The organism is Burkholderia pyrrocinia, assembly GCF_003330765.1.
In the GTDB taxonomy this organism is placed as follows: domain Bacteria; phylum Pseudomonadota; class Gammaproteobacteria; order Burkholderiales; family Burkholderiaceae; genus Burkholderia; species Burkholderia pyrrocinia_B.
In genome coordinates, this window is the sequence record NZ_CP024902.1 from 511,903 (window position 1) to 568,725 (window position 56,823).

Here is a 56,823-nt window from a genome sequence, read left to right on the forward strand (position 1 = left end):
ATCGGCTCGGGCTGGCTGTTCGGTGCCTGGAAGGCCGCGAAGATCGCTGGTCCGGCGGCGATCTGTGCATGGATCATCGGCGCGGTCGTGATTCTCGCGATTGCACTGACGTACGCCGAACTGGGCGCGATGTTCCCCGAGTCGGGCGGCATGGTGCGTTACGCGCGCTACTCGCACGGTTCGCTGGTGGGCTTCATCAGCGCCTGGGCGAACTGGATCGCGATCGTATCCGTGATCCCGATCGAGGCCGAAGCGTCGATCCAGTACATGAGCACGTGGCCGTATCCATGGGCGCACAGCCTGTTCGTGAACGGCGAGTTGACGGTGCCGGGCCTGTTGCTGTCGGCCGTGCTGGTCGTCATCTATTTCATGTTGAACTACTGGGGCGTGAAAGCCTTCGCGCGTGCGAACACCGCGATCACGATCTTCAAGTTCCTGATCCCCGGCGCGACGATCCTCGGCCTGATGCTGACAAGCTTCCATTCGGAGAACCTCGGCACCGCGTCCAATGCGACCTTCGCGCCGTACGGCTGGTCGGCCGTGCTGACCGCGGTCGCGACGAGCGGCATCGTGTTCGCGTTCAACGGCTTCCAGAGTCCCGTGAACCTCGCGGGCGAAGCGCGCAATCCGTCGCGCAGCGTTCCGTTCGCGGTGATCACGTCGATCCTGATCGCGCTCGTGATCTACGTGCTGCTGCAGATGGCCTACATCGGCTCGGTGAATCCGGCCGATGTTGCAAAGGGCTGGTCGCACTTCAACTTCTCGTCGCCGTTCGCGGAACTCGCGATCGCGCTGAACCTGAACTGGCTCGCGATCCTGCTGTACGTCGATGCGTTCATCAGCCCGAGCGGCACCGGCACGACCTACATGGCGACGACCACGCGCATGATCTACGCGATGGAGCGCAACAACACGATGCCGAAGATGTTCGGCAACGTGCACCCGATCTACGGTGTGCCGCGCCAGGCGATGTGGTTCAACCTGCTCGTGTCGTTCATCTTCCTGTTCTTCTTCCGCGGCTGGAGTTCGCTCGCGGCAGTGATCTCGGTTGCGACGGTGATCTCGTACCTGACCGGCCCGATCAGCCTGATGGCGCTGCGCCGCGCGGCGACCGACATCGAGCGTCCGCTGACGATTCCGCTGATGAAGCTGATCGCGCCGTTCGCGTTCGTCTGCGCGTCGCTGATCCTGTACTGGGCCAAGTGGCCGCTGACGGGCGAAATCATCCTGCTGATGATCGTCGCGCTGCCGGTGTACTTCTTCTTCCAGGCGAAGTCGGGCTGGAGCGGCTGGGGTGCCGACCTGAAGGCCGCATGGTGGCTGGTCGCATACCTGCCGACGATGGCCGTGCTGTCGCTGATCGGCAGCAAGGAATTCGGCGGTCACGGCTACCTGCCGTACGGCTGGGACATGCTGATCGTCGCGGCAATCGCGCTGGTGTTCTACTTCTGGGGCGTGAATACCGGCTACCGGACCCAGTATCTCGACGAGCGCGAGTCGCACGACGAGATCCTCGAAGGGGTCGGTGTCTGACGCCTGACCTGTCGCCGGATTCGGCGGCGGCAGGAAGCGGCGAAAAAAGCCCGTCCGAGCAATGCTCGGGCGGGCTTTTTGTTTGGAGTCGACGGTTGTCGCGCGTAGCTCAGGCGGCCGCGCTCGCGAACACGTAGTTCGTCATCGCGAGCACGCGCTGGTAGGTGCCGAGCGACTGGATGCCGAGCCGGTAGTCGTCGTCCGCCGCGCCAAGCGCCGTGAACACCGGCAGCAGATGCTCGTCGGTCGGATGCATCAGCGCCGCGTGCGGTGCCTGCCGGCGGTAGTCGAGCAGCGCGTCGACGTCGCGCGCGGCGAGCTTTGCCTCGAACCAGTCGGTGAATTCCGCGACGCGCGGGTCCGCGTCCTCGGGCGTCGCGCCGAAATCGGCGGCGCGCAGATTGTGCGTGATCTGGCCCGAGCCGATCACCATCACGCCTTCGTCGCGCAGCGGCCGCAGCGCGCGGCCGAGCGCGAAGTGGTGCGCCGCATCCGCGCGCGGCTGGATCGACAACTGTGCGACGGGCACGTCGGCTTCCGGGAACATCAGCAGCATCGGCACCCACGCGCCGTGGTCGAGACCGCGTTCGTTCGTCGCGGTGGCGATGCCGGCCGCGTTCAGCAACGCGGCCGCACGCTCGGCGACGTCGGGCGCGCCCGGCGCCGGATAGCGAATCTCGTACAGCGCGCGCGGAAAGCCGTGGAAGTCGTGGATCGTTTCCGGGTGCGCGGCGACGCTCGCGACCGGCTGTTGCGTGCCCCAGTGCGCGGACAGCATCAGCACCGCGCGCGGGCGCGGCAATTCGGCGCCGAGGTGCGTGAACGCACCGGACGGCAGTGTCGGGTCGATCGGCAGCGTCGGGGCGCCGTGGGACAGGTAGAGCGAAGGCAAGCGGTTCATGGTGGTGGCCTGCAAAAGGGTTTGCCTGTGACTATAGGCGTGCACCGAGCATTGATAAATCCATGTCTCGGAATTTGATTGACGCTTGTTTGTTGATAATCGGCGCGATGTAGCGCGTGCCGGAGCGGGCGGGCGCCTGTATTCGTGAAATCGAATGAATTGCCGGGGAATCGGCGAAGATGCGCGAAGAACGGCGCTGCGACAGGCGGCTTACTGCGCGTGCCGGATGCCGCCCCACGGCGTCGTCAGCGGTGCGCTGAGCGCGAACAGGTCGAGCACGCGCGTGACGGTCTGGTCGACGAGTTCCTCGATCGTCTTCGGCATCGCGTAGAACGCGGGCAACGGCGGAAAGACGATGCCGCCCATTTCGGTCACGGCGGTCATGTTGCGCAGATGCGCGAGGTTGAACGGCGTTTCGCGCACCATCAGCACGAGACGGCGGCGTTCCTTCAGCGTGACGTCGGCCGCGCGCGTGATCAGGTTGTCGGACAGCCCGTGCGCGACGCTTGCGAGCGTCTTCATCGAACACGGCGCGATCACCATGCCGTCGGTCGCGAACGACCCCGACGCGATCGTTGCGCCGACGTCGCGCACCGAATGCACGACGTCCGCACGGCTTTCGACATCGGCCTTCGGCAGTTTCAGTTCATGCTGGATGTTGAGCCAGCCGGCGTTCGAAATCAGCAGGTGCGTTTCGACGCCGCCGGCGGCGCGCAGTAGATCGAGCAGCCGTACGCCGTAGATCGCGCCGGTGGCGCCGGTGATCGCGACGATCAGCCGGCGCGGCGGCGCGCTGGGAGATGCCATCGAAAGGGCAACGGGTGGGGCGTGGGTCGGGCGCGTTAAGCGGCGGCGAACAGTTGCTGCAGTTCGCCCGACTGGTACATCTCCATCATGATGTCCGAGCCGCCGACGAATTCGCCCTTCACGTAGAGCTGCGGGATGGTCGGCCAGTTCGAGAATTCCTTGATGCCCTGGCGGATTTCGTCGTCTTCCAGCACGTTGACCGTCTTGAACTGGTCGACGCCGCAGGCCTTCAGCACCTGCACGGCACGGCCCGAGAAGCCGCACATCGGGAATTGCGCGTTGCCCTTCATGAAGAGCACGACCTGGTTTTCGTCGACGATTTGCTTGATACGTTGTTGGGTGTCCATGACTGACCTTGCTTTAGCGGGGCGTTAGATCGAAATGATAGCGGATTTCAACCGGGCGGGCCGGACATCAGCCCGGCAGGCGTCCGCCTGTGGTGCGTTCGATCGCGGCCAGATCGGCGAGCGATTCGACCGCGACGAAACCGTGCGCCACGAGCACCGCGCGTACGGCTTCGGCCTGGTCGTAGCCGTGCTCGATCCAGAGCGTGCCGCCCGGTTTCAGATACGTGCCGGCGCCCGCGACGATCGCGCGGATCGCGCTGAGGCCGTCGGCATCGTCGGTGAGCGCGCCGCGCGGCTCGAAACGCAGATCGCCCTGCGCGAGGTGCGGATCGTGCTGCGCGATGTACGGCGGGTTGCTGACGATCGTGTCGAATGCGAGCGCCGGATCGAGCGCCGTGTACCAGTCGCTCTGCAGCCAGTGCAGCGGGCCGCCGGGGCGGTGCGCGTCGAGCAGCTTGTCCGCATTGCGTTGCGCGACCGCGAGCGCGGCCGGCGAACGGTCCAGCGCCCACACGCGCGCATCGGGACGCTCGGCGGCGATCGACACGGCGATCGCGCCGCTGCCGGTGCCGAGATCGAGCACGGCCGGATGCGGCAGCCCGTCGATTGCATCGAGCGCGGCTTCGACGAGCAGTTCGGTTTCGGGGCGCGGGATCAGCACGTCGGGCGTCACGTCGAACGGCCGGCCGAAGAATTCACGCATCCCGACGAGCTGCGCGACGGGCTCGCCGGCCACGCGGCGCGCTTCGAGCGTGCGGTAGCGTTCGACTGCGGCAGCGTCGAGCGGCGCATCGCCGCGCGTGATCAGTTGCGTGCGGGTCCAGCCGAGCGCGTGCGCGAGCAGCACGCGCGCATCGACCGCGTCGAGCGGCGACGCGCGCAGCAGTTCGTCGGCGGTGGTGTCGGGCATCGCGGCCTCAGTCGGCGTCGCCGAGCGACGCGAGCAGTTCGGCCTGATGCTCGCTGACGAGCACGCGGATCAGTTCGTCGAGATCGCCGTCCATGAGCGCCTCGAGCCGGTACAGCGTCAGGTTGATCCGGTGATCGGTCATCCGGCCCTGCGGGAAGTTGTACGTGCGGATCCGCTCGGAGCGGTCGCCGGAGCCGATCAGGCTCTTGCGCGTCGCGGCTTCCTTCGCGTGCTGCTCGTGATACTGCTTGTCCTTGATGCGCGCGGCGAGCACCTTCAGCGCGCGATCCTTGTTCTTGTGCTGCGAACGGTCGTCCTGGCATTCGACGACGATCCCGGTCGGGATGTGCGTGACGCGTACCGCCGAATCGGTCTTGTTGATGTGCTGGCCGCCCGCGCCGGACGCGCGGAACGTATCGATTCGCAGGTCGGCCGGATTGATTTCGACCTCGCCGATCTCGTCGGCTTCCGGCATGACCGCGACCGTGCACGCGGACGTATGAATGCGCCCCTGTGTCTCGGTCGCCGGCACGCGCTGCACGCGATGGCCGCCCGATTCGAACTTCAGGCGCGAATACGCACCCTGGCCCGCGATCCGCACGATCACTTCCTTGTAGCCGCCGAGATCCGACGCGCTCTCCGACATCATTTCGACCTGCCAGCGCTGGCGTTCCGCGAAGCGCAGGTACATGCGCAGCAGGTCGCCCGCGAACAGCGCCGATTCGTCGCCGCCCGCGCCCGCGCGGATTTCGAGGAAGATGTTGCGGTCGTCGTTCGGATCCTTCGGCAGCAGCATCTTCTGCAGCTCGACTTCGAGGCGGGCCATGCTCTCGCGCGCGCTGCGGATCTCGTCTTCCGCGAAGTCGCGCATCGACAGATCGGCGAGCAGCTCCTGCGCGGCCGTCTCGTCATTGTGCGACTGGCGCCACAGCGCGTACTGCTCGACGACCGGGCCGAGCTCCGCATGTTCGCGCGTCAGCTTGCGGTACTGGTCGAGGTCGGCCGTGACGTTTTCGCGGCTCAGCAGGTCGTTCAGTTCGGCCAGCCGTGTGGACAGCTGGTCGAGCTTGCGTTGCATGCTCGTCTTCATGGTGTGGAGCGGCGCTCCCGGGCAAGGGTATTCGGAAAGGATAGGCCGGCTCGCGGCCGGCGGCAGGGCGACCGGCCGGCGCTAGTGGCCGGATTGGTCGTTCGAGCGCGGCGCGTGCTGGTAGAAGCCACGCATCAGGTCGATCAGCGAATCGCGATCGGCGCCGTTCACGCGGTTGAGCGCGCTCGTCGGGCCGTGGATCAGCTTGTTGGTCAGCGCCTGCGACAGCGCTTCGAGTACGGCGGCCGGATCGTCGCCGCGCGCGAGCAGCTTCTGCGCCTTGTCGACTTCGGCCCGGCGCAGGGCGTCGGCCTGCGTATGCATGTGACGGATCACGGGCACGACGCTGCGCGTGTCGAGCCATTGCATGAAATTCTGCACGCGCGTCTCGATGATCGCTTCGGCTTGCGCGACCGCGGCCTGGCGCGATGCGTTGCCTTCGCGCACGATCGCGCCGAGATCGTCGACGGTGTAGAGGAACACGTCCTTCAGCTTGCCGACTTCGGGCTCGATATCGCGCGGCACCGCGAGGTCGACCATGAAGATCGGCCGGTGGCGGCGCGCCTTCACCGCGCGCTCGACCGCGCCGAGGCCGATGATCGGCAGCGTCGACGCCGTGCACGACACGATGATGTCGAATTCCTGCATGCGGGCCGGAAGATCCGCGAGCGGCATCGCGCGGCCGTTGAAGCGTTCGGCGAGCCGCTGGCCGCGTTCGGCCGTGCGATTCGCGACGACGAGCTCGCGCGGGCCTTGCGCGGCGAAGTGCGTCGCACACAGCTCGATCATCTCGCCGGCGCCGATGAACAGCACGCGCTGATCCGACACCCTTTCGAAGATCCGCTGCGCGAGGCGAACCGCGGCGGCGGCCATCGACACCGACTGCGTGCCGATTTCGGTCGTGCCGCGCACTTCCTTCGCCACCGCAAACGTGCGCTGGAACAGCTGGTTCAGATAGGTCCCGAGCGCGCCGGCTTCCGTCGCGGTGCGTACGGCGTCCTTCATCTGGCCCAGAATCTGCGTTTCACCGAGCACCATCGAATCGAGGCCCGATGCGACGCGGAACGCGTGCCGGACCGCTTCCGACTGCGGCAGCGCATAAACGTGCGGTGCGAGCTCGTCGACCGAAATCCGGTGATACTCCGACAGCCAGCGGACCGCGCCTTCGCGTGCCGCGCGATCATCGGTCGCGCAATACAGTTCGGTGCGGTTGCAGGTGGAGAGGATCGCCGCTTCGGGCGTATTGGGCGCCTGGGGGCCCAGAAACACGTTCTTGAACGTGACGAGAGCCGGCTTGATCTGCTCGAGCGGAAACGCCACGCGTTCGCGCAGGGCGACAGGCGCAGTGTGGTGATTGATTCCGATCGTGAGGAGTTGCATATCGCGGGCTATCGTTTAGCCCCATATTATAGCGTTTCAGCGATTTCCTCACTCGCCGCATACCGGGCATCAGCGTGGCGGGGCCGGGAATTAGGGGGCTCGATCGGCACGCGATCGAGCTGATAGCCGTAGCCGTAGAGCGGCAACAGCCGGTAGCCGCGCTCCGGAAGCAACTGCAATTTGCTGCGCAGCCGGGACGCGTGCGTATCGAGCGTGCGCGACTTCATGTCGCGGCGGCGCGCCCACACCGTTTCGAGGATATGGGCGCGCGACACGGGCCGCGACAGGTTCGCGAACAGCAGTTGCGCGAAGCGGAACTCCTTGGGCGTGAGCGAAACGATCGCTTCGCCGAAGCGCACGAGGCCGTGCGTGGCGTCGAATGCATATTCGCCATACATTTCGCGCGAGCGGGTCGGCGGCCGGCGCACGCCCGCGCGCCGGCTCAGCGCGTTGACGCGAGCGAGCAGCTCGGGCCCGCTCACGGGGCGCACGACGCAATCGTCGGCACCCGCGTGCAGGCACGATACGATTTCGCTTTCGCGCGGCAATTGCATCACGGCGATGGCCGGCAGCCCGGGCAGGATCGTCTGCGCGCGCGGAATGACTTCCTCGGCCGGCTGGTCGCCGGCCCAGTTGCCGGTGATCAGCATGTCGCAGGTGTCGGTGGCGAGCCATTCGAAGAACGCCGTGCTGGACGGAAACGCGTGGCACACATGACCGCCCGCGAAGAGCAGGCGGTTCAGGAGTGCGGCATGACGCGCCTCGGGATCGATCAGAGCGATTCGCATGAGAGTTTCTTCAATACGGCAGCCGGTGCGCGCTTGCCATAACGTCGAGTCGGCCCCTACACTCGACTGTTCGCGGCACCCGGCTGGTCCCGGGTTCGATGGATGAATCGATGCTAGCCGCTGGCAACGTTCACGCCTATGGGACGAATCTGAATTTATAGAAGGCGTCGAATGAACTGGTTTGGAATCCTTGTCCTGGGAGCGGCCGTCGGGCTGTTCGGCCGATGGCTGCACCCGATGCGGCGCACGAGCCGGCCGGCATGGTGGATCGCGGTGCTCGTCGGCATCATGGGCGCGGCCGCTGCCCGAATGGCCGGCAATCTCTCGGGACTGTTTTACGATGGCGAGACGCTCGAATGGCCGGTCTGCACCGGCGTCGCGTTCCTCGCCGTAGCCGTGACGGTCGCGTTGTCGGCCCGTCGCTGAATGCTCTCAGGTGAAATCATGAATGCCCGTCTCCCCGAAGTCTCGCCGGTGCCGGCCCGCCTTGCGCTGCTGCGCGGCGCCATGGCCCGCGAGGACCTGGCCGCCTATCTCGTGCCGTCCGCCGATCCCCATCTGTCCGAGTACCTGCCCGAGCGCTGGCAGGCCCGCCGCTGGCTGTCCGGCTTCACGGGCTCGGTCGGCACGCTGGTCGTGACCGCGGATTTCGCGGGGCTGTGGGTCGACAGCCGCTACTGGGTGCAGGCCGACGCCGAACTGGCCGGCACGGGCGTGCAGCTGATGAAGATGACGGGCGGGCAGCAGAGCGCGCCGCACGTCGACTGGCTCGCGCAGAACGTGGCGGCAGGCATGACGGTCGGCGTCGACGGCGCCGTGCTGGGCGTCGCGGCCGCACGCGGGCTGACGGCCGCGCTGAGCGCGCGCGGCATCGCGCTGCGCACCGATCTCGACCTGCTCGACGCGATCTGGCCCGAGCGGCCGGGGCTGCCCGGCGACGCCGTGTTCGAACACGCGGCGCCGCAGGCCGACACGACGCGCGCGAGCAAGCTGGCCGACGTGCGCCGTGCAATGCACGCGCAGGGCGCGCAGTGGCATTTCGTGTCGACGCTCGACGATCTCGCATGGTTGTTCAACCTGCGCGGCGCCGACGTCAACTTCAATCCCGTGTTCGTTGCGCACGCAATGATCGGCGCCGATCGCGCGACGCTGTTCGTCGCCGACGGCAAGGTGTCGCCGGCGTTGGCCGCGTCGCTCGAGCAGGACGGCGTCGACGTCCGTGCGTACGACGCCGCGCGTGCGGCGCTCGCGGCGCTGCCCGACGGCGCGACGCTGCTGGTCGACCCGCGCCGCGTGACGTTCGGCACGCTCGAGGCCGTGCCGGCCGGCGTGAAGCTCGTCGAGGCCGTGAATCCGTCGACGTTCGCGAAGTCGCGCAAGACGTCCGCCGAGATCGCGCACGTGCGTGTGACGATGGAGCACGACGGCGCTGCGCTCGCGGAATTCTTCACATGGTTCGAGCAGGCCGTGAACCGCGAGACGATCACCGAACTGACGATCGAGGAGAAACTCACGGCCGCGCGCACACGGCGCCCCGGCTATGTGTCGCCGAGCTTCGCGACGATCGCCGGCTTCAACGCGAACGGTGCGATGCCGCACTACCACGCGACGTCCGAGTCGCACGCGACGATCTCCGGCAACGGCCTGCTGCTGATCGATTCGGGCGGTCAGTACACGACGGGCACGACCGACATCACGCGCGTCGTACCGGTCGGCACCCTCAGCGACCTGCAGCGACGCGATTTCACGATCGTGCTGAAATCGATGATGGCGCTGTCGCGCGCACGCTTCCCGCGCGGCATCCGCTCGCCGATGCTCGACGCGATCGCGCGCGCGCCGATGTGGGCGGCCGGGCTCGACTACGGCCACGGCACGGGGCATGGCGTCGGCTACTTTCTGAACGTGCACGAGGGCCCGCAGGTCATCTCGCACTACGCGCCGGCCGAGCCGTACACCGCGATGGAAGAGGGCATGATCACGTCGATCGAGCCGGGCGTGTACCGTCCCGGCCAGTGGGGCATCCGGATCGAGAACCTGGTCGTGAACCGCGCGGCCGGGCAGACCGAGTTCGGCGATTTCCTCGCGTTCGAGACGCTGACGCTGTGCCCGATCGACACGCGCTGCGTGTTGATCGAGATGCTGCATGACGAAGAGCGCGCATGGCTGAACACGTATCACGCGACGGTGCGCGAGCGCGTCGGCCGGCACCTGAGCGGCGATGCAAAGGCGTGGCTGGACGCACGCACGCTGCCGATCTGACGCAACGCGAGATAACGGCCGGGCGACAGCCGAACCATAACAGCGAGGGCGACAAATGGCGGGCACCGCAGTGATCGTGGTCGACATGCAGCGCGGGCTGGTGGAGCGGGCGCAGCCCGCTTACCGGCTCGACGACGTGGTGTCGGGCATCAACCGGTTGACGGCGGCGGCGCGCGCGGCGAATGCGCCCGTGTGCTTCGTGCAGCACGACGGCGATGCGGACGACGACATCGTGCCCGGCACGGCGGGCTGGGAGCTGCATGCGGGGCTGGTCGTCGGGAACGACGACTGGCGCGTGCGCAAGCAGATGAGCGACGCGTTCCACGACACGCCGCTCGCGGCGCAGCTCGACCGCCACGGCATCCGTTCGGTGCTGGTCTGCGGCTATGCGACCGAGTTCTGCATCGATTCGGCCGCGCGCCGTGCGGCGCTGCTCGGCTACCGGACGACCGTCGTGTCCGACCTGCATACGACGAACGAGCGCGCGCACCTGTCGGCCGCGCAGATCGTCGCGCACCACCACTTCATCTGGCAAAACAATTCGCTGTCGGGTAACGCGGTGACGCCGCGTCCGCTCGCGGACGTGCTTGCCGCGGAGTTCGCATGACGATCAAGGCCGTGGTGTTCGATTTCGGCGGCGTGCTGATCGACTGGAGCCCCGAGTACCTTTACCGGGAACTGATTCCCGACGCCGCCGAGCGTCGCTGGTTCCTCACGCACGTCTGCGCGATGGACTGGGTGATCCGCCAGGACGGCGGGCAGACGATCGAGGAGGGGACGGCCGAGCTCGTCGCGAAGTTTCCGGAGCACGACGCGCTGATCCGCGCGTTCTACGCACGCTGGCACGAGATGATCGGCGGCGTGCTCGACGAAGGCGCCGCGCTCGTCGACCGGCTCGATGCGCAGGGGATGCCGCTGTTCGGGCTGACGAACTGGTCCGCGCAGACGTTTCCGTATGCGTGGGACAACTTTCCGGTCCTGCGGCGTTTCAAGGACATCGTCGTGTCGGGGCGCGTGAAGCTCGTGAAACCCGATCCCGCGATCTACCGCGAGATGCACGCGCGGATCGCCCCGCACCTGCCGGGCATCGCGCCGCACGAACTCGTGTTCATCGACGACAACGCGAAGAACGCCGCGGCCGCGACGGCGCTCGGCTGGCACGGCATTCATCATACGAGCGCGGCGGCGACCGAGGCGCGGCTGCGCGAGCTGGGCGCGCTCGCATAAGCGGCGGGCGAGCGGCGGTCGGATAAAAAAAAGCGGGCCGCGGGCCCGCTTCTTCGTTTTGCCGATCCGGAAGCGGTCGCCCTCGGCGTCCGGCTCCGCGTTGCCGCAGTGCTGGGCGCCCGGGCCGCGCTGGTCAGCGGCTGATCGGCTTGTAGCGGAGGCGGTGCGGCTTCGCGGCTTCCTCGCCGAGGCGCGCGCGCTTGTCGGCTTCGTACTCCTGGTAGTTGCCGTCGAAGAACGTGACCTGCGAATCGCCTTCGAACGCGAGGATGTGCGTCGCGATCCGGTCGAGGAACCAGCGATCGTGCGAGATCACCATCACCGAGCCCGCGAATTCGAGCAGCGCGTCTTCCAGCGCACGCAGCGTTTCGACGTCGAGGTCGTTCGACGGTTCGTCGAGCAGCAGCACGTTGCCGCCCGAGATCAGCGTCTTCGCGAGGTGCAGGCGGCCGCGTTCGCCACCGGACAGGTTGCCGACGATCTTCTGCTGGTCGCCGCCCTTGAAGTTGAAGCGGCCGATGTACGCGCGCGACGGCGTCTCGTACTTGCCGACCGTCAGCACGTCGGCGCCACCCGAGATTTCCTCGAACACCGTCTTCGTGCCGTCGAGCGCGTCGCGGCTCTGGTCGACATACGCGAGCTTCACCGTCGGCCCCATCACGACCTCGCCCGAATCCGGCTGTTCCTTGCCCGTCAGCATCCGGAACAGCGTCGACTTGCCGGCGCCGTTCGGACCGATGATGCCGACGATCGCGCCGGCCGGGATCTTGAGGTTCAGGTTGTCGATCAGCAGGCGGTCGCCGAACGCCTTGCTGACGTTCTTGAACTCGATCACTTCATTGCCGAGGCGGTCTCCGACCGGAATGAAGATTTCCTGCGTCTCGTTGCGTTTCTGGTATTCCTGGCTGTTCAGCTCCTCGAAGCGCGCGATACGCGCCTTCGACTTCGCCTGGCGACCCTTCGGGTTCTGGCGCACCCACTCCAGTTCCTTCTTGATCGCCTTCTGGCGCGCCGATTCCGACGCTTCTTCCTGCTTCAGGCGCTCTTCCTTCTGGTCGAGCCAACTGCTGTAGTTGCCCTTCCACGGAATACCATGGCCGCGGTCGAGTTCGAGAATCCACTCGGCGGCGTTGTCGAGGAAGTAGCGATCGTGCGTGACGGCGACGACGGTCCCCGGGAAACGCACCAGGAACTGCTCGAGCCAGTCGACCGATTCGGCGTCGAGGTGGTTGGTCGGTTCGTCGAGCAGCAGCATGTCGGGCTTTTCGAGCAGCAGCTTGCACAGCGCGACGCGGCGCTTTTCGCCGCCCGACAGGTGCTCGATCTTCGCGTCCCACGGCGGCAGGCGCAGCGCGTCGGCGGCCACTTCGAGCTGCTGCTCGGGGCTGCCGCCGTCGCTCGACGCGAGGATCGCTTCGTACTTCGCCTGGTCGGCCGCGAGCGCATCGAAGTCGGCGTCCGGCTCGGCGTACGCCGCGTAGATTTCTTCAAGCTTCTTGTTGGCCTGGAACAGGTCGCCGAGACCGTCCTCGACGGCTTCGCGCACCGTCTTCGTCGGGTCGAGCTGCGGTTCCTGCGGCAGGTAGCCGATGTTCAGGTTCGGCATCGGCGTCGCTTCGCCCTCGATGTCCTTGTCGACGCCCGCCATGATGCGGATCAGCGTCGACTTGCCCGAGCCGTTCAGGCCGAGCACGCCGATCTTCGCGCCGGGAAAGAACGACAGCGAGATGTCCTTCAGGATCTGGCGCTTGGGCGGCACGATCTTGCCGACCCGGTTCATCGTGAAAACGTATTGGGCCATTTGGGTGTGAAAGTCAGAAGTGGTTGAGACTGCCGCGCGGCGCGCTGGCGTGGCGGCGTCGGGTGATTCGGTACGGGAGCGTGCCGCGCGGGGCGCGGCGGCGTCGCCGCGTGTCGGCGGCGCGAGCGGCTATTGTACTTCGCCGCCGGCTGCCGCTGGCGCGGCGCAGGCTTTCAGGCGCACCGCGTTCACAGCCACGCGGCGACGCCGCCATGCCCCGAGCAGGTGCCGCGCCGGTGGCGGCTGAAGCTGAATGTGCCGTCACGGCAGCGCGCGCTCGCGCCTTCGGGCACGCGGCCCGATTTCGAATGCGCGGGCGCATGCACGGTTTCGCCGTCGCGGTTGCGATACGTGTCGTGACGGTCGAGATCGGCTTCGTTGCCGTAGCCGGGCGACGCGCGATACGCATGCGCGGGAGGGGGCAGCACGGCGCACGCGACGAAGAGCGCGGCCGACAGGGTCGCGATGTGCGTCGCGCGGCGGAGCAGGGCAGGCATGGTCTCTCTCGGTCTGTTGTTATCGATGTCGGGTCGATGGCCCGGGGCCGCATGTTAGCGGATCGCCAGCGGATCGGCGCCGAGCCGCGGAGCAACGTTACGCCGCGCCCGACATCGACGCCGCGCCGTCGGCCTGCGCGGCCTCGAGAATCCACCGGCGGAACGCGGCGACCTTCGGCCGTTCGGCGTGATGCGGCGGATAGACGAGGTAGTACGCGAAATCGTCGAGCCACGCGACGTCGGCGAGCTGCACGAGCCGGCCGCTTTTCAGCTCGCCGCGCACCATTGCGGCCGGCAGCAGCCCGGCGCCCTGGCCGGCGACGATCGCCTGCAGCAACAGGCCGGAGTCGTCGAACGCGGGCCCGCGCGGCGGGCCGAAATCGTCGATCCGCTGCGCGCCGAACCAGATGTGCCAGCCCTTGCGCTCGGCGTCGTGCAACTGCGGCCAGCCGACGAGATCGGCGGGCGTCGCCGGCATGCCGAGCCGCGCGACGAGTTCGGGGGACGCGAGCGCGACGATCTCCACCGTCAGCAGGCGCTCGCTGCACAAGCCGATGTAGCGTCCGAGGCCGTGACGGATCGCGACGTCGACGCCGTCGCGCGCGAAATCCGCGAGCGCATGGCTCGTGACGATCTGCAGGTCGACGTCCGGGCATGCGTGCCGGAATTGTGCGAGGCGCGGTACCAGCCACGCGGACGCGAAGAACGGCGTGACGCTCACCGTCAGCACGCCGCTGTCGGCGGCGCCCGACACGCGCTGCGACGCATCGGCGATCTGCCGGAACGCGTTACGCACCGGCGGCAGGTAGTCGCGGCCGGCGGGCGTGAGCAGGATGCCGCGGTTGACGCGCTCGAACAGCTGCACGCCGAGATGCGTCTCGAGCGTGCGGATCATCTGGCTCACCGCGCCGGGCGTGACCGACAGTTCCTCGGCCGCCGACTTCACCGACAGGTGGCGGGCGGCTGCTTCGAATGCGCGCAGCGCGTTGAGAGGCGGCAAGCGGGAGCGATTCATTCAGTTTTTCTAAAGCGAAAGGCCGACGAAATATCGTTTGAGGCGACGCATACGCACGAGTACCGTTGTCGCATCGGATTGCATTCTTTGCAGCTGCGTTTCGGCAGCCGATGCGATCAACATAGTTCAACTATATCCACGAGGCAATCCGGACGCCGCCCGGCGGCCGGTGCGACCTGAGAGGAGCATCGTCATGAACCGCCCGGGCGCGTCGCGCCTCTTTTATGGCTGGTACGTGGTCGCGGCCGCGTTCGCCGTCACATTCGTCGGGTTCGGCAGCGCCTATACCTTCAGCGCGTTCGTCGAGTCGCTGCAGCGGGATTTCGCCGCATCGCGCGGGCAGATCGCGCTCGTGTTCTCGGTCGCCGGCTTCCTGTATTTCGGCTTCGGCATCGTCAGCGGGCCGCTTGCCGATCGCTTCGGTTCGCGGCGGCTCGCCGTCGCCGGGATGCTGCTGACGGGCGCCGGGCTCGCGGCCGCTGGCGCCGCGCATACGCTGCTGCAGGTCTATGTCGCGTACGGGCTCGGTGTCGGTCTCGGCGTCGGCTGCGCGTATGTGCCGGCCGTCGGTGCCGTGCAGCGCTGGTTCGTGCGCCGGCGCGGCTTCGCGTCGGGGCTCGCGGTCGCCGGGATCGGCGTCGGCACGCTCGTGATGCCGCCGCTCGCGTCCGCGCTGATCGCGCATGTCGGTTGGCGCGGCGCGTATTTCACGCTGGCCGTGATCGCGGTGGTCCTGGGGGCTGGCATGTCGTTGCTGATCGAGAACGATCCGCGCAGGCGCGGACTGTTGCCGGACGGCGATGGCGGCCGGAATGCCGGTGCTTCCGCGGCCGGTGCCGGCGCGACCGTGCATGCCGGCGCGACGGTGCGCGAGGCTGTCACGTCGCGACCGTTCGCGAGCCTCTACGCGGCATGCCTCGTGTGCTCGTTCGGCGTGTTCGTCCCGTTCGTTCACCTCGTGCCGTACGCGCTCGATCATGGCGTCGCGCCGTCGACGGCCGTGCTGCTGCTCGGCGCGATCGGCGTCGGCAGCACGGCCGGCCGCTTCTTCCTCGGCGGCCTCGCCGACCGCTTCGGCCGCCGCGCATCGCTGCTCGCGATGTTTGCGGGCATGGCCGTTGCACTCGTCGCGTGGGCGGGCGCCGGCACGGTCGCGACGCTTGCCGCGTTCGCACTCGTGTTCGGCGTGTTCTACGGCGGCTGGGTCGCCGTGCTGCCGGCGGTCGTGATGGACTACTTCGGCGGGCGCAACGTGAGCGCGATCATCGGCATCCTGTACACGAGCGTCGCGTTCGGCACGCTGATCGGGCCGGCCGCCGCCGGCTTCATCTACGACGCCGGGGGCGGCTATCTCGTGCCGATTCTCGCGAGCGCCGCCGCGAATGCGATCGCGTTCGCCATCGTCGCGACCACCGGACGTGCGCCGGCGGCCGCGCGTGCAGTTGGCGGATAGGTGTACCCGGCTGGGCGCACCGAGCGATTTCCGGTAGGGTGGCCGGACCATCAAGCATGGACGAACGGTCGGGGAGGCATCGTGACATTCGACGAAGTCCGGCAGATCGCACTGGCGTGGCGCGGCGTCGAGGAGGGCACGTCGTACGGCACGCCCGCACTCAAGGTGAAGGGCAAGATGCTCGCGCGGCTGCGCGAGGACGGCGACACGCTCGTCGTGAAGGGCGTCGGCCCCGACGAGCGCGCGTGGCTGATCGAATCGGAGCCCGACGTGTATTACGTGACCGATCACTATGCGGGCTGGCCGATCGTGCTGGTGCGCCTGTCGACCGCGCATCCCGACGCCGTGAAAAACCTGCTCCTGCGAGAATGGCACGCCATCGTGCCTGCCAAGTGGCGGGACGAAGCGGCGCGCGGCGCGAACTGAGCGCCCGACGCGCCAAGCGGCCGGCATGCCTTTGACGGAAGCGGCCTGACGACCCGCGAGCCGGCGCCGAACCGAACCAGGTGTTGCATCGGTTTGCATCGATGCAACAAGTGGTTCCATCGAAATTCTTCAATTGGTTCTTAGTGAAGAACCGTTTGATGCTTACACTCCTTCGCTTCGAAGGCGGCTGACGAAAGCCGACGGAAAGGGCGCACGCGATGCGCCGGCGCCATGCGTGCCGCATCGCACCCGCAGCTTCGCAGGCTGCGCGGCGCACCGACCCGAACGGCCCTTCGGCCTCATGCCCGCGTGCGACGCACGCGCGGTCGCAGCCGGATTCAAGAACGACAACTCCCCGCGCCGCCTTCACGCGACCCCCGGTCGTACCGGAACCGTTTTTTGGAGAGAGACAGATGAGTGGAAGCAACACAGGCCTCGGCACGGGCCTGAAGCAGCGTCACGTGACGATGATGTCGATTGCCGGCGTTATCGGCGCGGGCTTGTTCGTCGGCTCCGGCCACGCGATCGCGGAAGCCGGTCCGGCGTCGATACTCGCGTATGCGATCGCGGGCATGCTGGTCGTACTGGTGATGCGCATGCTCGGCGAGATGGCCGTCGCGCATCCGGACAGCGGGTCGTTCTCGACTTATGCCGATCGCGCGATCGGCCACTGGGCCGGCTTCACGATCGGCTGGCTGTACTGGTGGTTCTGGGTGCTCGTGATCCCGATCGAGGCGACGGCCGCTGCGACCATCCTCAATGCCTGGTTCCCTGGTGTCGCGACCTGGATCTTCGCGCTCGGCATCACGCTGCTGCTCACCGTCACCAACCTCTTTTCCGTCAAGAACTACGGCGAATTCGAATTCTGGTTCGCGCTGATCAAGGTCGTCGCGATCGTCGTGTTCCTGTGCATCGGCGGCGCGGCGATCGTCGGCATCGTGCCCGCGCCGGCCGTATCGGGCGTGTCGAACCTGTTCGCGCATCAGGGCTTCATGCCGCACGGCGCCGGTGCGGTGCTGGCGGCGATGCTGACAACGATGTTCTCGTTCCTCGGCACCGAGATCGTGACGATCGCGGCCGCCGAATCGGACAACCCGCAGCGCCAGATCGTGCGCGCGACGAACTCGGTGATCTGGCGCATCACGCTGTTCTATCTCGGCTCGATCCTCGTCGTCGCGGCCATCGTGCCGTGGAACGACCCGCTGCTGCCGACGCACGGCTCGTATCAGCGCGCGATGGAATTGATCGGCATCCCGAACGCGAAGGCGATCATCGACGTGATCGTGCTCGTGTCGGTCGCGAGCTGCCTGAATTCGGCGCTGTACACGGCCTCGCGAATGTTGTTCTCGTTGTCGAAGCGCAAGGACGCGCCTGCGTTCCTGCATCGCACCGATTCGACCGGCACGCCGCGTGCGGCCGTGCTCGCGTCCACTGCATTCGGCTTCGTGACCGTGATCGCGAACTACCTGATGCCGGAACAGGTGTTCGGCTTCCTGCTCGCGACGTCGGGCGCGATCGCGCTGCTCGTGTATCTGGTGATCGCGATCTCGCAGTTGCGGATGCGCAAGACGCTCGAATCGAGCGGCGCCGACCTGACGCTGCGGATGTGGATGTTCCCGTGGCTCACGTGGGCCGTGATCCTGTTCATCTGCGGCACGCTGACCGTGATGTTCGTCAGCGAGGATCACCGGATGGAAGTGGGGGCGACGGCGGTGCTGGCGTTGATCGTGCTGCTCGCGTCGTGGCTGAACAAGCGCGGTCGCGATGCGCGGGCGAGCGAGGGGCGGCGCGTATCGGCGACGTGATGCAGTAACGAAGCAGCGGCGGGCACGAGCGTTCGCTGTCGGCTGGCGGGGACGCCTCCGCAATGACAAATGGCCCGATCGGCGCTTGCCGGTCGGGCCATTTTTTTCGTGCCGGAGCACGCGTGGCGCGATGCCATGCATATCGCACGGCATCGGCTGATGCAGGTGTCAGACGTTGAACAGGAAGTTCATCACGTCGCCGTCGTGCACGACATATTCCTTCCCTTCCGCGCGCATCTTGCCGGCTTCCTTCGCGCCTTGCTCACCCTTGTACGAGACGAAGTCGTTGAACGCGATCGTCTGTGCGCGGATGAAGCCGCGCTCGAAGTCGGTGTGGATCACGCCGGCCGCCTGCGGCGCCGTGTCGCCGATATGGATCGTCCACGCGCGCACTTCCTTCACGCCCGCGGTGAAATAGGTCTGCAGGCCGAGCAGCTTGAAGCCCGCGCGGATCACGCGGTCGAGCCCTGGCTCTTCCATGCCCATGTCGGCGAGGAACGCTTCCTTGTCCGCATCGTCGAGATCGGCGATTTCCGCCTCGATCGCCGCGCACACGGCGACCACCGGCGCGTTCTCGCTTTCCGCGTACTTGCGCACCGCATCGAGGTGCGGATTGTTCGCGAAGCCGTCGTCCTTCACGTTCGCCACGTACATCGCGGGCTTCGCGGTGATCAGGCAGAACGGTTTGAGCAGCGCGGCCTCGTCGTCGGACAGGTCGAGACCGCGCACGGCCTTGCCCTGGTCCAGATGCGCGCGCGTCTTTTCGAGCACGGCCGCGAGCTTGCCGGCTTCCTTGTCGTTGCCCGACTTCGCCGCCTTGGAATAGCGCGTGAGCGCCTTCTCGACGGTGCCGAGATCGGCGAGCGCGAGTTCGGTGTTGATCACTTCGATGTCGTCGATCGGGCTGACCTTGCCGGCGACGTGAATGACGTTCTCGTCCTCGAAGCAGCGCACGACGTGCGTAATCGCGTCGGTTTCACGGATGTTCGCGAGGAACTGGTTGCCGAGGCCTTCACCCTTGCTCGCGCCCGCGACGAGGCCGGCGATGTCGACGAACTCGACGACGGCCGGCACGACGCGCTCGGGCTTGACGATCTCGGAGAGCGCCTTCAGGCGCGTATCGGGCACTTCGACGATGCCGACGTTCGGCTCGATCGTGCAGAACGGGTAGTTCTCGGCGGCGATGCCGGCCTTGGTCAGCGCATTGAACAGGGTGGACTTGCCGACGTTGGGCAAGCCGACGATGCCGCATTTGAGACTCATGGAATCCTTCGGACGGGTGGGGCGGCGCGGCCGGACAGGGCACGGCGGCGCGGGAAAAAAGGGCGGCCGGCGCTTGGGGCGCGGCAGGCCGACGGTCAAAGGCGCTATTGTACCGTGCCGACGCCCCGGATCCCGGGCTTGCGCCGAACGGTCGATGCGGCGGGCCGCCGCGCCGCCGCATCCGTCCGCGATTCTGCTGATTTCCGGCAAAGTCCGGCCGCGTAAGGGTTTGGCCCCGCGGCTATAATGCCCGCCATGACTGCCCACCACACCTTCGACGTCGCCGTGGTCGGCGGCGGGCTCGTCGGCAAGACGGCCGCGCTCGCGCTGACCCAGTCCGGTTACAAGACTGCCTTGCTCGCCCAGCCGGCCACGCCGCGCCCCGCCGATCTCGCGTTCGACACGCGCGTCTACGCGCTGTCGTCCAGTTCGCAGGCCTTGCTCGAGCGGCTGCGGGTCTGGCAGGCGCTCGACCACAGCCGGCTCGCACCCGTCTACGACATGCGCGTGTACGGCGATGCGCATGCCGAACTGCATTTCTCCGCGTACCAGGCCTCCGTGCCGCAACTCGCGTGGATCGCCGAATCGTCGCTGGTCGAGACGTCGCTCGACGCCGCGCTGCGGTTTCAGCCGAACCTCACATGGTTCGACGCGCGCGCACAGGGCTTCGACGTGCGCGACGACGCGGCCGTGCTCACGCTGTCGTCGGGGCAGGTGCTGGAAGCCGACCTCATCGTCGGCGCCGACGGCGCGCATTCGTGGGTGCGCTCGCAAATGGGGGCCAAAGTCGAGCGACGCGACTACCGGCAGACCGGTGTCGTCGCGAACTTCAAGGCGTCGCTGCCGCATCGCGAGACGGCCTATCAGTGGTTCTGCGACGGCGAGATCGTCGCGCTGCTGCCGCTGCCGGACGGCCACGTGTCGCTTGTGTGGTCCGCACACACCGCGCATGCGGACGAACTGCTCGCACTCGATCCGGCGCAGCTTGCGGCCGAAGTCGAGCGCGTGTCGCACGGCCAGGTCGGCACGCTCGAATGCGTGACGCCGGCCGCCGGCTTCCCGCTGGCGCTGCAGACGGTCGACAAACTGATCGCGCCGCGTGTCGCGCTCGTCGGCGATGCCGCGCACCTGATCCACCCGCTCGCGGGGCAGGGGATGAACCTCGGGCTGCGCGACGTCGCAGCGCTCGCCGACGCGATCGCAGTCAAGGAAAGCTTCCGCAACCTCGGCGATACGGTGCTGCTGCGCCGCTACGAGCGTTCGCGCCGCGAGGACATCCGCGCGCTGATGGTCGCGACCGACGGGCTGCAGCGGCTGTTCGCGGTGCCAGGCTCGCTCGCGAAGGCCGTGCGCAATGCGGGCATGGCATTCGTCGGGGCGCAGCCGCTCGTGAAGCGCTGGCTAGTGTCGTCCGCGCTCGGCTGATCGAACCTTCGGCCGCTTCGCCGGTCGGACTCGGTTCCGTTACGGCGTACACTGTGCCGTGCACTCCGATTGAGCTGAAGGAAGAACAGGATGAAAAAAACGATCCGCATCGCGTCGCTGGCGCTGGCCGTCACGATGGCGACGCTCGGCTGCACCGCGCAGGCCGACCAAACCACCGACAAGCTGAAAGCCACGCTGCAGGCCCGTCTCGGCAGCGACGCGCCGATCAAGAGCGTGTCGAAGTCGCCGGTCGCGGGCCTTTACGAAGTGAACATGGGCTCGCAGATCATCTATAGCGACGCGGCGGGCGACTACGTGCTGCTCGGCGATCTCGTCGACGCCAAGACGCACAAGAACCTGACCGACGCACGCCTGTCCGAAATCAACAAGATCGACTTCGCGAGCCTGCCGTTCGCGAATGCGATCAAGGTCGTCAAGGGCAACGGCGCACGCAAGATCGCGGTGTTCTCCGATCCGAACTGCCCGTACTGCAAGAAGCTCGAGACGACGCTGCAGTCGGTCGACAACGTCACCGTCTACACGTTCCTGTACCCGGTCCTGTCGCCGGATTCGACCGTGAAGTCGAAGGCGATCTGGTGCGCAACCGACCGTGCGAAAACGTGGCAGAGCTGGATGCTCGACCACCGCGCGCCGTCCGGCGCGGGCACGTGCGACACGACCGCGCTCGACAAGAACCTCGCGCTCGGCCGCGGGATGAACGTCACGGGCACGCCGACGATCTTCTTGCCGGACGGCCGCCGCCTGCCGGGCGCGGTGTCGGCCGAGCAGCTCAACCAGGCGCTCGCCTCGAGCAAGTAACAGACCGACACGCCGGGCCGCATGGCCCGGCCAGCGAGGGGCGCCCGCGTTATCCGCCGGCGCCTCTCTTCGTTTTTGCCGCCGTATTCGACCGACCGATTGCCACGATGACCCAGCCGATCCGCTATTCGATTGTCCCGAAAGATCTTGCCGCGCACCTGTTCGAAGTGTCGGTGACGGTCGCCGATCCCGATCCCCAAGGTCAGCGCTTCTCGCTGCCGGTGTGGATTCCGGGCAGCTACCTCGTGCGCGAGTTCGCGCGCAACATCGTGACGCTCGGCGCATTCAACGACGCGGGCCGCAAGGTGCGGATCGCGAAGACCGACAAGCACACGTGGCAGGCTGCGCCCGTGACCGGCGCGCTGACGCTGCGCTACGACGTGTATGCGTGGGACCTGTCGGTGCGCTCCGCGTATCTCGACGAATCGGGCGGTTTCTTCAACGCGACGGCCGTGTTCCTGAGCGTCGCCGGCCGCGAGGACGCGCCGTGCGAAGTCGACATTGCGAAACCGGCCGGCACGGCGTTCCGCGCGTGGCGCGTCGGCACCGCGCTGCCCGAGGCGCGCGGCACGAAGCGCTACGGTTTCGGCGCGTATCGCGCGTCGAACTACGACGAACTCTCCGACCATCCGGTGACGATCGGAGAATTCGCGCTCACGACGTTCGAGGCACACGGCGTGCCGCACGATATCGTGATCGCGGGGCGCGTGACGCAGCTCGACCTGGAGCGGCTGCGTACCGACCTGAAGCGCGTGTGCGAAGCGCAGATCGCGCTGTTCGAGCCGAAATCGAAGAAGGCGCCGATGGACCGCTACGTGTTCATGACGCTCGCGGTCAGCGACGGCTACGGCGGCCTCGAGCATCGCGCGTCGACCGCGCTGATCTGCAACCGGACCGACCTGCCGGTGAAGGGGCGGCCCGAAACGACGGAAGGCTATCGCACATATCTCGGCCTCTGCAGCCACGAGTACTTCCACACGTGGAACGTGAAGCGCATCAAGCCGGCGGCGTTCGTGCCGTACGACCTGACGCGCGAGAACTACACGTCGCTGCTGTGGCTGTTCGAAGGCTTCACGTCGTATTACGACGACCTGATGCTGGTGCGCAGCGGGCTGATGTCGCAGGACGAATATTTCGCGGCGCTCGGCCGCACGGTCGGCGGCGTGCTGCGCGGCACGGGCCGGCTCAAGCAGAGCGTCGCGGAAAGCTCGTTCGACGCGTGGATCAAGTACTACCGCCAGGACGAGAACGCGACCAACGCGATCGTCAGCTACTACACGAAGGGTTCGCTCGTCGCGCTCGCATTCGATCTCGCGATCCGCGCGCAGACGCGCAACCGGAAGTCGCTCGACGACGTGATGCGTCTGCTGTGGCAACGCTACGGCCGCGATTTCTACCGCGGCAAGCAGGCGGGCGTCGAGGAAAACGAAGTCGAGGCGCTGATCGAAGCGGCAACCGGTGTTGCGCTGGGCCGCCTGTTTGCCGACGCCGTGCACGGCACGCGCGACCTGCCGCTCGGCGAGCTGCTCGCGCCGTTCGGCGTGACGCTCGCGCCCGATGTCGCGATCGGCGCGGCCGCGAAGCCGACGATCGGCGCGCGCCTGCGCGGCGGTGCGGACTGCACGTTCGCGGCTGTGTACGACGGCGGCGCCGCGCATCGCGCGGGGCTGTCGGCCGGCGACACGCTGATCGCGGTCGACGGGCTGCGCGTCACGGGCACGAACCTCGATACGCTGCTCTCGCGCTACCGGCCGGGCGACAAGGTCGAGGTTCACGCCTTCCGCCGCGACGAGCTGCGCACGGCGAAACTGAAGCTCGACGGGCCGGAAGTCACACGCTACCGGCTGACGGCGGCAGCGAAGCCGGCCGCAGTATCCAGGGCCCGGGAAGCCTGGCTGAAGGGCTGAGCGCACGGTGGCGGGAATCGGGGCGCGACCGAGGATTGTTCTGCTGTTGCAACAATCCGTCGCCCTGAACCCGCTTTTTCGCGCTGATGCGGCCACGCACAATGGCGTCACTCGCGCTACCGAAGCGCAACCCAACCGGAGCCTGACATGACGACCATTCTGCAAATCAATTCCGCGGCGCGTTCGCAAGGTGCGCAATCCACGCTGCTGGCCAATGAACTGACGGCAAAGCTGCAACAATCGAATCCTGACGCGAAGGTGGTGGTTCGCGACCTGCTGGCCGATGCGCTGCCGCACCTCGACGAATCGGTGCTCGGCGCGTTCTTCACGCCGGCCGACAATCGCACCGCGGAGCAGAATGCGATCGTCGCGAAGAGCGATGCGCTGATCGCCGAACTGCAAGCTGCCGACATCATCGTGATCGGCGCGCCGATGTACAACTTCGGCATCTCGTCGCAACTGAAGACGTACTTCGACTGGATCGCACGTGCAGGCGTCACGTTCCGCTACACCGAGAACGGTCCGGAAGGCCTGATCAAGGGCAAGAAGGTTCACGTGGTGACGGCCCGCGGCGGCAAGTACGCCGGTACGCCGAACGACAGCCAGACGCCGTACCTGCGCACGTTCCTCGGCTTCGTCGGCATGACCGACGTGAGCTTCATCTTCGCGGAAGGCCTGAACCTCGGGCCGGATGCGCAGAGCGCCGCGCTCGCCAGCGCACGCGAAGCGATCGCCGCCGCGTAAGGTCGATGCGGGTGCGACGCATCCGCTGCATCGTCCGATTAAAAAAAACGCCGCGTCCCCCAAAGGGGCGCGGCGTTTTTGCATGCCGGCCGGCGGAAGAACCGGCTCGGCCGTTACGCGAGTGTTTCGGCCACTTCCGGCAGGCGCCAGTCGATCGGTGCGCGGTCTGCTTCGACGAGATAGTCGTTCGCCAGCGCGAAATGGCGGCAGCCGAGGAAGCCACGGTGCGCGGACAGCGGCGACGGATGCGGCGCCTCGAGCACGCAATGTGCGCTCGCGTCGAACAGCGCGCGCTTTGCCTGCGCGTGCGCGCCCCACAGCATGAAGACGAGCCCGCGATGGCGGCCGGCGAGTTCGCGGATCAGCGTGTCCGTGCATTGTTCCCAGCCGCGCTTCGCGTGGCTTGCGGCCGCGCCGCGCTCGACCGTCAGCACCGTGTTGAGCAGCAGCACGCCCTGGCGCGCCCAGGTGTCGAGGCAGCCGTGGCGCGGCGTGTCGTGACCGAAGTTCGCGGCGATTTCCTTGAAGATGTTGCGCAGCGACGGCGGCGTGCGGACGGCCGGCGGCACCGAGAACGCGAGGCCGTGTGCCTGCGGCGTGCCGCGATCGTCGCCGTGGTACGGGTCCTGGCCGAGGATCACGACCTTCACGTCGTCCGGGCTCGTCAGGCGCAGCGCGCGGAACACGTCGGTCGGATAGACCGTCTTGCCGGCCGCACGCTCGTCGTCGACGAAGCGGCACAGCGGCGTGTACGCGTCGCTGTCGGTAAAGGGTTTCAGCACGTCGCGCCAGACGGCCGGCAGCGCGTCGAATTGCGCGGCGAGGTGCGGAACGTCGGCGACAACGGGCTGCGGCGCCGTGGCGGCCGGGGCCGGCGCAGCGGCTTTCTTTGCGGGCTTGCGCCCGGCACGGGCCGGCGCGGAAGCCGGGGACGGAATGTCGACCGGTGCCGTTTCCGGCACGGGATCATCGAACAGCGACGCCTGTTGCGGCGCGCGGGAAGTCTTGCGGGTTGCCATGCGTGATGCGTGTTTATTGCGCGCGCAGCCGGTAGCCGCGCTGCGCCTTGCTGATGTTTTCGGGAGCGAGGCCCGGCAGCGCCTGCTGCAGTTCGGCGGCGAGCGTCGCGAGCGCCGCTTCCGGGCCATCGATCAGTTCGAGTTCGATTTCGCTGATCGGTTCGCGGCGCGTTTCGTTTTCCGCCTGGACGACGATCTCGCCGAGGTCCACCGCGGCTTCGACGGTTGCGCCGCCGATTGCGATGCGCCACAGCGTACGCGAAAAATCCGTGCGGAACAGCGCGGACAGCGCGCCCGCCGCGTCTTTCAGCGCCGCGGCGGCTTCCGGCACGTCGCAGGCCGCGACCAGCGCATCGATCTCGAGCGCGTCGCCGGCGACAGGCAGTTCCCATTCGTGGCGGCGATGCAGGCCGCCTTCCGCGCTGCCGACCGTCTTGAACGTCTGCAACCAGCCGTTCGGCGCGCGGCGCACGCGTACCGCGCTCTTCGAGCGGGCCAGCGCGAGATCGGGCGTGTCGTAATAGACGTTCGCGAGCGTGATGTCGTGACCGGGCTCGCCGGTCAGCGTCTCGAAGAAGCGCCGCGCGGCATCGGCCTGGCCGGCCGGCAGCGCGAGCTTGATTTCTTTTTCGATCGCCATCAGAAGAACATCCGCGCGAGTTCCTCGCCCGGCTGGTCGGCGCGCATGAACGCTTCGCCGACGAGGAACGTGTTCACGTTCGCCGCGCGCATCGTATCGACGTCGGTGCGCGACAGGATGCCCGATTCGGTCACGACGATGCGGTCAGGCGGAATCATGTCGAGCATGTCGAGCGTGGTCTGGATCGACGTCTCGAACGTGCGCAGGTTGCGGTTGTTGATACCGAGCAGCGGCGTCTTGAGCGTCAGCGCCTGTTCCAGCTCGTCGCGGTCGTGCACTTCGACCAGCACGGCGAGACCGAGCGAGTGCGCATACGCCTCGAGGTCCTGCATCAGCGGCGTGTCGAGCGCGGCGGCGATCAGCAGGAGCGCGTCGGCGCCCATCGCGCGCGCCTCGAGGATCTGGTACGCGTCGACGATGAAGTCCTTGCGCAGCACGGGCAGCGTGCAGGCCGCGCGCGCCTCTTCCAGATAGCGGATACCGCCCTGGAAGAACTGCTCGTCGGTCAGCACCGACAGGCACGCGGCGCCGTGCGCCGCGTACGAGCGCGCAATGTCGGCCGGCACGAAATGCTCGCGCAGCACGCCCTTCGACGGGCTTGCCTTCTTGATTTCGGCGATCACGGCGGCGTCGCCGGCCGCGTGCTTCGCCCGCAGCGCGCCGACGAAGTCGCGCAGGTCGCGCGCGGATGCGTCCAGTTTCAGTGCCTCGAGCGGCGTGCTGCGCATGGCCGCCGCGACTTCTTCGCGCTTGACGGCGATGATTCGGTCGAGAATGTCGCTCATGTGGGTTCCTGCTTGATTCGTGAGGGGAGTCAGCGCTTGAACTGCTGTGTGAAGCGCACGAGTTCGTCGACCTTCGCGCGGGCCTTGCCGCTCGCGATCGCTTCGCGGGCGAGCTGGATGCCGTCCGCGATCGATTCGGCGATGTCTGCCGCATACAGCGCGGTGCCCGCGTTCAGCGTGACGATCTCGCGCGCGACGCCCGGCTGGTTGTCCAGCGCACCGAGCAGCATCGTGCGCGATTCGTCTGCATTTTCCACCTTCAGCGTGCGGTTCGACACCATCTGCAGGCCGAAGTCCTCCGGATGGATTTCGTATTCGTGCACCTTGCCGTCGCGCAATTCGCCGACGAGCGTCGCGGCGCCGAGCGAGACCTCGTCCATCCCGTCCTTGCCGTAGACAACGAGCACGTGTTGCGCACCGAGGCGTTGCATCACGCGGACCTGGATGCCGACGAGGTCGGCGTGGAACACGCCCATCAACTGGTTCGGTGCGCCGGCCGGATTGGTTAGCGGGCCGAGGATGTTGAAGATCGTGCGCACGCCGAGTTCGCGGCGCACGGCCGCGATGTTCTTCATCGCCGGGTGATGGTTCGGCGCGAACATGAAGCCCATGCCCGTTTCGGCGATCGACGCCGCAACCTGGTCGGATTGCAGGTCGATGTTCACGCCGAGCGCTTCGAGCACATCGGCGCTGCCGGACTTGCTCGACACGCCGCGGTTGCCGTGCTTCGCGACCTTCGCGCCGGCCGCGGCCGTGACGAACATCGACGCGGTCGAGATGTTGAACGTGTGCGAGCCGTCGCCGCCGGTGCCGACGATGTCGACGAAGTTCGAATTGTCCGGCACCTCGACGTGGTTCGCGAATTCGCGCATCACGGTCGCGGCGGCGGCGATCTCGCCGATCGTCTCCTTCTTCACGCGCAACCCGGTGATGATCGCGGCGGCCATCACGGGCGACATGTCGCCGCGCATGATGAGCCGCATCAGGTGCAGCATTTCGTCGTGGAAGATCTCGCGGTGCTCGATCGTGCGCTGCAGCGCTTCCTGCGGGGTAATCGTCATCGTGAGGCTCCCGTCAGGCGGCGTGCGCGGCCGCGCGGGCCTGCTTGAGGAAGTTCTCGAGCAGCGCATGGCCATGCTCGGACAGGATCGATTCCGGGTGGAACTGCACACCTTCGATCGGCAGCGTCTTGTGACGCACGCCCATGATTTCGCCGTCGTCGGTCCATGCGGAAACCTCGAGACAGTCCGGCAGCGATTCGCGCTCGATCGCGAGCGAGTGATAGCGCGTGACGTCGAAATGCTTCGGCAGGTCGGCGAACACGCCGCGGCAGTCGGTTTCGATCTTGCTCACCTTGCCGTGCATGATGGTCTTCGCGCGCACGACGCGGCCGCCGAACGCCTCGCCGATCGCCTGATGGCCGAGGCATACGCCGAGGATCGGTTTCTTGCCCGCGAATTCGCGCAGCATGTCGAGCGTGATGCCCGCGTGCTGCGGGTTGCTCGGGCCGGGCGACAGGCAGATCACATCGGGATTCAGGCGCGCGACCTCGTCGAGCGTGATTTCATCGTTGCGATAGGTGTGCACGTCCTCGCCCAGCTCGCCGAAGTACTGGACCAGGTTATAGGTGAACGAATCGTAGTTGTCGATCATGAGCAGCATGGTCAGTCTCCGGTCAGAAGTCGCTGTCGAGGCCGTCTTGGACCTGTTCGGCCGCACGCAGCACCGCGCGCGCCTTGTTCTCGGTCTCTTGCCATTCGGATTCGGGCACCGAATCCGCGACGACGCCGGCCGCCGCTTGCACGTACAGGTTGCCGTTGTGGATCAGGCCCGTGCGGATCGCGATCGCGAGATCCATCTCGCCCGAGAACGACAGGTAGCCGACGGCGCCGCCGTACAGCCCGCGCTTGATCGGCTCGAGCTCGTCGATCAGCTCCATCGCACGCACCTTCGGCGCGCCGGACAGCGTGCCGGCCGGGAACGTCGCACGCAGCACGTCGTAGTTCGTCATGCCGGGCTTCAGCTTGCCTTCGACCGAACTGACGATGTGCTGCACGTGCGAGTACTTCTCGATCACCATCTTGTCGGTCACCTGCACCGAGCCGATTTCCGCGATGCGGCCGACGTCGTTGCGCGCGAGGTCGATCAGCATCACGTGCTCGGCGATCTCCTTCGGATCGTTGAGCAGTTCGGTCGCGAGTTCAGCATCGCGCTCGGGCGTGTTGCCGCGCGGGCGCGTGCCGGCGAGCGGGCGGATCGTGACGATCTGGTCTTCGCCGCGCTTTTCCTGGCGAACGAGGATTTCCGGCGATGCACCGACCACGTGGAAATCGCCGAAGTTGTAGTAGTACATGTACGGCGACGGATTCAGCGAACGCAGCGCGCGATACAGCGACAGCGGATTGTCGCGGTACGGCTTCGTCAGCCGCTGGCCGACCTGGATCTGCATCAGTTCGCCGGCCGCGATGTATTCCTTCGCCTGGCGCACGGCGGCCAGATAGTCTTCCTTCTTGAACTCGCGGAACGTTTCGGTGCGCACGCTCGCCGATGTGACGGGCGGCTGCACGGTCGTGCGCAGGCGCTGCTTCAGTTCGCGCAGGCGCTGTTTCGCCTTCGCGTAGGCCTCGGGCTGGCCCGGGTCCGCGTAGGTGATCAGGTACAGCTTGCCGGCGAGGTTGTCGATCACCGCGACTTCCTCGGTCAGCAGCAACTGGATGTCGGGCAGGCCGAGATCGTCGCGCGGCGCGGTGTTCGCGAGCTTCTTCTCGATGTAGCGAACCGCGTCGTAGCCGAAATAGCCGGCGAGGCCGCCGCAGAAGCGCGGCAGGCCCGGGCGCTGCGCAACCTTGAAGCGCGCCTGGAACGATTCGATGAATTCGAACGGGTCGCCGTCATGCGTCTCGACGACCTGGCCGTCGCGCACGACTTCCGACACACCGTTGCGGGTGCGTACGAGCGTGCGTGCGGGCAGGCCGATGAACGAATAGCGGCCGAAGCGTTCGCCGCCGACCACCGATTCGAGCAGGAACGAGTTGGCGCCCGCACGTTCGGGCTGGGCCAGCTTCAGGTAGAGGGACAGCGGCGTTTCGAGATCGGCGAGGGCTTCCGCGATCAGCGGGATGCGGTTGTAGCCTTCGTTCGCGAGCGATTGGAATTCGAGTTCGGTCATGTTCCGGTCCTGTTCGGGACGAGCGGCGGCGTGCGCCAGGGATCACTTGACGCTGCGCGGGCTGCCGTCGGCGAACGGGCGGTCGATCGAGAAGTGCCTGTTGCCGGCCGGCACTCCGGGCGTGAACGTCGCGAGCCTGCGGCCGACCCTGAACGCAAGCGTTCGGGCGCGGTGGAACTCGAGGTGGTGCGACGATCGGCGCGCGGATGCGCAGCGAGATAAAAAACGGCGCTGAAGACGTGCTTCAGCGTACCTCATCGAAGAGGTTAGCGCGACCAGCGACGCCAGGGCCAGGCTCCCCGGTCGATGCTGCTCAGACTCCGTTTTTTATTCAGAAACATGCGGATGGAAGAAATAATCAGAGGGTTGGCCGGCCGGCGTTGTGCGCGGTGATCGCGCGAGCTGCGACCAGCAACGAATCGACTATACCATCCGAATTTATCGTTTGTATAGCTTTGCCGTGGTTGTAGCCGTACGGCACCGTTAGCGTCGCCATCCCGGCCGCGCGGCCCGCCAGCGCATCGTTTTCCGAGTCGCCGATCGCGACCGCCGTATCCGGCGCGACGCCGAGCGCATCGCAGGCCGTCAGCATCGGCAGCGGATCGGGCTTCTTGCGCGCGACGCTGTCGCCGCCGAGCACGATGCCGAAGCAATCGGCCAGCCCGTATTGCTCGAGCAGTTCGACCGCGAAGCGGTGCGGCTTGTTCGTCACGCACGCGAGCCGGATGCCGGCCGCGCGCAGCGCGTCGAGACCGGCGGCCACATCCGGATAGAGGCGCGTATGGCGGCCGTTGATCTTCGCGTATTCGGTCTGGTAGATCGCCAGCGCGTCGTCGAAGCGCGCGTGTGCTTCGACGGCCGTGAAGCGCGGCTTCAGCACGCTCTGGATCAGGTGTTCGGAGCCCTTGCCGACGTAGCCGATCACCTCGTCGCGCGACGTGGCCGGCGCGTCGAGCTGCGCGAGCATTCCGTTCAGGCCGGCCGTGAAATCGTCGGCCGTGTCGACCATCGTGCCGTCGAGATCGATCAGCGCCGCGTCGATGCGCGGCGCGGCGAAGCGGATCGGGGCGGCGTCCGTTGCGGCCCCGGCCGGCGCGTGCCAGGCGAGCGACGATTCGGCCACGGCGTCAGCTCCGCTCGACGGTGGCGAGCGCGGCGCGCATCTCGTCGATCACCTTGCGGTAGTCGGGCTTGCCGAAGATCGCCGAACCCGCGACGAAGGTGTCGGCCCCGGCCGCCGCGATTTCCGCGATGTTGTCGGTCTTCACGCCGCCGTCGACCTCGAGCAGGATCTCGCGGCCCGTGCGCTCGGTGTACGCGTCGATGCGTGCGCGCGTTTCGCGCAGCTTGTTCAGCGTTTCCGGAATGAACGACTGGCCGCCGAAGCCGGGGTTGACCGACATCAGCAGCACGAAATCGAGGCGGTCCATCACGTGGTCGAGGTAGTTCAGCGGCGTAGCCGGGTTGAACACGAGGCCGGCCTTGCAGCCGTGGTCGCGGATCAGCGACAGCGTGCGGTCGATGTGATCGGAGCCTTCCGGGTGGAAGCTGATCAGGTTCGCACCGGCCTTCGCGAAATCGGGCACGATCCGGTCGACCGGGCGCACCATCAGGTGCACGTCGATCGGCACCTGCACGTGTGGGCGGATCGCTTCACACACGAGCGGTCCGATCGTCAGGTTCGGCACATAATGGTTGTCCATCACGTCGAAGTGGATCCAGTCGGCGCCGGCGGCGACCACGTTGCGGACTTCTTCGCCGAGCCGTGCGAAATCGGCCGACAGGATGCTGGGAGCGATGCGGAATTGGGTCATGGCAGGGGAGCGGGGGCGTTGCGGCGCAAAACCGACATTCTACCGCCCGGCGGCCGGCGCGCGGGCGGCGGGCCGTGCGGTTGCAGCCCGATTCCGCATAGAATGCCGAACCAAAGCGGCGCGTCCGCGGCCCCGTCGCCCACGCCGGCACGGACAGTCTCACCCTCCAGTGGAAACACCATGAGTCAGTATCAGTTCACCGTTTCGGTGAAAACCAGCTACTTGCCGGAACAATCCGACCCCGATCAACGTCAATACGCATTCGCGTACACGCTGACGATCCGCAACACGGGACAGGTCGCGGCGCAGCTGATCGCGCGTCACTGGATCATCACGGACAGCGAGAGCCACGTGCAGGAAGTGAAGGGGCTCGGCGTCGTCGGGCACCAGCCGCTGCTGCAGCCTGGCGAGCAGTTCGAATACACGAGCTGGGCCGTGATCGCGACGCCGGTCGGCACGATGCGTGGCGCGTACTTCTGCGTGGCGGAGGACGGCGAGCGCTTCGAGGCGCCGGTCGACGAGTTCGCACTGCACATGCCGCGCACGCTGCATTGAGCGTGCGGAGCGCGTCAGCGCGGCTGGCGGTCGTTGTTGCGTGCGTGCTTCTTTCTGCCCGACGACGTCCACACGACGATGAAGATCAGCAGTGCAAGCGCTACGAAGGCTTCGAGCGCGAAGATGAGCATCGGATATTGGTCGAGAAAATCTGACATGGCGGTTTCCATCAAGAACGGACATTGTATGTGGTTTGGGCCCCGGGTGGCCGGGTGGGTTGCGGCGGCCGCGGCGGCGGCGCTGCTTGCCGCGTGCGGCGGTACGCCGACGCGGACCTCTTCGCTGAAACCGCCGACCGGCGCGGCGATCGTGCCGGGGCAGATCGCCGCGAAGCGGCTCACGCCGGTGGCGTGGCAGCAGGTGCCGGGCTGGCAGGACGATTCGCTGATCGGCGCGGCGGCCGCGCTGCGGCAGAACTGCGTGCGGCTCTCGCGCCAGCCGGCCTGGCAGCGCGCTTGCGCGGCCGTCGACCGGCTCGACGAGCTCGACGTCAGCAGCGCGCGCACGTTCTTCGAAACGTATTTCACGCCGTTCCAGCTCGCAAACACCGACGGGACGCTCGACGGGCTCGTGACCGGCTATTACGAGCCGCTGCTGCATGGGTCGCGCGTGCGCCGCGGCCCGTATCAGTACGCGCTCTATCGCTGGCCGGCCGGTTATCGCGCGGGCGCCGCGCTGCCTGCGCGTGCGCAGCTCGAGCGCGCCGGGATCCTGAACGGCAACGAACTCGTGTGGGTCGACGATCCGATCGAGGCGTTCTTCCTGCAGGTGCAGGGCTCGGGGCGCGTGCTGCTCGACGACGGTTCGGTCATGCGGGTCGGCTTCGGCGGCACCAACAACCAGCCGTATCGCTCGATCGGCAAGTGGTTGCTCGATCGCGGCGAGCTGACGCCCGCGCAGGCGACGATGCAGGGCATCAAGGCGTGGGCGAAGGCGAACCCGAACCGCGTCGACGCATTGCTCGACACGAATCCGCGGTTCGTGTTTTTCCGCGACATGCCGACCAAGGAAGATGCGCCGCACGGCGGTGCGGACGGCCCGATCGGCGCGCTTGGCGTGCCGCTGACGCCGGAGCGCTCGATCGCGGTCGATCCGTCGTCGATCCCGCTCGGCACGCCCGTATTCCTGCAGACCACGCGTCCGCTGACGAATACGCCGATGAATCGGCTCGTGTTCGCGCAGGATACGGGCTCCGCGATCAAGGGCGGCGTGCGGGCCGACTATTTCTGGGGGCTCGGCGACGATGCAGGCGACCAGGCCGGCCGGATGAAGCAGGTCGGCCGGATGTGGCTGCTGTTCCCGAATTCGTGACGTGAGGCGGCGTAGGTTGTCCAGGTGGCTGCCCACGCATGAGTCGCGGCATTCGTCGGCGTGACGGTGCGTCTGGGGTGCATCGGTCTGATCGCGGTGCACCCGTGTGGTTTCAGTTCGTGTGTTGCGCCTGTCGCGTCGAACGACGTGCCGGAACAAAACAGCCTGATCGGCGTTGGCCGGTCGGGCTGTTTCTTATTTGAGCAACGGGATTGCCGCTCCGCGCGGCCGACGCGCAGCGTCTGCCGTCAGCCCTTGCGCTTGTCGATGACGCGGCGCGCCTTGCCGACCGAGCGCTCGATCCCGTTCACGGGCAGCACGTTGATCACGGCCGTCACGCCGATCAGCGACTTGATGTCGTACGCGAGCGCCTGTTTCGCCGCGTGGATCGCCGCCGTATCCGGTGCGGTCTCGGGACAGGGTTCGACGTTGAGTGTCAGCACGTCGAGCGGGCCTTCCTTCGTCAGCACGATCTGATAGTGCGGTGCGAGCGCGTGCTGCTTGAGCAATTGTTCCTCGATTTGCGTCGGGAACACGTTGACCCCGCGCACGATCATCATGTCGTCCGAACGGCCGGTGATCTTTTCCATCCGGCGCATCGTGCGAGCGGTGCCGGGCAACAGGCGCGTGAGGTCGCGTGTCCGGTAGCGGACGATCGGCAGCGCTTCCTTCGTCAGCGACGTGAACACGAGCTCGCCGAGTTCGCCGTCCGGAAGCACTTCGCCGGTTTCAGGATCGATGATTTCCGGATAGAAGTGGTCTTCCCAGATGGTCGGGCCGTCCTTGGTCTCGACGCATTCGGACGCGACGCCGGGGCCCATCACCTCGGACAGCCCGTAGATGTCGACCGCGTCGATGCCCATTCGCTGCTCGATTGCGACGCGCATGTCGTTGGTCCAGGGCTCCGCGCCGAAGATGCCGATGCGCAGCGAGCTCTGCACGGGATCGAGGCCCTGGCGCTCGATTTCGTCGGCGATCGACAGCATGTAGCTCGGCGTCACCATGATGATGTCAGGCCGGAAATCCTGGATCAGCTGTACCTGCTTCTCGGTCTGGCCGCCGCCGAACGGGATCACGGTCAGTCCTGCGCGTTCGGCGCCGTAGTGTGCGCCGAGTCCGCCCGTGAACAAGCCATAGCCGTAGCTGATGTGCACCTTGTCGCCGCGGCGTGCACCGGCGGCGCGGATCGAGCGCGCGACGAGATTCGCCCACGTGTCGATGTCGGCTGCCGTATAGCCGACGACCGTCGGCTTGCCGGTTGTGCCCGATGACGCATGGATGCGCGAGATCTGGTCCTGCGGCACCGCGAACATCCCGAACGGGTAACTGTCGCGCAGGTCGCCCTTGGTCGTGAACGGGAAGCGCGACAGGTCGGCGAGCGTCTTCAGGTCGTCGGGATGTACGCCCGCGTCGTCGAACTTGCGACGATAGACGGGAGAGTGGTCATACGCATGCCGGAGCGACCACTTGAGGCGTTCGAGCTGCAGCGCGGTCAGCTCGTCGCGTGAGGCGGTCTCGATCGGCTCGAGCGGTAGCGGGGTAGTCATGCATGTCTCCAGTGTTTGTTATGTGCGAGCCGTCGATGTCAGCGGTCTTCCGGAATGACCGTGCCCTTGATCTGGGCGGATTTGCCGCGAAACATCGCGACCGTTTCGCCTGTCTGGTTCGTGACGCGGATGTCGTAGATGCCGTGGCGGCCGGCGCGCGCCTGTTCGATTGCCTCGGCCGTCAACATGTCGTCGCCGTGCACGGGGCGCAGGAATTCGATCGAGCAGCCGGCCGCGACCGTGTTCAGGTTGTACGAGTTGCACGCGAACGCGAACGTCGAATCGGCGAGCGTGAAGATGATCCCGCCATGGCAGGTCTGATGCCCGTTCAGGAATTCGGGCCGCACGCGCATCTGCAGGCGTGCGTAGCCGGCGCGTACTTCTGCGATTTCCATTCCGAATGCGCGACTGCATGCATCTGCGTCGTACATGGCCTGCGCAGTGGCGCGGGCGAGCGAATCGGGGTCGAGCGTGGCGGTGGCGTTCGTCATGTCAACGCCCCTCGAAGCGCGGCGCGCGCTTCTCGATGAATGCCTTCACGCCTTCCGCATAGTCGTGCGACTGGCCGAGCTTGCGCTGCAGGTCGCGTTCCAGGTCGAGCTGCTGGTCGAGCGTGTTCGTGACGCTGTCGCGCATCGATTGCTTGATCGACGCGATCGCGAGCGTCGGCTGCTGCGCGAGCTGGGTTGCGAGCTGGCGGGCCGACGCGATGAGTGCGTCGTCGTCGACTGCGCGCCAGATCAGGCCCCATTGCTCGGCCTGTTCGGCGCCGAGCTTGTCGCCGGTCAGCGCGAGCCCCAGCGCGCGTGCCATGCCGACGCGTTGCGGCAGGAACCAGGTGCCGCCCGAATCGGGTACGAGCCCGATCTTGACGAAGGCCTGGATGAAACTGCTCGAGCGTGCGGCGAACACGAGATCGCATGCAAGCGCGAGATTCGCACCGGCGCCGGCGGCCGTGCCGTTGACGGCGGCGATCACCGGAATCGGCAGACGCTGCAGGCGACGGATCAGCGGATTGAAATGCTCGTCGATCAGCGTGCCGAGGTCGGTGGACGCCCCCGGCGTGAAGTCGAGGTCGGCCAGGTCCTGGCCCGCGCAGAAGCCGCGCCCCGCACCCGTCATGATCAGCGCACGTGCGCCGGCCGCTTCGACTTCATCGAGTGCCGACTGCAGTTCGCGATGCATCGCCCGCGTGAAGCTGTTCAACTTGTCGGGGCGGTTGAGGGTGATCGTGGCCACGCGCGCGGCCTGATCGATATCCAGCTGAATCGCCTGATAGGACATGCAGTGTCTCCGTCATGACTTCGTTATAGGCGCGCGGCGCGTCGGTTACACACGTTCGATCGCGAGTGCGATGCCCTGGCCGACGCCGATGCACATCGTACAGAGCGCAAAGCGGCCGCCCGTACGCTCGAGTTGATGGAGCGCCGTGGTTACGAGCCGGGCGCCCGATGCGCCGAGCGGATGGCCGAGCGCGATCGCGCCGCCGTTCGGGTTCACGCGCGGATCGTCGTCGGCGACGCCGAGCATGCGCAGCACTGCGAGACCCTGCGACGCAAACGCCTCGTTCAGCTCGATCACGTCGAACTGGTCGATGGTCATGCCGAGCTGGTGCAGCAGTTTCTGCGTGGCCGGCGCGGGGCCGATGCCCATCACGCGCGGCTCGACGCCGGCGGTCGCCATGCCGACGACCCGTGCGCGGCGGTGCAAGCCATACTGGTCGGCCGCCTGTGCATTGGCGAGCAGCAGCGCGCACGCGCCATCGTTGACGCCCGATGCGTTGCCGGCCGTTACCGAACCGTCCGGCCGCACGACGCCCTTCAGTTTCGCGAGCGCTTCGAGCGACGTCTCGCGCGGATGTTCGTCGCGCGACACGATCACCGGATCGCCCTTCTTTTGCGGAATCGTGACTGCGACGATTTCCTCGGCGAGCGTGCCGTCCTGCTGCGCACGCGCGGCCTTCTGCTGGCTGCGCAGCGCGAACAGGTCCTGGTCGGCGCGGCTGATGTTGTAGTCGACCGCGACGTTCTCGGCTGTCTCGGGCATCGAATCGACGCCCCGATGCTGTTTCATCAGCGGATTGACGAAACGCCAGCCGATTGTCGTATCGAAGATGTCGGCCTGGCGCGCGAACGCGCTCGCGGCCTTGCCCATCACGAACGGCGCGCGCGTCATGCTCTCGACGCCGCCCGCGATCATCAGGCGTGCTTCGCCCGCCTTGATCGCGCGTGCGGCCGTGCCGACCGCGTCCATCCCGGAGCCGCACAGCCGGTTCAGCGTCGTGCCCGGAACGGCGGTCGGCAGGCCCGCCAGCAGCGCCGACATGCGCGCGACGTTGCGGTTGTCCTCGCCGGCCTGGTTCGCGCAGCCGTAGATCACGTCGTCGACCGCTGTCCAGTCGACGTTGCGGTTACGCTCGATCAGCGCCTTGAGCGGCACCGCACCGAGGTCGTCGGCGCGGACGTCTTTCAGGGCGCCGCCGTAGCGGCCGATGGGGGTGCGAATCGCATCGCAGATGTAGGCGTCTGTCATGGGCGTATCGATGAGCAACGAACCCGCCGGGTGGCGGATTCGTTCATGGTAGAGAACATGGCGGCGTTTGCACGTCGGCCATTCGGGTTATGCTGGTTGGACAGCTTCCGCAGGGGCCGCCTTCGGGGCAACATGGACACGGCTCTGCACCACACGGAACCGGTTGGCGACGAACGCCGGGTCGGCCAGCGCCGCGTTGGCTGCCGGGTTCGCACCCGTGCCGTGGAAATCGGAGAACGCGGCCGACTGGTTGACGAACACGCCGCCCGTCAGGTTGATCGACAGCGCGACCCCGCCGCGCACCGCTGCGTCGTGTGCGGCGTCGACGATTGCGTCGTCGGTGCTGTAGACGGAGAGCGTCAGCGCGCCATGTTCCGCCGCGATTTCGCCGGCGAGATCGAGCGACTGCGCGGTCGAATCGGTCGCGATCACGAACGAGATCGGGCCGAACCACTCCTGCGTGAATTTCTCGCGATCGGCCACGTCGAGTTGCAGCACGAGCGGCGTGCGCACGCGAGCATCGGGGAACGCGGGGTGCTGGAGTACCAGGCTGTCGGCGAGCACGCGGCCGAGCTGGCGGGCGGCGTCGATGCGTGCGGTCACGCCGTCGTTCTGGATTGCGCCGATCAGTTCGACCGAGCGTGCCGGGTCGCCGGTGAGTTTTTGCACCGCAACTGCGATTGCCTGCGCGACTTCGTCGAAGCTCGCATGGCCGTCCGCCGTGCGGATGCCGTCGCGCGGTACGTAGATGTTCTGCGGCGCCGTGCACATCTGGCCGGAGTACAGCGCCAGCGAGAACGCGATGTTCTTGGCTGCGGCCTTCAGGTCGTCGGTCGAGTCGATCACGATCTGGTTGACGCCTGCTTTCTCGGTATAGACCTGTGCCTGGTGGGCATGGCGTTCGAGCCACGTGCCGTTCTGCGTGCTGCCGGTGAAGTCGATCAGCTTGATCTCGGGGCGCAGCGCGAGGTCCTGAACGAGTGCGCCGTCGTTGGGTTCGGTCGCGAGGAGCGTGACGACGTTCGGATCGAACCCGGCTTCGCGCAGTACGTCGCGAGCGATCCGGACCGTGATCGCGAGCGGCAGGATCGCGCCCGGATGCGGTTTGACGATCACGGTGTTACCGGTTGCCAGATCGGCGAACAGGCCCGGGTAGCCGTTCCAGGTCGGGAATGTGCAGCAGCCGAGCACGAGCCCCGTGCCGCGCGGGACGATCGTGTAGCGCTTGTGCATCGCGAGCGGCGGGTTCTTGCCTTGCGGTTTTTCCCAGTGCGCTTCGGCCGGGATGCGGCGCAGTTCGTCCCATGCATAGGCGACTGCCTCGAGCGCACGATCCTGCGCGTGCGGGCCGCCGGCCTGGAACGCCATCATGAACGCCTGCCCCGTGGTGTGCATCACGCTGTAGGCGATCTCGAAGCTCGCGCGGTTCAGGCGCGCGAGGATTTCGAGGCTGACGCCGATCCAGGCGCTCGGGCCGGCCTCGCGCCACGTGCGCTGCGCGGCGGCCGCGGCGGCGATCAGTGCGTCGGGCGTCGATTTCGGATACCGGATGCCCAGCGCGATGCCGTACGGCGACCGCTCGGCGCCGACCGTTTCGCCGGACGCCGGCTGGTCGAGCGCGAACGTCTTGTCGAGGTGCGACTTGAACGCGGCTTCGCCATCGGCGCTCGCGCTTTCCCCGTACACTTTGGGACTCGGCATTTCGGCGAACGGGCTCCAGTACCCGCGGCTCTCGATGGCGGCGAGTGCGTGCTTCAGCGTGTCTTCGTGCTTCGTGAACAGTGCATGGGTCATGGCGGCAGCCTGATGGACGTTGAGAGGGGGTGGATCGATTAATTAACCGACCGGTTGGTCGGAGAATGGTAGCATCAAACTATTCGCATGTGCGAGGCGTTTCTCATTTCATTGATCGAGGAGAAATAGATGGCTTACGAGAACATCCTGGTGGAGACCCGGGGGCGTGTCGGGCTGGTTACGCTGAACCGTCCGAAGGCGCTGAATGCGCTGAACGATGCGCTGATGGATGAGTTGGGCGACGCATTGAAGGCGTTCGACGCGGACGACGGCATTGGCGCGATCGTCGTGACGGGGAGCGAGAAGGCGTTCGCGGCCGGCGCGGACATCGGCATGATGGCGACCTACTCCTATATGGATGTTTACCGGGGCGACTACATCACGCGCAACTGGGAAACGGTTCGCGAGATTCGCAAGCCGATCATTGCTGCGGTTTCGGGCTTTGCGCTGGGCGGCGGCTGCGAGTTCGCAATGATGTGCGACATCATCTTCGCGGCGGACACGGCCAAGTTCGGCCAGCCGGAAATCAAGCTGGGCATCATGCCGGGCGCGGGCGGCACGCAGCGTCTGCCGCGCGCGGTGTCGAAGGCGAAAGCGATGGACATGTGCCTGACCGCGCGCTTCATGGACGCCGCCGAAGCGGAGCGCGCGGGGCTCGTGTCGCGCGTGCTGCCGGCCGACAAACTACTCGACGAGGCGATTGCCGCCGCGGCGACGATTGCCGAGTTTTCACTGCCGGCCGTCATGATGGTCAAGGAGTCGGTAAACCGCGCGTATGAGACGACGCTGGCCGAAGGCGTCCACTTCGAGCGCCGGTTGTTCCATTCGCTGTTCGCGACCGAAGACCAGAAGGAAGGGATGGCGGCATTCGTCGAGAAACGGAAGCCGGCGTTCAAGAACCGCTGATTGGGCTGCGCCGCGGCAGGTGCCCAGTGACTTGCTGGCATCGCTTGCCTGCATGATCGGCTGACCCATTCTGTTAAGAGCCTCGGTGCGCGTCAGCGCACGGAGGCTTTTTCAAATTAATTTCACAAAGGGGCTTGCGCGAATGTCACGTGCTGCATAGAATCACGCCTCTTTCGCGCTAACGGAAACGCAGTGCGGAAGAGGGGAAGCGAAGTCGGTGGTGTGCAGCGGTTGAGGCACGCGGCTGGCGCAGGAAGATGGACCCCGCAGTCGCAACGAAGCAGTTAAAAAGTTGTTGACGATCTGCGAAACACGGTTCATAATCTCGCTTCTCTGCTGCTGAAAACGCAGCGCTGCTGAGAAGCGAAACGGTTCTCGCAGACATGCTCTTTAAAAATTAACAGCCGATAAGTGTGGGCGCTTGATGGAAGCGAGCTGATCTTCGGATCAGAAAGCGAAAGTATCAAGAGTCTCACACTAAAGTAAGTCAGGTTCATGAAGCAATTCATGTTCCTGTCAGCTTTGAGTGAGCGACCGGTTCTACGGAACCGAAAACAGTAACAGGTTTAAACTGAAGAGTTTGATCCTGGCTCAGATTGAACGCTGGCGGCATGCCTTACACATGCAAGTCGAACGGCAGCACGGGTGCTTGCACCTGGTGGCGAGTGGCGAACGGGTGAGTAATACATCGGAACATGTCCTGTAGTGGGGGATAGCCCGGCGAAAGCCGGATTAATACCGCATACGATCTACGGATGAAAGCGGGGGACCTTCGGGCCTCGCGCTATAGGGTTGGCCGATGGCTGATTAGCTAGTTGGTGGGGTAAAGGCCTACCAAGGCGACGATCAGTAGCTGGTCTGAGAGGACGACCAGCCACACTGGGACTGAGACACGGCCCAGACTCCTACGGGAGGCAGCAGTGGGGAATTTTGGACAATGGGCGAAAGCCTGATCCAGCAATGCCGCGTGTGTGAAGAAGGCCTTCGGGTTGTAAAGCACTTTTGTCCGGAAAGAAAACCTCTGCCCTAATACGGCGGGGGGATGACGGTACCGGAAGAATAAGCACCGGCTAACTACGTGCCAGCAGCCGCGGTAATACGTAGGGTGCGAGCGTTAATCGGAATTACTGGGCGTAAAGCGTGCGCAGGCGGTTTGTTAAGACCGATGTGAAATCCCCGGGCTCAACCTGGGAACTGCATTGGTGACTGGCAAGCTAGAGTATGGCAGAGGGGGGTAGAATTCCACGTGTAGCAGTGAAATGCGTAGAGATGTGGAGGAATACCGATGGCGAAGGCAGCCCCCTGGGCCAATACTGACGCTCATGCACGAAAGCGTGGGGAGCAAACAGGATTAGATACCCTGGTAGTCCACGCCCTAAACGATGTCAACTAGTTGTTGGGGATTCATTTCCTTAGTAACGTAGCTAACGCGTGAAGTTGACCGCCTGGGGAGTACGGTCGCAAGATTAAAACTCAAAGGAATTGACGGGGACCCGCACAAGCGGTGGATGATGTGGATTAATTCGATGCAACGCGAAAAACCTTACCTACCCTTGACATGGTCGGAATCCTGCTGAGAGGTGGGAGTGCTCGAAAGAGAACCGATACACAGGTGCTGCATGGCTGTCGTCAGCTCGTGTCGTGAGATGTTGGGTTAAGTCCCGCAACGAGCGCAACCCTTGTCCTTAGTTGCTACGCAAGAGCACTCTAAGGAGACTGCCGGTGACAAACCGGAGGAAGGTGGGGATGACGTCAAGTCCTCATGGCCCTTATGGGTAGGGCTTCACACGTCATACAATGGTCGGAACAGAGGGTTGCCAACCCGCGAGGGGGAGCTAATCCCAGAAAACCGATCGTAGTCCGGATCGCACTCTGCAACTCGAGTGCGTGAAGCTGGAATCGCTAGTAATCGCGGATCAGCATGCCGCGGTGAATACGTTCCCGGGTCTTGTACACACCGCCCGTCACACCATGGGAGTGGGTTTTACCAGAAGTGGCTAGTCTAACCGCAAGGAGGACGGTCACCACGGTAGGATTCATGACTGGGGTGAAGTCGTAACAAGGTAGCCGTATCGGAAGGTGCGGCTGGATCACCTCCTTTCTAGAGCTATCTCGCGAAGTTGAGCGCTCACGCTTATCGGCTGTAAATTAGGACAGACTCAGGGGTCTGTAGCTCAGTTGGTTAGAGCACCGTCTTGATAAGGCGGGGGTCGTTGGTTCGAATCCAACCAGACCCACCAAGTTGTCTGGCGTAAGAAACCTGAGGTCTCTGTATATATGGGGGCATAGCTCAGCTGGGAGAGCACCTGCTTTGCAAGCAGGGGGTCGTCGGTTCGATCCCGTCTGCCTCCACCAATCACCAACGCTAAGTGCTTGGTTCAGACACTGAACCGAGAATTTTGCATTGGCGATTGAGCCAGTCAGAGTGATATGAGTGAAAACCATATCGGCTGTCGTTCTTTAACAATCTGGAAGAAGTAAGTAATTTGGATAGCGGAAGCGTCTATGAGATGGACGTGGAAGTTATCCGGGTTGTGATTGTATCGATGTATCTCAAGATGATTCGAACTTCATGTTCGGCTCAATTGGAATACGGCACAAATGCGAGAACTCAACCTGTAACGAGACAGACTCGTTATAGGGTCAAGCGAACAAGTGCATGTGGTGGATGCCTTGGCGATCACAGGCGATGAAGGACGCGGTAGCCTGCGAAAAGCTACGGGGAGCTGGCAAACGAGCTTTGATCCGTAGATGTCCGAATGGGGAAACCCGGCCCTTTTGGGTCATCCTAGACTGAATACATAGGTCTAGTGAAGCGAACGCGGTGAACTGAAACATCTAAGTAACCGCAGGAAAAGAAATCAACCGAGATTCCCAAAGTAGTGGCGAGCGAAATGGGATGAGCCTTGTACTCTTTATTTGTATTGTTAGCCGAACGCTCTGGAAAGTGCGGCCATAGCGGGTGATAGCCCCGTAGGCGAAAACAGTATGAAAGAACTAAGTGTACGACAAGTAGGGCGGGACACGTGAAATCCTGTCTGAAGATGGGGGGACCATCCTCCAAGGCTAAATACTCGTGATCGACCGATAGTGAACCAGTACCGTGAGGGAAAGGTGAAAAGAACCCCGGGAGGGGAGTGAAATAGATCCTGAAACCGCATGCATACAAACAGTCGGAGCCTCGCAAGGGGTGACGGCGTACCTTTTGTATAATGGGTCAGCGACTTACGTTCAGTAGCAAGCTTAACCGTATAGGGCAGGCGTAGCGAAAGCGAGTCCGAATAGGGCGTTCAGTTGCTGGGCGTAGACCCGAAACCAAGTGATCTATCCATGGCCAGGATGAAGGTGCGGTAACACGTACTGGAGGTCCGAACCCACTAACGTTGAAAAGTTAGGGGATGAGCTGTGGATAGGGGTGAAAGGCTAAACAAACTTGGAAATAGCTGGTTCTCTCCGAAAACTATTTAGGTAGTGCCTCGTGTCTCACCTTCGGGGGTAGAGCACTGTCATGGTTGGGGGGTCCATTGCGGATTACCCCGCCATAGCAAACTCCGAATACCGAAGAGTGCAATCACGGGAGACAGACATCGGGTGCTAACGTCCGGTGTCAAGAGGGAAACAACCCAGACCGCCAGCTAAGGTCCCCAAATATAGCTAAGTGGGAAACGAAGTGGGAAGGCTAAAACAGTCAGGAGGTTGGCTTAGAAGCAGCCACCCTTTAAAGAAAGCGTAATAGCTCACTGATCGAGTCGTCCTGCGCGGAAGATGTAACGGGGCTAAGCTATATACCGAAGCTGCGGATGCGAGCTATGCTCGCATGGTAGGAGAGCGTTCCGTAAGCCTGCGAAGGTGCGTTGAAAAGCGTGCTGGAGGTATCGGAAGTGCGAATGCTGACATGAGTAGCGATAAAGGGGGTGAAAGGCCCCCTCGCCGTAAGCCCAAGGTTTCCTACGCAACGTTCATCGGCGTAGGGTGAGTCGGCCCCTAAGGCGAGGCAGAAATGCGTAGCTGATGGGAAGCAGGTCAATATTCCTGCACCATTGTTAGATGCGATGGGGGGACGGATCGCGGAAGGTTGTCCGGGTGTTGGAAGTCCCGGTCGCTGCATTGGAGAAGGCGCTTAGGCAAATCCGGGCGCGGGATTCAAGGGTGTGGCGCGAGCTCCTTCGGGAGCGAAGCAATTGGAAGTGGTTCCAAGAAAAGCCTCTAAGCTTCAGTCTAACGATGACCGTACCGCAAACCGACACAGGTGGGCGAGATGAGTATTCTAAGGCGCTTGAGAGAACTCGGGAGAAGGAACTCGGCAAATTGGTACCGTAACTTCGGGATAAGGTACGCCCTTGTAGCTTGATGCCCCTGCGGGCAGAGGGTGAAGGGGTTGCAATAAACTGGTGGCTGCGACTGTTTAATAAAAACACAGCACTCTGCAAACACGAAAGTGGACGTATAGGGTGTGACGCCTGCCCGGTGCCGGAAGATTAAATGATGGGGTGCAAGCTCTTGATTGAAGTCCCGGTAAACGGCGGCCGTAACTATAACGGTCCTAAGGTAGCGAAATTCCTTGTCGGGTAAGTTCCGACCTGCACGAATGGCGTAACGATGGCCACACTGTCTCCTCCCGAGACTCAGCGAAGTTGAAGTGTTTGTGATGATGCAATCTACCCGCGGCTAGACGGAAAGACCCCATGAACCTTTACTGTAGCTTTGCATTGGACTTTGAACCGATCTGTGTAGGATAGGTGGGAGGCTATGAAACCGGAACGCTAGTTTCGGTGGAGCCGTCCTTGAAATACCACCCTGGTTTGTTTGAGGTTCTAACCTTGGCCCGTGATCCGGGTCGGGGACAGTGCATGGTAGGCAGTTTGACTGGGGCGGTCTCCTCCCAAAGCGTAACGGAGGAGTACGAAGGTACGCTAGGTACGGTCGGAAATCGTGCTGATAGTGCAATGGCATAAGCGTGCTTAACTGCGAGACCGACAAGTCGAGCAGGTGCGAAAGCAGGTCATAGTGATCCGGTGGTTCTGTATGGAAGGGCCATCGCTCAACGGATAAAAGGTACTCTGGGGATAACAGGCTGATACCGCCCAAGAGTTCATATCGACGGCGGTGTTTGGCACCTCGATGTCGGCTCATCTCATCCTGGGGCTGTAGCCGGTCCCAAGGGTATGGCTGTTCGCCATTTAAAGAGGTACGTGAGCTGGGTTTAAAACGTCGTGAGACAGTTTGGTCCCTATCTGCCGTGGGCGTTGGATATTTGAAGGGGGCTGCTCCTAGTACGAGAGGACCGGAGTGGACGAACCTCTGGTGTACCGGTTGTCACGCCAGTGGCATCGCCGGGTAGCTATGTTCGGAAGAGATAACCGCTGAAAGCATCTAAGCGGGAAACTCGCCTTGAGATGAGATATCCCTGGGGACTAGATCCCCTTGAAGGGTCGTTCGAGACCAGGACGTTGATAGGTCAGGTGTGTAAGCGCAGTAATGCGTTCAGCTAACTGATACTAATTGCCCGTAAGGCTTGATCCTATAACAAGTCTGTCTCGATAGCCGTTAGCGCTTCAGCGCTTACGGATATCGAGCGTCGAGTGCAAGGCACTCGATGTACGACGGTTGAAGTACCGCGTACGTGTGAGATACAACCTCACAACCCAAAATTACTGCTTCTTCCCAGATTGGTCGCGCTGCGAAGCAACGCGACACCCCTCTTTGCCTGATGACCATAGCGAGTCGGCCCCACCCCTTCCCATCCCGAACAGGACCGTGAAACGACTCTACGCCGATGATAGTGCGGGTTCCCGTGTGAAAGTAGGTAATCGTCAGGCTCCCTAAGCCAGAAACCCCCGCCCGACAAGGCGGGGGTTTTTGCATTTCAGCGGTCGAAATGATAGCCGGGCGGGGGATCGGCTGCCTGACTGGAACTGCCCATGTCACCCCTCCCAAGCGCAATCAATTACGGCCCCGAATTCTCTCAACGGCCGATATCTATTGCGATTCATGGGCTTATTGATCGCATCTTCGATCAAAGCTGCAATTCCCTCCTCCCCGTGCATCGGCAGGCACTGTCACGCGTGATCAGCTTTCCATCGTCGACGACGAATGCAGAGTAGGCAGTGCAAGTCTCTCCCTGCGAAAGACGCACATCGCAACCGAAACTCCCCGCTTCCTCCAATCGATCTTCGGTCCAATAACCCGGGATCCGTACGAAATGAACGCTTTATTCGGTGTGTCCACGTAAAATTTGCGAATCCCCATCCCTGCATTCAAAACGATGAACGCCGCCACACAGATAGCCCGGGCCGTTTGCCCGCATGATTGCCCGGACACGTGCGCAATGCGTGTGACCGTCGAGAACGGCAAGGCGATCAAGGTCACGGGCGATCCCGACCATCCGCCGACGCAAGGCGTGTTGTGCACGAAAGTCAGCCGGTATGCCGATCGGGTTCATCATCCCGATCGCCTCACCGTCCCGCTCAAACGTGTCGGTGCGAAGGGAGAAGGGCGTTTCGTGCCGATTGGCTGGAGCGAAGCGTTCGACGAAATCGGCCGTCGCCTCGGGGAAATCGCGGCGCGTGCACCGGAAGCGATCGTGCCGTACAGCTACGCGGGGACAATGGGGCTCGTGCAGGGCGAGGGCATCGCCCAACGGTTCTTTCACAAGCTCGGCACATCGCGGCTCGAGCGGGCGATCTGCTCGGCGGCCGGAGCAGCAGGGCTGCGTTACACCTATGGCGGGAGCCTCGGTATGCACCTCGAGCATTTCGAGGAAAGCGAGCTGATTCTGATCTGGGGCGCGAACCCGATCGCGTCGAGCCTGCACTTCTGGACACGCGCGCAGGAAGCGAAGCGCCGTGGCGCACGCCTTGTCGCAATCGACCCGTACCGCTCGCTGACAGCGGAGAAATGCCATCAGCACATCGCATTGAAACCGGGTACCGATGGCGCGTTTGCGCTCGGCATGATGCACGTGCTGATTACCGAAGACCTGCTCGATCACGACTACATCGCCAGCCATACGTTCGGCTTCGACGCGCTCAAGGCGCGTGCGCTGTCCTATCCGCCGGAGCGCGTTGCGCAGATCTGCGGCATCGATGCGTCGGAGCTGGTCGACCTTGCGCGTCGTTACGGCGCCACCCGCAAGGCGTCGATCCGTCTCAACTACGGCATGCAGCGCGTCCGCGGCGGCGGCAATGCCGTGCGCGCGATCGCGAGCCTGCCGGCGCTGACGGGGGCATGGCGGGATCGGGCTGGCGGGCTGTTGCTCTCGTCGTCGGAATCCGCACCGGTCAACCAGGCGGCGCTGCTGCGCCCGGATTTGATGCCGGGTTGGCCGCACAAGCTGCCGCGCATCATCAACATGAACGCGATCGGTGACGCGCTGTTGCACCCGGGCGATGCAACCTTCGGGCCGAAGGTCGAAGCGGTGATCGTGTACAACTCGAATCCGGTGGCTGTCGCACCCGATTCTTCGAAGGTCGCCGCGGGGTTCGCGCGCGACGATCTATTTACGGTCGTTCTCGAGCATTTCAAGACAGATACCGCTGATTTCGCCGACATTGTGTTGCCGGCGACCACGCAGCTCGAGCATCTGGACGTCCATAAATCGTACGGCCATACCTACGTGATGGCGAACCTGCCGTCGATTCCTCCAGTGGGAGACGCGCGGCCGAACACGGAGATCTTTCGCGGCATCGCGCGCAGCATGGGGCTCGATGAGCCCGCGCTCTATCACAGCGACGAAGAGGTCGCGCGCGCGGCGCTCCGCTGGGACGATCCGGCGCTCGACAGCGACTGGGACACGCTGAAACGGGTGGGCTGGCTGAAGCTCAAGCTGCCGGAGGCGCCGTTCGCGAACGGCGGTTTCCACACGCCGTCCGGCAAATGCGAGTTCTACAGCCCACGACTCGAGCAGATGGGCATGGACCCCGTTCCCGACTACCTGCCGCCGTTCGAATCGGCCGAGGCCGCACCCGAGCTCGCCGCGCGCTATCCGCTCGCGATGATTTCGCCGCCGGCCCGCCACTTCCTGAACAGCACATTCGTGAACGTCGACAGCCTGCGCACCACGGAAGGCGAGCCGCATCTCGACATGCACCCGTCCGACGCCGATGCGCGCGGCATCGCGGGGGGTGACGTCGTACGCATCTTCAACGACCGCGGATCGACGCAGGCGCTCGCGAGAATTACCGATCGCGCACGTGCAGGGCTCGTTGTCGGGCTGTCGATCTGGTGGAAGAAGCTGTCGCCGGACGGCAGAAACGCGAACGAGGTGACGAGCCAGGCGCTGACCGATCTCGGCAATTCGGCGACGTTTTACGATTGTCTTGTGGAAGTTGAGCGAATTTGATCGAATATCCCCGTATGATCAGACGAATTTCCGCGGAAGTTCGAAGTGGACATCTAACCCTGTTGTCTCGGGACGGGCGAGCCGTTACGATGCGTTTTAGCACGATCATTCGAAAATATGTGAGGAGACGCGCAGTATGGACAAAATTTGGCTGAAATCGTACCCACCCGGCGTTCCAGCCGAAATTGACGCGTCTCCTTATCCCTCTGTCCCGGATCTGCTCGACGAAAGCTTCAGGCAGTATCGCGACCGCACGGCGTTCGTCTGCATGGGCAAGGGCATCACGTATGGTGAACTCGACAAGCTGTCGCGCCAGTTCGGCGCGTGGCTGCAGTCCCGCGGCCTGGCGCGCGGTGCGCGCGTCGCGATCATGATGCCGAACGTGCTGCAGTATCCCGTAGCGATCGTCGCAGTACTGCGCGCCGGCTACACCGTCGTTAACGTCAACCCGCTCTATACGCCGCGCGAGCTTGAGCATCAGCTGAAAGACAGCGGCGCGGAGGCGATCGTCATCCTCGAGAATTTCGCGTCGACGCTGCAGGCTGTCATCGCCAAGACGGCCGTCAAGCATGTCGTCGTCGCATCGATGGGCGACCTGCTGGGCGTCAAGGGGTGGCTCGTCAATTACGTCGTGCGCAACGTGAAGAAGATGGTGCCTGCGTGGCAACTGCCGTCGTTCACGCGCTTCAAGGCCGCGCTGTCGGAAGGTGCGCGGGAGGCGTTCAAGCCGCTGAAGATCGGCCCCGACGACGTCGCGTTCCTGCAATACACGGGCGGTACGACCGGCGTGGCGAAGGGCGCGACGCTACTGCACCGGAACATCGTGTCGAACGTGCTGCAGGCCGGCGCCTGGCACCATCCGGCTCATGAGAAGTACCCGGAGGTGAAACAGTTCGTGACGGTTGTCGCGCTGCCGCTGTATCACGTGTTCGCGCTGACGGTCTGTGGTTTCCTGACGATGCGTACGGGCGGCATGGGCATCCTGATTCCGAACCCGCGCGACATCGCCGGCATGATCAAGGAGTTGAAGGGCTATCAGATCTCGACGATTCCGGCTGTCAACACGCTGTACAACGCGCTGCTCAACCATCCCGAATTCAATCAGCTCGACCTGTCGAAGCTCGTGATCGCCAACGGCGGCGGCATGGCGATCCAGGAAGGCGTCGCGAAGCGCTGGTATGAGAAGACCCGTACCGCGATCATCGAAGGATACGGGCTGTCCGAAACGTCGCCGGTGGCAACCTGCAACCCCGTCACGGCGACCGAATACAGCGGGACGATCGGCCTGCCGCTGCCGTCGACCGAAGTGGCGATTCGCGACGACGCCGGCAACGACGTTGCGCTCGGCGAGCCTGGCGAGATCTGCATCCGCGGGCCGCAGGTGATGGCCGGCTACTGGAACCGGCCGGACGAGACCGCGAAGGTCATGTTCCCGGACGGCTTCTTCAAGACGGGCGACGTCGGCGTGATGGATGCACGCGGTTACGTGAAGATCGTCGACCGGAAGAAGGACATGATTCTCGTCTCCGGCTTCAACGTGTATCCGAACGAAGTCGAGGACGTGGTGGCGTCGCATCCGGGCGTGTTCGAGGTGGCGGCGGTCGGCGTGCCGGACGAGCATTCCGGCGAAGCCGTGAAGCTGTTTGTCGTGAAGAAGGACCCGGCGCTCACCGACAAGGACATCCTTGCGTACTGCAAGGAGCGGCTCACCGGGTACAAGCGGCCGAAACTGGTCGAGTTCCGCACTGAACTGCCGAAAACGAACGTCGGCAAGATCCTGCGGCGCGAGTTGCGCGACGGACGCGCGTAACGGTGTGGTTGAGCGGAACGGAAGCCCGGCTTATGCCGGGCTTTTTGTTTGCGGCGCGGATCGGGAGCGTCTGTTTTCCGGGCAGGCCGGTGGCGGGCCGTGCGTCTCGACGCAGCGGACGGACGCGGGGCCCGGGCGGCGACTGCTTCGTGACCGGCCGATTCTCCGCGCTCCGGCTTTGCCGTCGCACCGGAAAAGAAAAAGGCGCCCGAAGGCGCCTTCAATATGCTGCGGCTTGCCAGGCAAGCTGATTAGAACTTGTGACGGATGCCGACGCGTGCTGCGACCTGGTTGCTGGTGCTCGACCCTGCGAGACCGTTGATCGCTGCCTTTGCCTGAACGACGTTGCCGTTCGCGTCGAGCGCGTTGCCCGATGCGTGCTGGTACACGCCGATCACATAGACGTCGGTGCGCTTCGACAGGAAGTAGTCGACGCCCAGCGAGCCCTGGTGGTACTTGGCTGCGGAGTTGCCGTCGATCTTGCTGCCTTGCGTGTAGTCGTATGCTGCGCCGAGAATCAGCGCCGGGGTCAGCTGATACTTGAAGTTGATTTCGCCGTTGTTGAACGTCGCGGTCTGGTTCACGAACGGACCGACCGAGAAGCCCTTGAACTTCGTGTTCGAGTACGTTGCGCCGATCGTCGCTGCACCGAACGTGTATGCACCGCCCGCACCGATGACCTGGTACGTGTTCGCGTTGTTCGCGTACGCGCCGTAGACCGGCGACGTGACAGCCGTCGTTGCAGCCGTCGAACCGTTGTTGAACATGCCGCCGAAGTTGCCCGGCGTACGTGCGTTCAGGTAGCCGACGCCGAGCACCAGCGGGCCGTTGTTATAGCCTGCGCCGAGCGACCAGATCTGGTTCTTCGAGAACTGGCCTGCCTGACCGCCGAAGCTGTACAAGCCGCCGAACGAGAAGCCGCCGAAGGACTGGCTCGTGAACTTGACCGCGTTGTTCACGCGATAGGCGTTGTTGAAGTTGTCGAGGTCGCCCGGGTGAGCGGCGATGTAGCCGCCCCACTGGTCACCAGCCTCGAGCGGGCCGACGAAGTCGACGACGGAGTCGTACTGACGACCCAGCGTGACCGTGCCGAACTGGCTTGACAGGCCGACGTAAGCCTGACGGCCGAACATCAGGCCACCCTGGCCGAGCTTGCCGTTGTTCACGTCAAAACCGTTTTCGAGGGTGAAGATCGCCTTCAGGCCGCCACCGAGGTCTTCGGTGCCGCGCAGACCGAAGCGGCTGCCTTGCATCACGCCGCTGGCCATGCTGTACAGGTGCTTGCCGCCCGCGTTGTTGTTGAAGAGCAGGCCTTCATCGATGATGCCGTAGAGCGTCACGCTGCTTTGCGCATGGGCTGCGCCAGCAAACGCGCCCAGCGCGACGAGCGCGAGAAGCGACTTTTTCATTAACGGATCTCCAAAAATCACTGAATTTTTCTGGCGGGGCGGATAGTTATGTTCTGTTGACGGGCCCCCTCAACTTCGCAAGAAGTCGGACGTAATGTAGCAAAACCGTTTTTTGCCACAAAGCGAAATGCCGCAGCTCAAGGCCGCCATGTTTCCTTTATGCAACAATGGTTAAAATCACGGGTTAACCGCAATTTCCGCTGAATAATCAAGTCGGTTACGCAGCGGACTCGTGCCCTTGCCGTTCGCGGCAGCACATGCAGCCAGGAGAACAGGATGGTGTTGGATGAACTGATCAGCGAATTCGATCGCGGCCTGCGATCGCTGACCGGCATTAGCCGGATGAGCCGCCCGGTGCCTGCGCCGGCCGAAGCGCCGGCCGTCGAACTGACGCCCGCGGAGCGTACGCATGCCGCCGGGCTGATGCGCGTGAACCACGTCGGCGAAGTCTGCGCGCAGGCGCTCTACCAGGCGCAGAAACTCACCGCGCGCACGTCGTCGGCGAAGGCGATGTTCGAGGAGGCCGCGCGCGAGGAGGAGGATCACCTCGCGTGGACCGCACACCGCCTGAAGGAACTCGATTCGCGCCCGAGCCTGCTCAACCCGCTGTGGTATGCCGGCGCGCTCGCGATCGGCGTGGCGGCCGGCACGCTCGGCGACAAGGTCAGCCTCGGCTTCATGGCCGAGACGGAGCGGCAGGTCGAGAATCATCTCGAAGGCCATATGTCCGAGCTGCCGGCGACCGACACCGCGTCGCGTGCGATCGTCGACCAGATGCGTATCGACGAGGTGAAGCACGGCAAGGCCGCGACCGACGCCGGCGGGATCGAGCTGCCGCTGCCCGCGCGGATGCTGATGCGCGCCGCGTCGAAAGTCATGACGAGCACTGCGTACTATCTCTGAGATTCGCGCCGGGGTGGCGCGTGACGTCGCCCCGGTTCGCCGCCCCTGATATCGCCCGTTTATTCCTCGTTTTCCCGCCCCCGAAAGCCCCGTCCGTACGCCAGTCTGGCCCGTCTTTCTCACGTATCACCTTCACAAGTTGCACTAGCTCATTCATTTATAACGGTTTTTGGAATGAGGGTCTGTATGAGCATGTGCGCGTAAGTCCTTGTTCTAACTAACAAAATTCGTCAAAAAAGCGGGCCGCTCCCTTGACCGTGCCACACCCTTCCTCTAAAGTGGGAGACAGTGTGAGAAAGTGTATTTTTGTGTGATTTGGCGGGCTATTCCGGCTAAATTCTCAGCATGGGTCGGGTACTTCAGGTGCCCTGAACGGGAGAGCGGAACGTGTTCCAAGGGGCGTCGGCGCTGACGCTCGATGCGAAAGGGCGGATGTCGGTGCCTGCTCGCTATCGCGAAGCGCTGCAAGGACAGGCAGAAGGACGGGTGACTGTGACCAAGCACCCGGACGGCTGCCTGTTGCTGTTTCCGCGCCCCGAATGGGAAGTGTTCCGCGCCAAGATCGCCGCGCTGCCGATGGACGCGCACTGGTGGCGGCGAATTTTTCTCGGCAATGCGATGGATGTCGATCTCGACAGCGCAGGCCGGATTCTTGTATCGCCCGAGCTGCGCATGGCGGCCGGGCTGGAAAAGGAAGTCATGTTGTTGGGAATGGGTAGTCACTTCGAGCTGTGGGATTCGCAGACCTACAACGCGAAGGAGCAGGCAGCGATGGCGCAGGGCATGCCCGACGCGCTGAAGAATTTCACATTCTGATTGCGGTGACGGAGACGCCCGCGATGGGAAACGAATTGCGGCATCGGACGGTGCTGTTGGACGAAGCGGTCGAGTCGCTCGTGACGCGGCCGGACGGCGTTTATGTCGACGGCACGTTCGGGCGCGGCGGCCACAGCCGCGCGGTGCTCGCGCGGCTGGCGTCGGCCGGGCGGCTGATCGCGTTCGACAAGGATCCGAGAGCGATCGAGACGGCGCAGGGCATCGAGGATGCGCGCTTCTCGATCGTGCATGACAGCTTTGCATCGATGCGCGACGCGCTTGCGGCGCGCGGCGTCGAGAAGGTGTCGGGTGTGTTGCTGGACCTGGGCGTGTCCTCGCCGCAGGTGGACGATCCGGCGCGCGGCTTCAGCTTCCGCGCCGATGGTCCGCTGGACATGCGAATGGATCCGACGCGCGGCGAGTCGGCGGCCGAATGGCTCGCGCGGGCTTCGGTGCAGGAACTGACGGAGGTGATACGGGATTATGGGGAAGAACGGTTTGCTTTTCAGATTGCAAAGGCGCTTGTTGCTCGCCGGGCAGAGTCCGACCGTCTTGGGCCTCTCGACACCACGGGCGAGCTTGCCCAAATCGTGGGTCACGTCGTCAAAACCCGTGAGAAGGGCAAGGATCCGGCAACCCGCACCTTTCAGGCTATACGGATTCACGTCAATCAAGAGCTTGCGGACCTGCAAGTCGTACTAGACGCGGCACTGTCGTTGCTGGAGCAAGGGGGGCGGCTGGTGGTCATCAGCTTTCATTCACTCGAGGACCGGATCGTCAAGCGATTCATGCAGGCGCACGCGAGTGCGCCTGCGGTCGATCGTCGTCTGCCGATCCGCGCCGTCGACCTCCCGAGCCCGCCGCTCAAGATCATCAGCCGCCAATTTCCGAGTGAAGCGGAAGTCGCCGCGAATCCGCGCGCCCGCTCCGCCGTGATGCGCATTGCGGAGCGCGTCACGCCATGAGCCGCTTCAATATCTTCCTGCTGATCATCGTGATGGGCTGCGCGCTGTCGGTCGTCAACTCGACGAACCAGCAGCGCCAGATCTTCATCCAGTTGCAGCGCGCGCAGTCGCAGGAGCGTCAGCTCCAGCAGGACTACGCGCAGCTTCAATATCAGCAGAGCGCGCTGTCGAAGACGTCGCGCATCGAGCAACTCGCGAACGATTCGCTGAAGATGCAGCCGATCTCGACCGGTCGCACGCAATACCTGACGCTGCCGCCGGGCGCCGCGAAGGCGATCGATGCGCCGATCCCTGCTTCGGCCGACACGGCCGGCAAGGGCAAGGGGGGCGCGCGATGAAGCCGTCGCAGAAGCGCCAGAACGTGAAATTCTCGTCGAGCCCCGTGCTGGGCGTGCATCTGCCGATGTGGCGCTCGAAGCTCGTCGTGTTCATGCTGTTCATGGCGTTCGTCGCGCTGGCCGCGCGGGCGTTCTGGATCCAGGGGCCCGGCAACGCGTTCTACCAGAAGCAGGGCGAAAGCCGCTACCAGCGCACGCTCGAGTTGCCCGCGACGCGCGGCAAGATCCTCGACCGTAACGGACTCGTGCTCGCGACGAGCCTGCCCGTGCGCGCAATCTGGGCGATTCCCGACGCGGTGCCGGACGATCTGGACGCCGACAAGATCAGCCAGCTCGGCAAGCTCCTCGGCATGACGCCGAAGGAACTGCGCGTGAAGCTGTCGGAAGACAAGGGTTTCGTCTACGTAAAACGCCAGGTGCCGATCGACATCGCGGACAAGGTTGCCGCGCTCGACATCCCGGGCATCTACCAGCGCAACGAATACAAGCGCTTCTATCCGGAAGGCGAGATCACCGCTCACCTGATCGGCTTCACGAACGTCGAGGACGAAGGGCAGGAAGGCGTCGAGCTCGGCGACCAGAAGATGCTGTCCGGCACGTCGGGCGTGCGTCGCGTGATCAAGGACCGGATGGGACACATCGTCGAGGACGTCGCCGAGCAGATCCCTCCGCATAACGGCACCGACGTCGACCTGTCGATCGACAGCAAGATCCAGTACATCGCGTACGCGAACCTGAAGGCCGCCGTCGACAAGTTCAAGGCGAAGGCCGGCGCGGCGATGGTTGTCGACGTGCGCACCGGCGAGGTGCTCGCGCTCGTCAACTACCCGACCTACAACCCGAACGACCGCTCGCGCATGACGGGCGAGCAGTTGCGCAACCGGATCATGACCGACGTGTTCGAGCCGGGTTCGATCATGAAGCCGTTCACGGTGTCGCTCGCGCTCGACCTGCATCGCGTGACGCCGAACACGCTCGTCGAAACGGGCAACGGGCATTTCGTGCTGGACGGCGCGCCGATCACCGATGACGCGGGTTTCGGCACGCTGACGGTCGGCGGCGTGATCCAGAAGTCGAGCAACATCGGCGCGACGAAGATCGCGATGACGATGCGGCCCGAGGAAATGTGGAATATGTATACCAGCATCGGCCTCGGCCAGGCGCCGAAGGTCGGCTTCCCGGGCGCGGTGGCCGGCCGCCTGCGGCCGTGGAAGAGCTGGCGCCGCATCGAGCAGGCGACGATGTCGTACGGCTACGGCCTGTCGGTGTCGCTGTTCCAGCTCGCTCGTGCGTACACGGCGATCGCGCATGACGGCGAGTTGATGCCCGTGACCATTTTCAAGACCGACCCCAACCAGCAGGTGACGGGCACGCAGGTGTTCAACCCGACCACCGCGCGCGAAGTGCGCGCGATGCTCGAGACGGTGGTCGCGCCGGGCGGCACGTCGCCGGACGCGGCGGTGCCGGGCTATCGCGTCGGCGGCAAGAGCGGCACCGCGTACAAGCATGAAGGTCACGGCTACACGCGCAAGTACCGCGCGTCGTTCGTCGGGATGGCACCGATGCCGAATCCGCGCATCGTCGTCGCGGTGTCGGTCGACGAGCCGACCGCCGGCAGCCACTTCGGCGGCCAGGTGTCCGGCCCCGTATTCTCGGCGATCGCCGGCGACACGATGCGTGCGCTCAACGTGCCGCCGAACATGCCGATCAAGCAGCTCGTCGTGTCTGACGATTCGCCGGCAGCCCCTGCCGCAACGGGGCCGCAAAAGCTG

48 protein-coding genes, 2 tRNA genes and 3 rRNA genes (2 of these 53 cut by a window edge) are annotated in these 56,823 nt (G+C 64.9%); 27 read left to right on the top strand and 26 right to left on the bottom strand.

Going from position 1 to position 56,823, the window contains the following annotated elements:
* Positions 1 to 1,533 carry the 3' portion of an APC family permease gene (locus tag CUJ89_RS02405; protein ID WP_114175928.1) on the top strand. 66 nt of this gene lie to the left of the window's left edge, so the window shows 1,533 of its 1,599 coding nt (coding positions 67-1,599); its start codon lies beyond the left edge, outside the window; it ends in the stop codon at positions 1,531 to 1,533.
* A 109-nt stretch (positions 1,534 to 1,642) separates the two neighbouring features.
* On the opposite strand, the gene CUJ89_RS02410 is transcribed toward CUJ89_RS02405, so the two are convergent.
* From CUJ89_RS02410 to CUJ89_RS02440, 7 genes are all read right to left on the bottom strand, one after another.
* A complete protein-coding gene (locus CUJ89_RS02410) occupies positions 1,643 to 2,434 on the bottom strand; it encodes a DODA-type extradiol aromatic ring-opening family dioxygenase (protein ID WP_114175930.1) in 792 nt (263 codons plus the stop codon).
* Between the two features lie 210 nt (positions 2,435 to 2,644).
* Positions 2,645 to 3,241, bottom strand: a complete 597-nt coding sequence (locus tag CUJ89_RS02415; protein WP_114175933.1) for a UbiX family flavin prenyltransferase — start codon at positions 3,239 to 3,241, stop codon at positions 2,645 to 2,647.
* Positions 3,242 to 3,276: 35 nt separating this feature from the next.
* Positions 3,277 to 3,588, bottom strand: a complete 312-nt coding sequence (gene grxD / locus CUJ89_RS02420; RefSeq protein ID WP_006753626.1) for a Grx4 family monothiol glutaredoxin — start codon at positions 3,586 to 3,588, stop codon at positions 3,277 to 3,279.
* Between the two features lie 67 nt (positions 3,589 to 3,655).
* On the bottom strand, positions 3,656 to 4,498 hold the full coding sequence (prmC, locus tag CUJ89_RS02425; protein WP_114175935.1) for a peptide chain release factor N(5)-glutamine methyltransferase: 843 nt from the start codon (positions 4,496 to 4,498) through the stop codon (positions 3,656 to 3,658).
* A gap of 7 nt (positions 4,499 to 4,505) precedes the next feature.
* Positions 4,506 to 5,588 carry a peptide chain release factor 1 gene (gene prfA / locus CUJ89_RS02430; protein ID WP_114175937.1) on the bottom strand — a complete coding sequence of 361 codons (1,083 nt, stop codon included), beginning with the start codon at positions 5,586 to 5,588 and terminating at the stop codon, positions 4,506 to 4,508.
* Positions 5,589 to 5,669: 81 nt separating this feature from the next.
* Complete coding sequence (gene hemA / locus CUJ89_RS02435; RefSeq protein ID WP_114175939.1) at positions 5,670 to 6,968, bottom strand: glutamyl-tRNA reductase; 1,299 nt, start codon at positions 6,966 to 6,968, stop codon at positions 5,670 to 5,672.
* 26 nt (positions 6,969 to 6,994) lie between these two features.
* Positions 6,995 to 7,756: a response regulator transcription factor gene (locus CUJ89_RS02440; RefSeq protein WP_114175941.1), complete on the bottom strand. Its 762-nt coding sequence runs from the start codon at positions 7,754 to 7,756 to the stop codon at positions 6,995 to 6,997.
* A 171-nt stretch (positions 7,757 to 7,927) separates the two neighbouring features.
* On the opposite strand from CUJ89_RS02440, the gene CUJ89_RS02445 reads away from it, so the two are divergent.
* The 4 genes from CUJ89_RS02445 to CUJ89_RS02460 are packed head-to-tail and all read left to right on the top strand — an operon-like array spanning position 7,928 to position 11,242.
* Positions 7,928 to 8,182 carry a hypothetical protein gene (locus CUJ89_RS02445; protein ID WP_114175943.1) on the top strand — a complete coding sequence of 85 codons (255 nt, stop codon included), beginning with the start codon at positions 7,928 to 7,930 and terminating at the stop codon, positions 8,180 to 8,182.
* Between the two features lie 18 nt (positions 8,183 to 8,200).
* Positions 8,201 to 10,015, top strand: a complete 1,815-nt coding sequence (locus tag CUJ89_RS02450) for an aminopeptidase P family protein (RefSeq protein ID WP_114175945.1) — start codon at positions 8,201 to 8,203, stop codon at positions 10,013 to 10,015.
* A gap of 55 nt (positions 10,016 to 10,070) precedes the next feature.
* Positions 10,071 to 10,622 (top strand): cysteine hydrolase family protein, encoded by a 552-nt coding sequence (locus tag CUJ89_RS02455; RefSeq protein ID WP_114175947.1) that lies wholly within the window; start codon positions 10,071 to 10,073, stop codon positions 10,620 to 10,622.
* Entirely contained in the window at positions 10,619 to 11,242 is a 624-nt protein-coding gene (locus CUJ89_RS02460) for an HAD family hydrolase (protein WP_114175949.1), read from the top strand. Before CUJ89_RS02455 ends, CUJ89_RS02460 begins: the two co-directional genes overlap by 4 nt.
* A 133-nt stretch (positions 11,243 to 11,375) precedes the next feature.
* Here CUJ89_RS02460 and ettA read toward each other — a convergent pair whose 3' ends face one another.
* From ettA to gcvA, 3 genes are all read right to left on the bottom strand, one after another.
* Positions 11,376 to 13,043: an energy-dependent translational throttle protein EttA gene (gene ettA, locus CUJ89_RS02465; RefSeq protein ID WP_114175951.1), complete on the bottom strand. Its 1,668-nt coding sequence runs from the start codon at positions 13,041 to 13,043 to the stop codon at positions 11,376 to 11,378.
* Positions 13,044 to 13,231: 188 nt separating this feature from the next.
* Entirely contained in the window at positions 13,232 to 13,540 is a 309-nt protein-coding gene (locus tag CUJ89_RS02470) for a DUF3761 domain-containing protein (protein ID WP_114175953.1), read from the bottom strand.
* 97 nt (positions 13,541 to 13,637) lie between these two features.
* A complete protein-coding gene (gene gcvA / locus CUJ89_RS02475; protein ID WP_114175955.1) occupies positions 13,638 to 14,555 on the bottom strand; it encodes a transcriptional regulator GcvA in 918 nt (305 codons plus the stop codon).
* Between the two features lie 193 nt (positions 14,556 to 14,748).
* On the opposite strand from gcvA, the gene CUJ89_RS02480 reads away from it, so the two are divergent.
* The 3 genes from CUJ89_RS02480 to gabP all read left to right on the top strand — a co-directional run bounded on the left by CUJ89_RS02480 (position 14,749) and on the right by gabP (position 18,239).
* Complete coding sequence (locus CUJ89_RS02480; RefSeq protein WP_114175957.1) at positions 14,749 to 16,008, top strand: MFS transporter; 1,260 nt, start codon at positions 14,749 to 14,751, stop codon at positions 16,006 to 16,008.
* 81 nt (positions 16,009 to 16,089) lie between these two features.
* Positions 16,090 to 16,434, top strand: a complete 345-nt coding sequence (locus tag CUJ89_RS02485) for an MmcQ/YjbR family DNA-binding protein (protein ID WP_114175959.1) — start codon at positions 16,090 to 16,092, stop codon at positions 16,432 to 16,434.
* A 413-nt stretch (positions 16,435 to 16,847) separates the two neighbouring features.
* Entirely contained in the window at positions 16,848 to 18,239 is a 1,392-nt protein-coding gene (gabP, locus tag CUJ89_RS02490) for a GABA permease (RefSeq protein ID WP_114175960.1), read from the top strand.
* Between the two features lie 168 nt (positions 18,240 to 18,407).
* Here gabP and ychF read toward each other — a convergent pair whose 3' ends face one another.
* Positions 18,408 to 19,502, bottom strand: a complete 1,095-nt coding sequence (ychF, locus tag CUJ89_RS02495; protein ID WP_114175962.1) for a redox-regulated ATPase YchF — start codon at positions 19,500 to 19,502, stop codon at positions 18,408 to 18,410.
* A gap of 246 nt (positions 19,503 to 19,748) precedes the next feature.
* Between ychF and CUJ89_RS02500 the strand changes: the two genes are divergently transcribed.
* The 4 genes from CUJ89_RS02500 (at position 19,749) to CUJ89_RS02515 (ending at position 24,397) form a co-directional block, all read left to right on the top strand.
* Positions 19,749 to 20,927: a UbiH/UbiF family hydroxylase gene (locus CUJ89_RS02500; protein WP_114175964.1), complete on the top strand. Its 1,179-nt coding sequence runs from the start codon at positions 19,749 to 19,751 to the stop codon at positions 20,925 to 20,927.
* 90 nt (positions 20,928 to 21,017) lie between these two features.
* Positions 21,018 to 21,746 (top strand): DsbC family protein, encoded by a 729-nt coding sequence (locus CUJ89_RS02505; RefSeq protein ID WP_114175966.1) that lies wholly within the window; start codon positions 21,018 to 21,020, stop codon positions 21,744 to 21,746.
* Positions 21,747 to 21,853: 107 nt separating this feature from the next.
* A complete protein-coding gene (locus CUJ89_RS02510) occupies positions 21,854 to 23,653 on the top strand; it encodes a M61 family metallopeptidase (RefSeq protein ID WP_114175968.1) in 1,800 nt (599 codons plus the stop codon).
* A 147-nt stretch (positions 23,654 to 23,800) separates the two neighbouring features.
* Complete coding sequence (locus tag CUJ89_RS02515) at positions 23,801 to 24,397, top strand: FMN-dependent NADH-azoreductase (RefSeq protein WP_114175969.1); 597 nt, start codon at positions 23,801 to 23,803, stop codon at positions 24,395 to 24,397.
* A 113-nt stretch (positions 24,398 to 24,510) separates the two neighbouring features.
* Here the strand turns inward: CUJ89_RS02515 and CUJ89_RS02520 are convergent, their stop codons facing one another.
* From CUJ89_RS02520 to rpe, 8 genes are all read right to left on the bottom strand, one after another.
* Complete coding sequence (locus CUJ89_RS02520) at positions 24,511 to 25,416, bottom strand: uracil-DNA glycosylase (RefSeq protein ID WP_114175971.1); 906 nt, start codon at positions 25,414 to 25,416, stop codon at positions 24,511 to 24,513.
* Between the two features lie 13 nt (positions 25,417 to 25,429).
* Positions 25,430 to 26,056, bottom strand: coding sequence for a CYTH domain-containing protein (locus CUJ89_RS02525; protein ID WP_114175973.1), 627 nt, complete (start codon positions 26,054 to 26,056; stop codon positions 25,430 to 25,432).
* Positions 26,056 to 26,841, bottom strand: a complete 786-nt coding sequence (gene trpC / locus CUJ89_RS02530) for an indole-3-glycerol phosphate synthase TrpC (protein WP_114175975.1) — start codon at positions 26,839 to 26,841, stop codon at positions 26,056 to 26,058. Before trpC ends, CUJ89_RS02525 begins: the two co-directional genes overlap by 1 nt.
* 29 nt (positions 26,842 to 26,870) lie before the next feature.
* The gene (trpD, locus tag CUJ89_RS02535) at positions 26,871 to 27,902 is read right to left on the bottom strand and encodes an anthranilate phosphoribosyltransferase (RefSeq protein WP_114175977.1); all 1,032 of its coding nucleotides are present in this window, start codon (positions 27,900 to 27,902) and stop codon (positions 26,871 to 26,873) included.
* 13 nt (positions 27,903 to 27,915) lie between these two features.
* Entirely contained in the window at positions 27,916 to 28,503 is a 588-nt protein-coding gene (locus CUJ89_RS02540; protein ID WP_114175979.1) for an aminodeoxychorismate/anthranilate synthase component II, read from the bottom strand.
* 13 nt (positions 28,504 to 28,516) lie between these two features.
* Positions 28,517 to 30,010 carry an anthranilate synthase component I gene (gene trpE, locus CUJ89_RS02545; protein WP_114175981.1) on the bottom strand — a complete coding sequence of 498 codons (1,494 nt, stop codon included), beginning with the start codon at positions 30,008 to 30,010 and terminating at the stop codon, positions 28,517 to 28,519.
* A 358-nt stretch (positions 30,011 to 30,368) separates the two neighbouring features.
* Positions 30,369 to 31,133 carry a phosphoglycolate phosphatase gene (locus tag CUJ89_RS02550; RefSeq protein ID WP_114175982.1) on the bottom strand — a complete coding sequence of 255 codons (765 nt, stop codon included), beginning with the start codon at positions 31,131 to 31,133 and terminating at the stop codon, positions 30,369 to 30,371.
* A gap of 4 nt (positions 31,134 to 31,137) precedes the next feature.
* Positions 31,138 to 31,824: a ribulose-phosphate 3-epimerase gene (gene rpe, locus CUJ89_RS02555; RefSeq protein ID WP_114175984.1), complete on the bottom strand. Its 687-nt coding sequence runs from the start codon at positions 31,822 to 31,824 to the stop codon at positions 31,138 to 31,140.
* 180 nt (positions 31,825 to 32,004) lie between these two features.
* Here rpe and apaG point away from each other — a divergent pair, with 180 nt between their 5' ends.
* A complete protein-coding gene (apaG, locus tag CUJ89_RS02560) occupies positions 32,005 to 32,379 on the top strand; it encodes a Co2+/Mg2+ efflux protein ApaG (RefSeq protein ID WP_114175986.1) in 375 nt (124 codons plus the stop codon).
* A gap of 14 nt (positions 32,380 to 32,393) precedes the next feature.
* Here apaG and CUJ89_RS38445 read toward each other — a convergent pair whose 3' ends face one another.
* Positions 32,394 to 32,537 (bottom strand): hypothetical protein, encoded by a 144-nt coding sequence (locus CUJ89_RS38445; protein WP_014898203.1) that lies wholly within the window; start codon positions 32,535 to 32,537, stop codon positions 32,394 to 32,396.
* Positions 32,538 to 32,565: 28 nt separating this feature from the next.
* On the opposite strand from CUJ89_RS38445, the gene CUJ89_RS02565 reads away from it, so the two are divergent.
* Positions 32,566 to 33,690, top strand: coding sequence for a murein transglycosylase A (locus tag CUJ89_RS02565; protein ID WP_236654912.1), 1,125 nt, complete (start codon positions 32,566 to 32,568; stop codon positions 33,688 to 33,690).
* A gap of 248 nt (positions 33,691 to 33,938) precedes the next feature.
* On the opposite strand, the gene paaK is transcribed toward CUJ89_RS02565, so the two are convergent.
* The 5 genes from paaK to paaN form a co-directional block, all read right to left on the bottom strand.
* Positions 33,939 to 35,237 carry a phenylacetate--CoA ligase PaaK gene (gene paaK / locus CUJ89_RS02570; protein WP_114175987.1) on the bottom strand — a complete coding sequence of 433 codons (1,299 nt, stop codon included), beginning with the start codon at positions 35,235 to 35,237 and terminating at the stop codon, positions 33,939 to 33,941.
* A gap of 38 nt (positions 35,238 to 35,275) precedes the next feature.
* Positions 35,276 to 35,728: a hydroxyphenylacetyl-CoA thioesterase PaaI gene (gene paaI / locus CUJ89_RS02575; protein WP_114175988.1), complete on the bottom strand. Its 453-nt coding sequence runs from the start codon at positions 35,726 to 35,728 to the stop codon at positions 35,276 to 35,278.
* 1 nt (position 35,729) lies between these two features.
* Positions 35,730 to 36,521 (bottom strand): 2-(1,2-epoxy-1,2-dihydrophenyl)acetyl-CoA isomerase PaaG, encoded by a 792-nt coding sequence (gene paaG / locus CUJ89_RS02580; protein ID WP_114175990.1) that lies wholly within the window; start codon positions 36,519 to 36,521, stop codon positions 35,730 to 35,732.
* A gap of 45 nt (positions 36,522 to 36,566) precedes the next feature.
* On the bottom strand, positions 36,567 to 37,769 hold the full coding sequence (pcaF, locus tag CUJ89_RS02585; RefSeq protein WP_114178463.1) for a 3-oxoadipyl-CoA thiolase: 1,203 nt from the start codon (positions 37,767 to 37,769) through the stop codon (positions 36,567 to 36,569).
* A gap of 87 nt (positions 37,770 to 37,856) precedes the next feature.
* Positions 37,857 to 39,563, bottom strand: a complete 1,707-nt coding sequence (paaN, locus tag CUJ89_RS02590; RefSeq protein WP_114175992.1) for a phenylacetic acid degradation protein PaaN — start codon at positions 39,561 to 39,563, stop codon at positions 37,857 to 37,859.
* A 129-nt stretch (positions 39,564 to 39,692) separates the two neighbouring features.
* On the opposite strand from paaN, the gene CUJ89_RS02595 reads away from it, so the two are divergent.
* The 8 genes from CUJ89_RS02595 to CUJ89_RS02640 all read left to right on the top strand — a co-directional run bounded on the left by CUJ89_RS02595 (position 39,693) and on the right by CUJ89_RS02640 (position 50,620).
* Positions 39,693 to 40,469 (top strand): enoyl-CoA hydratase, encoded by a 777-nt coding sequence (locus CUJ89_RS02595; protein ID WP_114175993.1) that lies wholly within the window; start codon positions 39,693 to 39,695, stop codon positions 40,467 to 40,469.
* Positions 40,470 to 41,037: 568 nt separating this feature from the next.
* Positions 41,038 to 42,570, top strand: a 16S ribosomal RNA gene (locus CUJ89_RS02605).
* 62 nt (positions 42,571 to 42,632) lie between these two features.
* Positions 42,633 to 42,709 (top strand) — tRNA-Ile (locus tag CUJ89_RS02610).
* A 39-nt stretch (positions 42,710 to 42,748) separates the two neighbouring features.
* A tRNA-Ala gene (locus CUJ89_RS02615) sits at positions 42,749 to 42,824 on the top strand.
* Between the two features lie 286 nt (positions 42,825 to 43,110).
* Positions 43,111 to 45,992, top strand: a 23S ribosomal RNA gene (locus tag CUJ89_RS02620).
* 183 nt (positions 45,993 to 46,175) lie between these two features.
* Positions 46,176 to 46,288 (top strand): 5S ribosomal RNA (gene rrf, locus CUJ89_RS02630).
* The 16S, 23S and 5S rRNA genes sit together here with 2 tRNA genes alongside, the layout of an rRNA operon.
* A 446-nt stretch (positions 46,289 to 46,734) precedes the next feature.
* Positions 46,735 to 48,810, top strand: coding sequence for a molybdopterin-dependent oxidoreductase (locus CUJ89_RS02635; RefSeq protein WP_114175994.1), 2,076 nt, complete (start codon positions 46,735 to 46,737; stop codon positions 48,808 to 48,810).
* A 136-nt stretch (positions 48,811 to 48,946) separates the two neighbouring features.
* Positions 48,947 to 50,620 (top strand): long-chain fatty acid--CoA ligase, encoded by a 1,674-nt coding sequence (locus CUJ89_RS02640; protein ID WP_114175995.1) that lies wholly within the window; start codon positions 48,947 to 48,949, stop codon positions 50,618 to 50,620.
* 251 nt (positions 50,621 to 50,871) lie between these two features.
* Here CUJ89_RS02640 and CUJ89_RS02650 read toward each other — a convergent pair whose 3' ends face one another.
* Positions 50,872 to 52,029 (bottom strand): porin, encoded by a 1,158-nt coding sequence (locus CUJ89_RS02650; protein WP_114175997.1) that lies wholly within the window; start codon positions 52,027 to 52,029, stop codon positions 50,872 to 50,874.
* 276 nt (positions 52,030 to 52,305) lie between these two features.
* On the opposite strand from CUJ89_RS02650, the gene coq7 reads away from it, so the two are divergent.
* From coq7 to CUJ89_RS02675, 5 genes are all read left to right on the top strand, one after another.
* Positions 52,306 to 52,932, top strand: a complete 627-nt coding sequence (coq7, locus tag CUJ89_RS02655; RefSeq protein ID WP_114175998.1) for a 2-polyprenyl-3-methyl-6-methoxy-1,4-benzoquinone monooxygenase — start codon at positions 52,306 to 52,308, stop codon at positions 52,930 to 52,932.
* Positions 52,933 to 53,319: 387 nt separating this feature from the next.
* Entirely contained in the window at positions 53,320 to 53,748 is a 429-nt protein-coding gene (mraZ, locus tag CUJ89_RS02660) for a division/cell wall cluster transcriptional repressor MraZ (protein ID WP_006487094.1), read from the top strand.
* A 23-nt stretch (positions 53,749 to 53,771) separates the two neighbouring features.
* Positions 53,772 to 54,713, top strand: coding sequence for a 16S rRNA (cytosine(1402)-N(4))-methyltransferase RsmH (rsmH, locus tag CUJ89_RS02665; protein ID WP_011694135.1), 942 nt, complete (start codon positions 53,772 to 53,774; stop codon positions 54,711 to 54,713).
* A complete protein-coding gene (gene ftsL / locus CUJ89_RS02670; protein ID WP_021159919.1) occupies positions 54,710 to 55,051 on the top strand; it encodes a cell division protein FtsL in 342 nt (113 codons plus the stop codon). Before rsmH ends, ftsL begins: the two co-directional genes overlap by 4 nt.
* Positions 55,048 to 56,823: the 5' portion of a peptidoglycan D,D-transpeptidase FtsI family protein gene (locus tag CUJ89_RS02675; RefSeq protein ID WP_114175999.1), read on the top strand. 72 nt of this gene lie beyond the right edge of the window; the window shows 1,776 of its 1,848 coding nt (coding positions 1-1,776); the start codon lies at positions 55,048 to 55,050; its stop codon lies beyond the right edge, outside the window. Before ftsL ends, CUJ89_RS02675 begins: the two co-directional genes overlap by 4 nt.

Excerpts from the sequence above, each read along its gene's own strand:
- CUJ89_RS02410 (WP_114175930.1), bottom strand. The coding sequence starts at position 2,434 with ATGAACCGCTTGCCTTCGCTCTACCTGTCCCACGGCGCCCCGACGCTG.
- CUJ89_RS02415 (WP_114175933.1), bottom strand. The coding sequence starts at position 3,241 with ATGGCATCTCCCAGCGCGCCGCCGCGCCGGCTGATCGTCGCGATCACC.
- grxD (WP_006753626.1), bottom strand. The coding sequence starts at position 3,588 with ATGGACACCCAACAACGTATCAAGCAAATCGTCGACGAAAACCAGGTC.
- prmC (WP_114175935.1), bottom strand. The coding sequence starts at position 4,498 with ATGCCCGACACCACCGCCGACGAACTGCTGCGCGCGTCGCCGCTCGAC.
- prfA (WP_114175937.1), bottom strand. The coding sequence starts at position 5,588 with ATGAAGACGAGCATGCAACGCAAGCTCGACCAGCTGTCCACACGGCTG.
- hemA (WP_114175939.1), bottom strand. The coding sequence starts at position 6,968 with ATGCAACTCCTCACGATCGGAATCAATCACCACACTGCGCCTGTCGCC.
- CUJ89_RS02440 (WP_114175941.1), bottom strand. The coding sequence starts at position 7,756 with ATGCGAATCGCTCTGATCGATCCCGAGGCGCGTCATGCCGCACTCCTG.
- CUJ89_RS02445 (WP_114175943.1), top strand. The coding sequence starts at position 7,928 with ATGAACTGGTTTGGAATCCTTGTCCTGGGAGCGGCCGTCGGGCTGTTC.
- CUJ89_RS02450 (WP_114175945.1), top strand. The coding sequence starts at position 8,201 with ATGAATGCCCGTCTCCCCGAAGTCTCGCCGGTGCCGGCCCGCCTTGCG.
- CUJ89_RS02455 (WP_114175947.1), top strand. The coding sequence starts at position 10,071 with ATGGCGGGCACCGCAGTGATCGTGGTCGACATGCAGCGCGGGCTGGTG.
- CUJ89_RS02460 (WP_114175949.1), top strand. The coding sequence starts at position 10,619 with ATGACGATCAAGGCCGTGGTGTTCGATTTCGGCGGCGTGCTGATCGAC.
- ettA (WP_114175951.1), bottom strand. The coding sequence starts at position 13,043 with ATGGCCCAATACGTTTTCACGATGAACCGGGTCGGCAAGATCGTGCCG.
- CUJ89_RS02470 (WP_114175953.1), bottom strand. The coding sequence starts at position 13,540 with ATGCCTGCCCTGCTCCGCCGCGCGACGCACATCGCGACCCTGTCGGCC.
- gcvA (WP_114175955.1), bottom strand. The coding sequence starts at position 14,555 with ATGAATCGCTCCCGCTTGCCGCCTCTCAACGCGCTGCGCGCATTCGAA.
- CUJ89_RS02480 (WP_114175957.1), top strand. The coding sequence starts at position 14,749 with ATGAACCGCCCGGGCGCGTCGCGCCTCTTTTATGGCTGGTACGTGGTC.
- gabP (WP_114175960.1), top strand. The coding sequence starts at position 16,848 with ATGAGTGGAAGCAACACAGGCCTCGGCACGGGCCTGAAGCAGCGTCAC.
- ychF (WP_114175962.1), bottom strand. The coding sequence starts at position 19,502 with ATGAGTCTCAAATGCGGCATCGTCGGCTTGCCCAACGTCGGCAAGTCC.
- CUJ89_RS02500 (WP_114175964.1), top strand. The coding sequence starts at position 19,749 with ATGCCCGCCATGACTGCCCACCACACCTTCGACGTCGCCGTGGTCGGC.
- CUJ89_RS02505 (WP_114175966.1), top strand. The coding sequence starts at position 21,018 with ATGAAAAAAACGATCCGCATCGCGTCGCTGGCGCTGGCCGTCACGATG.
- CUJ89_RS02510 (WP_114175968.1), top strand. The coding sequence starts at position 21,854 with ATGACCCAGCCGATCCGCTATTCGATTGTCCCGAAAGATCTTGCCGCG.
- CUJ89_RS02515 (WP_114175969.1), top strand. The coding sequence starts at position 23,801 with ATGACGACCATTCTGCAAATCAATTCCGCGGCGCGTTCGCAAGGTGCG.
- CUJ89_RS02520 (WP_114175971.1), bottom strand. The coding sequence starts at position 25,416 with ATGGCAACCCGCAAGACTTCCCGCGCGCCGCAACAGGCGTCGCTGTTC.
- CUJ89_RS02525 (WP_114175973.1), bottom strand. The coding sequence starts at position 26,056 with ATGGCGATCGAAAAAGAAATCAAGCTCGCGCTGCCGGCCGGCCAGGCC.
- trpC (WP_114175975.1), bottom strand. The coding sequence starts at position 26,841 with ATGAGCGACATTCTCGACCGAATCATCGCCGTCAAGCGCGAAGAAGTC.
- trpD (WP_114175977.1), bottom strand. The coding sequence starts at position 27,902 with ATGACGATTACCCCGCAGGAAGCGCTGCAGCGCACGATCGAGCACCGC.
- CUJ89_RS02540 (WP_114175979.1), bottom strand. The coding sequence starts at position 28,503 with ATGCTGCTCATGATCGACAACTACGATTCGTTCACCTATAACCTGGTC.
- trpE (WP_114175981.1), bottom strand. The coding sequence starts at position 30,010 with ATGACCGAACTCGAATTCCAATCGCTCGCGAACGAAGGCTACAACCGC.
- rpe (WP_114175984.1), bottom strand. The coding sequence starts at position 31,824 with ATGACCCAATTCCGCATCGCTCCCAGCATCCTGTCGGCCGATTTCGCA.
- apaG (WP_114175986.1), top strand. The coding sequence starts at position 32,005 with ATGAGTCAGTATCAGTTCACCGTTTCGGTGAAAACCAGCTACTTGCCG.
- CUJ89_RS38445 (WP_014898203.1), bottom strand. The coding sequence starts at position 32,537 with ATGTCAGATTTTCTCGACCAATATCCGATGCTCATCTTCGCGCTCGAA.
- CUJ89_RS02565 (WP_236654912.1), top strand. The coding sequence starts at position 32,566 with ATGTGGTTTGGGCCCCGGGTGGCCGGGTGGGTTGCGGCGGCCGCGGCG.
- paaK (WP_114175987.1), bottom strand. The coding sequence starts at position 35,237 with ATGACTACCCCGCTACCGCTCGAGCCGATCGAGACCGCCTCACGCGAC.
- paaI (WP_114175988.1), bottom strand. The coding sequence starts at position 35,728 with ATGACGAACGCCACCGCCACGCTCGACCCCGATTCGCTCGCCCGCGCC.
- paaG (WP_114175990.1), bottom strand. The coding sequence starts at position 36,521 with ATGTCCTATCAGGCGATTCAGCTGGATATCGATCAGGCCGCGCGCGTG.
- pcaF (WP_114178463.1), bottom strand. The coding sequence starts at position 37,769 with ATGACAGACGCCTACATCTGCGATGCGATTCGCACCCCCATCGGCCGC.
- paaN (WP_114175992.1), bottom strand. The coding sequence starts at position 39,563 with ATGACCCATGCACTGTTCACGAAGCACGAAGACACGCTGAAGCACGCA.
- CUJ89_RS02595 (WP_114175993.1), top strand. The coding sequence starts at position 39,693 with ATGGCTTACGAGAACATCCTGGTGGAGACCCGGGGGCGTGTCGGGCTG.
- CUJ89_RS02635 (WP_114175994.1), top strand. The coding sequence starts at position 46,735 with ATGAACGCCGCCACACAGATAGCCCGGGCCGTTTGCCCGCATGATTGC.
- CUJ89_RS02640 (WP_114175995.1), top strand. The coding sequence starts at position 48,947 with ATGGACAAAATTTGGCTGAAATCGTACCCACCCGGCGTTCCAGCCGAA.
- CUJ89_RS02650 (WP_114175997.1), bottom strand. The coding sequence starts at position 52,029 with ATGAAAAAGTCGCTTCTCGCGCTCGTCGCGCTGGGCGCGTTTGCTGGC.
- coq7 (WP_114175998.1), top strand. The coding sequence starts at position 52,306 with ATGGTGTTGGATGAACTGATCAGCGAATTCGATCGCGGCCTGCGATCG.
- rsmH (WP_011694135.1), top strand. The coding sequence starts at position 53,772 with ATGGGAAACGAATTGCGGCATCGGACGGTGCTGTTGGACGAAGCGGTC.
- ftsL (WP_021159919.1), top strand. The coding sequence starts at position 54,710 with ATGAGCCGCTTCAATATCTTCCTGCTGATCATCGTGATGGGCTGCGCG.